The following is a 57,671-nucleotide window of genomic DNA, read 5'->3' as shown; positions in this document are numbered from 1 at the left end:
CGATACCTGCGCGGCCAAAGACCGTTTCGGTCAGCACGGAACCGCCGAGTACGCCGGCCAGCAGCGTGCCGGTCAGCGTTGAGACTGCCAGCGCCGCGTGCCGCAAGCCGTGGCGGAAACGCAGTCGGATTTCGCTAACGCCACGCGTGCGCACGGTGAGTGAGAACGGCTGGGCGAGCGCCTCTTCCAGACCGTCGCGCAGCACCTGACTCAAAATAGCGGCAATCGGCAGACTCAGCGTGACGACGGGCAGCACCAGCGACATCACCCCATCGTTGCCGGTGACCGGAAACCATTGCAGACGAAAGCTGAACACGCTCAGCAGCACGATCCCAATCCAGTAAACCGGTGTGCTAAGCAGCGTCAGTTCCAGCCAGGATACGCAGGTGCGCAGCACGCCGTAGCGACCTGCAGTCAGCAGCGCGCTGGTGATGGCGAGAAGCAGTGCCAGAATCAGCCCGCCGAGCGCCAGCGGCAGGGTTTCATACATCGCATCGCTAATCACGCTACCGACGGGCAGACGATAGAGATAGCTGACGCCAAAATCTCCCTGTAGCGCCTGCCAGCAGTAGCGCAGATATTGCATCCACAGAGGTTGATCGAGCCCGAACTGTTTAATGAGGACGGCGCGATAGGCTTCATCCACCACGTTATCGCCGCCGCTAAGAATGGCGACCGGATCGCCTGGGATCAGTTTGACGGCAATAAACGTCAATGTGGCTGCGCCCCAGAGCACAGCCAGAATGGTGAAGAGACGTTTACTGAACGCGTTCAGATTAACGTTTAATCCAGACATCATAGAAGTTCGGTTTTGCGTTGGTGGCCCAGCTTATGCCCTGCACCTGTCTGGAGAGGCCGAGCTGGTAGGCGGGAATGTACAGCGGCACAACATACGCCTGGTCGATGACTTCACGCTGTATTTCGCTGTAGAGCTGCTTACGTTCGGCTTCACCCGCGCCGATAGCTTTTCTCAGCTTGTCATCCAGCACGCTAATACGCGTAAAGTTGTTGCCGTTCGGCGGCGCATAGGCTGAATCGAAAACGGTACGCAGAATATCCGGCTCAGCGCGCACGAAGAAGTTAGATGCAATATCGTACGCATTGGCATTGGTACGCGTGGTGAATTCACCCGCATCGACCGGCGTCAGCTGAACGTCGAATCCAGCCTGCTTCACCTGATATTGCACTGCCTGGAATAGCGCGACATCCGCAGCCTCAACGTTGGTGGTGGCGTAGACGAAACTGACGCTCAGGCGCTTGCCCTCTTTAGTACGGAAGCCCTCGCCGTCTTTCTGTTTCCAGCCTGCGTTATCCAACAGTTCATTGGCTTTTTTGATATCAAAGCCCCAGCGGGACGCGACGTGCGGATCGTAGTACAGCGTGGCCGGGCCGAGAACGTTATCCGCGGCTTTCTGCGTGCCGAAGAAGGACACTTTCACCACCGCGTTGGTATCCACCGCGCTCTGGAATGCTTTACGTACCGCGACATCCTGGAAAGGGCCTTTGGTGGTGTTGAGATAGAGAACGCGGTTAACACCCGGGTTCTCATAGGTGATCACTTCCAGCTTCGGATTGCGCTTCACCGTCGCGAAATTGGCGGGTGGCACAGCGTCAATCGCCTGAATCTGACCGCTGCTCAGCGCGCCAAGACGCACCGATGCTTCCGGCAGATATTTGAACACCAGACCATCCAGATAAGCCGGGCCAGTGTGTCTGGCATAGCCCGGTCCCCAGTTGTAATCAGGGCGTTTCGTCAGCTTACTGCCGCTGCCTTTCACAAACGAATCAAGGATAAACGGCCCGGAACCCACGACGGTGGTACTGGTGTTGGGTGTTTTCTTCAGATACGTCGGCGATTGAATACCCAGATACGGCAGGCTCAGGCCCTGTAACAAGGCCGCAAACGGTGAGCTGTAGTGGATCACAATCGTGTAGTCATCCGGCGTTGAGATCTTATCGACAGGGCCTAACAGTGATTTCGCGTAGCTGGAGGTCGTTTTTGGATCGAGAATACGCTCGATATTGTATTTCACCGCTTCCGCATCCAGCCGGGTACCGTCGCTGAACGTCACATCTTTACGGAGATGGAAGGTATATTCGGTGTTGTCGTCGTTTATTTTCCAGCTTTCTGCCAGCCAGGGCGTAAAGCGGTTATCTTCCGCCTGCCCTACCAGTGAATCCACCACGTTACGCGCAATCAGCGCGGTAACCCCATAGGCCGTAATATGCGGGTCGATAATCGGCGTATCGCTGCCCAGACCCACATTCAGGATGCCGCCGGAAACCGGTTTTTCGCCGGTTTCTGCAGCGTACGCTCCGGGGTTGAATGCAAAAAGTAACGAGAGTAATCCTGCGGCGAGCGTCTTAACCTGCGGATGATTTTTTTCCATTCCCAGAGTCCCTTATCAATAACGTGAGGTCATATACGGCAATTGTTTCGCTACTCTAAAAGGGAGGGCTTATGCATGTAAAAGAATAAAAATTGATTTTTAATTCCATAAAAAACATATACCCGCCCGGCCGTTACGTGGCGGTTGAAAAGCGATCTCAACTTGCTTTATAAGTAATCACTCACCAGCAAACTCACAGGCAACAAGATGAATATCCACAACATTCCTTTTGGCGTAACGGACTGGAGCAGTATCGAAGCGGTAAAGCATCCCGGTGAACAGGGCTATGCCTTATGGCAAACCGCAAAGTTCAATGATATTCGGGTCCGAATCGTTGAGTATTCGCCGGGCTATATGGCGGATCACTGGTGTTCAAAGGGGCATATCCTTTTTTGCCTTGAAGGAGAGCTCCATACCGAACTGGAAGATGGCCGGACTTTTGTCCTGACACCCGGCACCAGCTATCAAGTTGCCGACAATGCCGAAGCGCACCGCTCATCGACCCCGACGGGGGCGAAACTCTTTATTGTCGATTGACGGGCTTTTGAACCGGAGCATATTTGAGGCATCATCAAAATAGAAGATCATGAGGATTGCCCCTAAAGAAATGACAGGCTGATAACACTCTTGCGGGCCACTACTGATCGAACTAAAATCTAGACCTAAACAGCGAGGCTTTTAGCATGACAAAAAAAACGGCCCATAGTCAGATTACTAAAAACCAAATCTATCGTGCCGTTGCCAGCTCAACTGCCATCGAGACCGGTACTTCTGTGCAAAAAATTGAGCAGCAACTTAAACGTTCTCAGGCTCGGGCGAGAGCGGTTGGCCTCGCTCGTTAATCTGGCAAAATGTCGCTAACCAGTTGCATCATGGGATTGTAGTTTCCCGATACGCCTGCCTGAATTGCCTTAAAGTAAAACATTTTGTGCTCATCCCATAAGCTATAGTCCAGCAACCCCTTGCCCGCCTGGACTGACAGCAGATCGCAAAGCAGTCGCGACAGACGCCCGTTGCCTTCTCTGAATGGGTGGATCAAAATAAACTCTACGTGACACTCAGCCAAATAACGGACCAACTCTGGACGAGGCGAGTGCTTTAGCTCACTCGTTTGCAAAAGAAACACTTTCTCAAAGTCAGTGATTAGCTGTGGGATCCTGTCGGCTGCGGCAAACTGGAAGCCATCCTTAGCCAGGTTAGCGTTACGTAGCCTTCCTGCCCAGTCGTATACGTTACCCAACCATTGCCGATGCCACTCACGGATATGCTCAAAGGCTAGCGTCGCAGGTATCTGTCGTTCGACGAATAGGTGTTCATACAGCATCAGTAGTAAGCCGGACTCAAGCTCCTCCATTTCCTCTGTGTCGGTAATCCCTAACTTATTAGCCAGGACCAGGTCATTAGAACCAGGTTGATACCGCTCTTCCGCTGAATTAATCTCATATTTTGACAAGCGCTTACCCCCGTCCGAACAGGTTTACAATGTTGTTATCCGCTGTTGCTATGAGTCTCCATAGATCCATCTTTTAAAGAAGAAAATGACGAACAATTAAAAATATTCCAACTTATGTTTCATAGTCACCTGACCACTGATTCAAGTCCAGTAGAAACGGCAAATGCTCGCCAGCATCTAACAAGTTACATCATTGCCTAATGATGTACTCACTTTAGTTCTGGAAAAGATAGCCCCCGTCAATACGCTCCCCCCGCCTAAATAACGCCAACAATTAACTTCCCGCTAATGCCATGTTAAAATAGCGTCCCGCACAGCATTATAAAAAAAGGCAAGAGATGAGCATCAAGGGTATTATTGCAAGCGTTTATGTGTTCTTAGGGCTCGTGACTACTATATATGGTAGTATTTGGGGTGATTACAGCTATAAAGGTTTTGCTTACAACTTAGGTGCCGGGCTGGTTTGGCCATGCGTCTGGTTCCCGACGCTGGGCAAGATTGTCGGTGGTATTATTACCGTGATCGTCATTGGCTATATCGTTCTGGCGGCGAACAGAAGATAAGACAGAATAGAATAACCACTTAAGCTTAAGTGGTTATTCTCAGTAAAAAGTTAACCCGCCTTAAATATTAATCCACTTCACGCTGGCAGGAGGCAACCACCACCTGCATCTTACGCATAAAAGCAGAAGAGTTATTCAGGATCATGCGCTGCATATCTTTCGCATCGCCAAACTCAGCGCGCACCTTCGAGTAGGCGCATGAGCATAGCTCATGCTGATAGTCATTTCTCATCCCGCCGGTACAGGCATCCATAAATTCAGCTTTTTCAGGATCGCCGCAGGATGCCAGCAGAGGAATAGCCAGAGCCATGAGTAGTATTTTTTTCATAAACGTAAATCACTATCCTGATTATTTAATTATTCTGGGGTAATGCAACGCCGTCAGCATAAGCGCTGACGGCGAGGGAATTACTGGGAAGCGAGCGTCGACTGCAGATCGCTCAGCTGCTCTTTAAGCTGCTGCAGTTCCATCTGTTTCTGCATGGTCGAGGCGGAAGGGGTGTTCTGTGCCTCTTTCATGCGTTTTTCCAGATCGTTAACCTGCTTCTGCATATCCGCCCGGCCGGCAGATTTTTTCTTAAGCTGGGCCATCAGGTTGTTCATTGAGCGCTCAAGATCCTGCTGCGCCTTACGCTTACTGGCGACGCTGGCATTGCTTTGCGCCTTCTCCTGCTCAATCGCGGCGTACACGGCCTTAAACTCTTTATTCAGCTCTTGTTCGTGCTGTAAGGTTCCTGTTTTTTCTTCAACCCGTTTGTCCCAGGTACCCGAATAGTTACAGTTAAACTTGGTCACGATATTCACGTCACCGGTCGTCGGATCGCAGTCGCGGGGATTGGTCACACAGCCCGCTAACAGCAGCGTCCCGAGTAATAATAAATAGCGCATTCGTCTCTCCCTGATTAGCTAACTTTCAGCGCGGTACGCTGATCGTAAAGACTGTCCAGCTCCTGCTGCAGCGAGTCGATGTTTTTATGCATCTGGGCAATTTCCGTATCCAGCGTCGCCGTGTCGCTACCCGATTTTGACATTTCGCCCGAAACGTCAGTCCACTGAGTTCCGTGTTTTTTCATATCGGTAATCGTATTACGCAAATAGGCAATATTGGCATCGATGCCTTTAACCTGCTTTTTCAAATCGTCTTGCTTAACAGATTTTGCGGCAATCTCTTTATTCAGTCTTGCCAGCGTCGCTTTATCACTGGCAATCACCGACTTCGCCGTGCTGGTTGCCCCCTGGATGCGACGGTTTTCCGACTGCACGTCTCTGATTGCAGCATTAAGCTGTAATTCCTTTGAAGCGTATTTGTTGCGCTGGTTATCCAGATACGCATTGGCACCCACGCCAATACCGCACCCGGCAATGGCTGCCGCAACCATACAGACGGCTTTATTACTGGAGTTACTCAGTGCACAGGCAATCGCCCCCACGGCGGCGCCGCCGGCACAGGCCTGCCATCCCGATTTATTAAAGAACTCGACGTCCTGGTTATTGGCTAATCGGGAATCAACGCCCCCGCTATTACCCAAACCGCCCGAGCTTTGACACCCCACCAGAGCAACAATAAATATGGCCGTCGTTGCTGTGCGCAGTGATTTTAAAAATGCCATCGTAAACACCCTCCTGACCTTTGATTAATTATTTTTTTTACACGCTGCAAGCCACGTATCACGCGCAACTTTGCCATCACCCCAGTACCCCTGAAGGTTTTTCCAGTAGGTATCCAGATATCCATTAAGATTTGTTTTTCCACGCGCGTTGAGCTGCTGCTGTACCACGGTAATTTGCGGCGCAATCATCGCTTTGCTGTACGTTGTTCCCATATCGACCAGCGTGTCAGCGTAATAGCTGGTAATAAACTCCAGCGTTTTCTGATGCTGACCCAGCTGCTCCTGCCGTTTGGCACAGTTGGCATCGAGCTGATTTTCAACCTTGCAGGTTTTGGCGTAGAGCTGATTCAGGCGGTCGAAGAACTCTCCGTCATCTTTCATCTTGGTGCAGAGAAACGCCCCGAGCTGCAGTGAGGTGCGGATGGCCTGATCCCGCTGTTCATCCCGCAGCTGGTTATTGGCCCGCAGTTCGCCACGCAGCTGCTCCAGCTGCTTCTTAAGCGCGTCATCCTGCACTTTGGCTGAGATGGCGTTCAGGTTTTGCAGCGAGTCTGCCGTCTCGGCTTTGCTATCGGATTTTTTCTCCGCGCCCAGCGCCTTCCACTCTTTCTCAATCTCTTTAATGCGATCGCGGGAAGTGAGCGTCGGCGAGACCAGGACCAGCCTCATACCAATGGCTTTCGTGGCATTCTCAGCGGCGTCGGAATAGTAAGGCGCTTCATCCCGCAGGGAGGTACGAATATCCCCCTGGGGCGTCAGGAAGCTCCCGCCTCGCACCACGTAACCCCCGGCTTTGCCGTGCTGGCGATCCAGCTTGTTCAGCCGAAACGGCTCAAACATCATCTCAGAGGCGTTACCCAGCATATCGTGCAGGCCCAGCGGGTTCGGCTTAAGCAGCCCGCCCAGCTGGAGCTTGCCGTTTGCCGACTGCGACCCGGCAAACCAGACATAGCCGTTCAGCCCGTCAGGCATCGGGAAACGCAGGTCCCGGAACTCAGACGGTGAGACGGACAGCCCGCCGCGTGCGGCAAACTCCCACTCGGTTTCCGTCGGCAGGCGTAAAAATCCGGGCTGTCCATCATCCACCGGCAGAGACGCTTTTTTCTCTTTGCGCAGCCAGAGGTTGTACTGGTTCGAGATGCTCATCGCATCCATCCAGCCGATGCTGACTTTCGGCAAACGCCCTTTCATATCGGGCTTAGCGCAGTCACCCGATAGCGCACGGAACTGCAGATCGCTCAGCTCGTATTTCGCCATCAGGTAGTAGCGGCCTTTCTCGTTTTTAGCCGCCGGGAAACTGCCCGCGATATGCTCCTGGCGGGATTGCTCCAGGTATCCCCACTCGTCCCCTTCCTGGCCCAGCGTGATGTTGTAATCCTGCAGAGGCTTATCGAGCGGAATAGCTACCTTGCGAAACGCCATCGCGCCGTCGCAGGGCATCGGCAGAATCACATCGTCCGGGAGCGGTTTCGGGTTCCAGAATTTTTCATCCCAGGTCGCATGGGCGGCAGAGGTGGAGACCAGCCCCGCTATCGTCAGGCTTAGCGCCAGTTTAAATTTCACGTAAACTCTCCGCAGGTTCGATCTTCAGTGCGCGTACCGCGCCAATACCCGCCACGCCCAGCGCCACAACCAGCACGCTGACCAGCGCCGTCGCAAAGTGCGCGGCATCCAGATGACAGACAAACGCCCGGTCGGGCAATGAGCTCCCCAGCAGGCGATTAAACAGCGCGCTGCCAAGAAAATAGAGGATTAACCCGACGCCGAACGCCACGCCGGTCAGGCATAGCGCCTGGATCATGATAAAGACCGTTACCGCCCGCCGCCGGAACCCCAGCAGACGCAGCACGGCCATGTCTTTACGCTTGCGGTCAATATTGGCGATAAAGGCCCCGACCAGCGAGGCGATACAGCCGGAAACGGAGATCCAGGCGATCACTGCGAAAATCATTCCCAGCACGCTGTCGATAGCACGCACGGCATCGATTCGGGCCGACTGCGTCACGGACTCAATATGGTTCTCCTCCAGCCACCGGGCCAGAGGGGCCACATCGTCCAGCGAGCGGGCGTAGAGCCGTGCTCTGGAAAAACGTTCTCTTTCGGGGGCTGGCTGGCCCTCACTGACCGCCAGCAGCGGCACCTGGAAACCATCGCGATAATCTTCCAGCGCCATTAACAACGGCAGCGTGACAAAAATACCGGGCCGCGCAAATTTCGCCTCATCGACGATGCCGGTCACGGTCAGCGCGATCTGCGCTTTCTGGTTCACGCCGTCAATTTTTCGGTTAACCAGCAGGCGGAAGCTGTCATTCACCTTCACATCAAGACGGCGGGCGGCGCTGGCGCTCAGCACCGCCTGGGTAGCCTGCTGTGGAATGGCGAGAGTGCCCAGCAGCGGATCGCCTTTTCCCGTCGGGATCACTTCGGCATTCGCGGCAAAATGCCGGCTGTCGCGAACCAGGTCGGCCTGGGTATTCAGCGAACGCGTCAGGGGAATAGAGAATCCAACTTCGGGACGCTCCGCCAGGGTGGTCAGCCACGCCAGATCGTAGCTGCCATTGCCGGTCATCCGCACTTCACGTATCTGCGGATCGTCCAGTAGCTCATGCCTGAGCTGGCTGACGACGCCGTTTTTCAGGCCAAACAGCAGCAGCAGTGGCGCAATCACCGCAATCAGCGAGAAAATGATGCACAGAGCGACCTTGCGATCGTGAATAAGATCGCGAAACGCCATCTGGATCAGTAAGCCACGCGGCAGGCGTGATTCAGGCAGGGTTGAAGACACTTTGCCCCTCCGATACCGATGCCCGATAGCAGCGCAGACCAAATTCTGCGACGCGCTGCCAGTCGTGGCTGACGACAATCGCGGCCATATCCAGCGAGCGCACCATCTCGATCATCAGGGTAAACAGACGGTTAGCATTATCAGGATCTAACGCCGCCGTCGGCTCATCCGCCAGTAACAGGCGAGGTTGATGCGCAATCGCCCGCACAAACGCCACGCGCTGGCGTTCGCCAATAGAAAGCTGCGACGGCAGCTTAACCAGCAGAGGACGCACCCCAAGCCGATCAATCGCCGTATCCAGCCACGGGGAGTGCGTGGACATACCGACCAGCCGACGCGCGAGCATGATGTTATCGGCGACCGTCAGCCAGGGGAGCAGCCCGCCGTGCTGAAGAACAAACCCCAGCTCCCGGGCACGGATCCCCGCCAGCGTGGCCTCATCTTCGGCCAACAGAGAGGCCGCAATATCCCGCTGGCCCAGCTGATAGCGGGTCAGTCCGTCGGGGCGAAGGATCGCCCCGATCATTTCCAGCAGCGTACTTTTACCGCAGCCGCTGGGCCCGGTGAGCGCCGCAATTTCCCCCGATGAAAGCATCAACTCAGGGAGCGTGACGCGAAAACCCTCCGCGCCACCGCGCCGGATGTCCATATCGCTGATATGTAGCATCAGGGCATGTTTTCCAGCGGAACCGGATAAACGTTGTCCCGGGGATCGCTATCCGGGGCCAGGGCGACCCAGCGGTCGACATCCTGGTTGTAGCGCTGGTAGTAATTCAGTTTGGTGTTGAGACGGCGAATAAAGCGCTCCTGCTCAAGGCCATCCCAGCTCTTCCAGGTCTCTTCGTCGAGGCTCAGCACCTCGCTGAGATACGGCAGCCCTTCGATATACTCGCCCAGCAGCCCCATCTCACCCAGACGGGTCGCATTTTTACCTTTGGCCTGATTCGGGTCATTCCCCATGGTGGCCGCCAGAGAACGCAGGCTGGCGAACATATCGTCGGGGGAGATCATCCCTTCATTGGCGGCGTTGACGATTTTCTTCATCACATCGCTGAGATCGCTAAGCTCGCTCTTCGTCAGCAGCACGCGGACCTCGGTCGCCGGGATATTCTGATTCACCAGATCGCGGTCGCTGATCCAGGATTTAAATACCGGTGGGGCCTGGGTTCCCTGTTTTTCGCCAAGATAGGCAAGACGCATCGCCTTACTCAGCTGCTCCGCGTCGCTCAGTAAAGGATCGGCTTTCTTGCTGGCATAGGCCGGGTCGGCCCCCAGCGCGCTTCCTGCCGTCTCTTCCCCACTCCACGCGGTTTTAATCTGCCCGGTAATGGCATTCGCCAGGCTATCGACCCGCTCGCCAAAGCTGTTCACGTCGCCGGAATCAATGGCGTAGTACAGCGGTTTATGCAGGAAAGGATTGAGGGTCAGATCCTGATACTGCGCTTCCGCCGCGGCGTGGTTTGCCTTGCCGGAAGGCGTTTTCAGGTGCATGGCGTACAGCGCAACGCCGCGGTATGCCGCTTCCTGGCGGACCTGGGCCGCATCCAGACGCGTCGAGGAGAGTTTATCTGCGCCGTCGAGTGCGCCCGCATCGGTAATCAGGATCACATATCGTGCGCCAAAGGACGTCCAGTCCACCTGATCCAGCGCGGCCATCACGCCGCCGTAAGCATCTTCATCCACTTTGCTGCTGGAAACCGTGGCCTGCTTGAGGTCTTTCACCCTGGCGAGGAAATCTTTGCCGTCCTTCACCGTGTTGGGGTCGACAAACATTTTGTAGTCATACTCCAGCCCCGGTACGGCTTTGACGTTCGACCGGTAGGCCACCAGCCCGAATTTAACCTGCTCCTGCAGATTCTCGCTTTCGATACGCTGGTAAATTTTGTCGATAGCTTCTTTCGTCCGCTCGATATACGGGCCCATCGAGATGGTGGAATCAATCACAAACACCACGGAGGCGGAAAAGCCCTTCATCATGTTTTTCTCGTTCGCCGGGGTCGCAGCGGCCGCTTTTTTCGCGTTATCACTCACGGAGGCGACATTCAGCAGCCGGACCTGAAAACCGGTATCGGTAAAGACATCGTCCGAGCCCAGCACCGGCAGCAGGTAAAAGTTTTTCAACTGATCGACCATGTACTCGGGTTCACGCGCCAGTATCTGGGGTACGGGCTTGTTATTTTTCAGGCTGGTCAGATAAGGTTCCAGCGCGGTCGCCGGCTTTTCACTGTTAAGGATACCTTCGACATCCGCTTTATCGCGGAAGAAGAGCATCGGATTACGCCCTGCCGGGTTGGTGAATGCCAGCGTCAGCTGCACTTTCCAGTCCACGGTGCAGGAGGCTTTAAGCCAGCCTGAAACATGGCCGAAGCTGTCCGGACCCACCTGAAGCCACTCATCCTGGCCCTGCTGGCTACGCTGATAAACATAAAAACGGCTAAAGGCAGGCTGTTCTTTACCGGCTTCTCCCGCTTTCGGCGCAAGGGCGCAGCCCGGATAGGTCAGTACGCGTTGATAAAGTGTGTGCTTCCCTTCCTGCAACAGCGGTTTCTGATCCGCAGCGTGCGCAAAAGTCGTCAGGGCAAGCGCGCAGAACAGACCAGAGATCCTGGAGATATTTTTCATTCTGTCGTCCTATTTCTTCAGCTCGGCCAGGCGGGCTTTCGCCTCGCTTCTCTGAGGATCCTGATTCACAATCACCTCATACCAGTAAATCGCGGTCTGCGCGTCCGGGCTGAAACAGCCATTCGCCTGCGCCGTTTTCGGGTCATATTCCTGGGCATAACGCATCGCCAGGTTCAGATCGCCGGACTGGGCTTTATAGGCGTAGAGGCGCTGCGCGATATCACAGCGTTTGCTGGCTTTGGCTTTATCAATGACCTGCAGCAGCTGCTCGCTGCCCGGCTGGCTGTGCAGACAGCCTTTAACAAACTCAAGCTCGTTGCCTTTGCTCATCAGGTCATCGCCGCAGGGTCCGCTGGTTTGCGCCGGTGCAGGCGCTGGAGTCGGTGCCGCAGCGACCGGCGTTTCCGGGCTGCGCAGGAACCACCAGGCGGCCGCGCCCAGCAATACGACGACTGCCGCTGCGATAGCCAGCCAGAGCCAGAGGCGGGATTTCGCCGGTGCAGGCGCAGGGTCCACAACGGGCGGTTCGGGTTGTGGCTCGGGCTGAGGTTCAGGCTCAGGCGTTTCAACGGGCGGCAGCGGCGCCGGGCTTTCACTCACCGGCGCAATCTCTTCCAGGGTGCGGGTATGATCCAACAGCGGATTTTCCCCGCCCGCCTGTGAACTCAACAGGCCAGGAGGCATCATCAGGACGCCGACATCCCGCGTCGCATCGTCTTTGATGGTGATACGGTAAGCCGCCTGTCGGTTCGCCAGCAGCGCATCGATAATCTGCGGGCCGATCTGGACGGAAGGCGTGTCCTCCATCTGCTCCAGCGTCGGCAGCGTCAGGAAGACCTCACCGCTGACCCACTGCCCGGTGCTGTCCAGGTAGAGACTGTCCTGGTTACGCAGCACGGAGATCAGCACGTTGTTAGCCGCGCCTTTCCAGGCTTTTAACACCAGCCGGGCATAGCCCGGCACAATCGGTTCGACGGGTTTTAGTTCTGGTTTGATCACGTCCGGTTACTCCTGTTACGACCGAATTCGGTGGATAATTGCGCCAAGGCTCTCGTTCTGGCCGACGCTAATTTCACGCCCCGCTGAATGACCCGCATTTTCTTTAATCAGCTCTTCCAGCCCCACCAGCCAGTCCATAATGAAAATCGCGCTGTAGTTAATCTGCGCAGGGGTCAGACGCGCCAGGCGCTGGCCTTCGTCTTCCCACAGGACGCTTTCGCACTGGGACGGCAGGGTAAAGATGGCCTGATCCGGTGCGTTACGTCGGACAGGACGGCTGGCGGGAGGCATCTCCTGGTAACCGAACCAGGTCATAAAATCGTTCATCACGTGCAGGACACGCGATACCTGGCGCTCAACCATTTTTTCAAGCAGCACCCCGGCCTGATCGGTGTTGGCCATCACGGCAAGCAGCCGGTCTTCGACGCGTAAGCGCAGCAGGCCGGAGATTAATTCATCGACCAGCATTTCGATGGCGCTACGCGGCAGGCCGATATAATTGGTGATGGCCGGGTTTTCTGGCAGACCCCGTAAGTGGTTGATCCACAGCTGCAGAGCCTGCTGAGCAAAGGCGGTTTCATGGCTGTGAACGGCGGCAACGGCCGTCTCGTTGCTGAACGCGTCTTCCACTCCGATATCAAAACTCAGGGTGTCTTCTGCTTCCGTTTCAGGCTCATCAAAGGAGACTCGCTGCATATAGAGTTCCTGCAGCTGACGTCGCCCGGGGACCAGCTGAACCAACAGTTCGCCGTGCATCCCACTACGTTTTCTGATGGCGGCAAGGATCTCTTCAGCGATACGGGCTTTCTTCGCCACTTCCTCGTCGCCTTCCGGCTGGTACCAGTTACCCAGGCCACCCTCAACCAGCTCATGACGGATATCGTCCAGCTGCTCGGCGATACGTTCCAGTTTGATCTCCGGACGCGCCACCTGAGCGAGGTAAGCCGCCATTCTCTCCATACCGCCGTTATTCAGCTTGAGCATGGCATCCCAGGCGTCGGCAGGCTCGGCGATATAGCGGGCAACGGCGTCATCCTCGAGGAACGTCTTGCGCATCAGCGCCATCTGCGGCGCATTCTCGGCATCGAATTCTGCTTCATCGCCGCCGCGCAGGCGGATAAACGACGTTTGCTGGCGTGGCTTACGCACCAGGAAGGTGTTGTTAAACGCCTGCCCCTGCTGCCACTCCTGCATCCACTCGTACTGGCTAAAGCGCTCCGTCATGGCCATTTTGATCATGCCGCCATAGCCCCAGAACTGGCGCAGGTTGGCTTCGTCACGCGTCAGCCCGTCCGTGATGCGCTTATCGAACATGGTCAGCGCCCAGACCAGCCCCGGCAGACGCGCGCCACGCACGGTGGCGTTCGCACCCTGGGTATGACGGATCCACGCATCCAGCACGCCGCCCACGTCTTTCACATCGGACTGTTTGTCCGACGCGGTACACACGACCAGGACGTTCATCTCCTGGTTTTCGGTGTAGCGCTCAAATAAATAGGCCACCTTGCCGCGCAGAATAAGCTGCGCCAGCGGGTTGCTGTCTTCGCTGTCTACCGCCCGCCGAATATCGTCCATGGATTTCACGCCCAGACGGCCGCGATAGCCGGGGAAGTCCAGAAGATCGACGGTTTCGAATATCGCCTCACGCGTGGAAGACATCAGCGGAATATGCAGTTCCACCGTTAAGGCCGTCAGCTCGGCCAGGGAGAGCGTGACCGGTGCCCCGGCCTGCCCCTCATGCACCGGGCAGACAGCGACCTGAACGTCAGAGTCTTTATTAAGACGTTCGAGCATATCCACATTCATGATGCTGTCGCGCTGCACCAGCTGCCCGTTCTCTTCGCTGACCAGAGTGCTCAACGGCGCCCAGACCTCACGCGCGTTGTCGAAGCGCTGCAGGGTTTGTGCAAACCCCGCGTAGGCATTAGTCAATTCAGGCACTTCGCCCCACAGCACCGAGAACAGCCGGGCGCGGTCGTCGGTTGAGAGCCACGGAGCCAGCAATACGGCCTGCGGCCAGTAACGCTGCGCCATCTGACGCTGGCTTTTCTCGGCGTGCTGATGGAGATAATCCCACAGGGAGACCACATCATCTTCCGTTACACCGGGTACCCGGGACGGACGGCGTTTCGCTGTCAGGCTCGTCAGCAGGTCGTTGATTTTTCTCTCATCAAACTGCCAGTCGAAGCGCTCCTGGTCGAAATCATGGATAAAGGCATTCGCCAGAATTTTCCCCATATCCGTTTCGCTGAACAGCTGCAGCGTAACGGGCCAGTTGTCGTCAGTGCTGCCGGTGCGACGACTGAATCGGGTGACCAGGCCGGTCGCCTCTTTCCCGCCGCCGGGCGGGTTGATATGGGTGATAAAGTCCAGCGCCTTGCCGCCAAGACGGGTTTCAAGCTTGCCATTCTCCCCGGCCGCCAGGGCGGAGATCAGGAAGGATTTCCCGGCCTGAGACAGGCCAAAAAAGCCAATCGTCATCGGTTTTGCCGCCGCCTGCGCGAGGCTACGGGCTTTATTACGGCTGCGGCGCAGATTAAGGGTTAAGCGGTCAGCTTCAGCATGCAAACGCGGTGCGTTCTGGCGCACATCGGCAATCCAGTCGATGGCCTGACCGGCGCCGTCTTCGACGCCCTGCCATCCCTGAATGATTTGTCCGGAATTGAGCTTACTCATTTGCTTTTAACGCTCCCGCTGTCCAGCCAGTAATGGGTTTCACCCAGGCCATTACCGACCAGAGTATTCAATTGGAATGCGACATCCCGGGAGCTGTACCCACGGCGGGCATGCTCCATTTCCAGCGACTCGATGCTGAATCGCTCAGGGCTTACGGGAGCCTGGTCTCTGTTCGAGCGCGCCTGCTCTGCCCGCAGGCGAATATGCATCACCGCATCGCCAGAGAGTTCCTGTCCCAGATCGGGATTAACGATTTTCAGGGTATACAGCGCAGAGGCCGGCCAGCGTTCGTTATCCAGCTGCCTGAAGCCAATGCGCGCCTCGCCGCGTAATTCAAAGCGGCTCTCCTGGCTGAGCTGGTAGTCAACGGAGTCCAGATCCACATTGCTGTAGGAGACGTTGCTGTCCTTAATCACGTTGTTGCTGTCCAGCATCCCCAGGTAGCGGATCGTGGAGTACGGCACAAAGTTCGCGGTGCGGAAGTAGAAGTTGTTGAGCCTCGACTTCTCGGCCAGCAGACAGAGCATCGCCCCGACTACCGCAGTCGATTTCGGATCGTCAATGCAGCCTTTTTTATTGAACGGATACCAGCCGCCGGTTTCATAACCGTGCAGCGAGAGCACCCGGGAAGGCGGAAGCGGCTGCAGCTGGCGGATCAGCGCCTGAATACCCGGCAGACGAGAAGGACGGCCGGTTAACAGTAAAATGTCGCAGTTGTAATGCCAGAGCACCTCACACAGCGCTCTGAGGCTGTGACAGATATTCATCTGGCCTTTGGCAGGATTGATAAATTCGTTATGCAACGCGGCCAGATTCACGTCGAGCGACGCATCGAGGATAGAGAACGACTGGCCGTCGCCCGGCAGCCCGGCGCGGACCGCATCGTTGACATAATCCTGCACTTTCTGCGTTGGGATATTTTCCGCCAGTAGTTCACGGAAGGTGGTGTTCAGGGTTACCGCGCCCGCTTCCGGCAAGTACTCTTCATAGCGATGTAAAATCGCCAGCGCCAGCGGGGCAAAAATTTGCAGGGTCAGCTGCTGACGAAGCACCTGTTTCCCCGCCTCAATCGACTCGCTGCCAAAGAGGTGCGACATCATCGACTCGGCGGCGGCACCGTCATGCCCCGCTTTGATCATCGCGGCTTTGACCGCCGGCTGGATGTACAGACGGATCACATCGAGCAGGATATCGTCACCGGCCACTTTAAACCCTTCGCGGAAGAGCTGTTTCGGCGTAATGCGAACGTTAACCCCCTGACCTTCATCAAGCGTATAGCGCGTGATGACCAGGTCCGTGGTACCGCCGCCGATATCAATCGAGGCGATTTTCAGGCTGCGTTCACCCTTTTCACCCAGCGGATTATCCGGGCGTCGCGTCGCGGCAAAGAATTCGTCGGTGCGTCCGCCAAAATAGTTTTGCGTCTCGTTGTAGAGATAAACCAGCTGGCCGCAGGTCGCCTCATCCCACTTCACATGCACCTGCGGATGCGGGAACTTAGGTGCCGGGGTGTTGACGAATTTCGCGTCAAAGTCCATTGACTCCCAGTCCAGCGCTTTCCAGACCAGATGAATCGCTCTGCGCATGCTCTTCTCAAAAATAACGCGCTCCGGTTTCGGCATCGCCGGGGGAACGGTCATGATGATATTGCGCAGCTGGCGCGGGGTACTGGCATGGTTCATTTTCAGCCGCTGTGCCGGGCTGTTAATCTGCATCAGGGCCTGGCTCAGCACCTCTGACAGCATCATGGTCATCAGGGAGCTGCGGCTGTAGATCGGTGAAAACACGGGCATACGCTCGTCTTCATCCAGGTCGATCAGCAGCTCGCCTTTATCATTGAGCATGTACAGCAGCGGCGCCGCCGTCGCCAGAGGTTCATGTTCTGATTTCACAAACGCCTGGCTAAAACGCCATCCCGGAGAGTAGGGCTGTTCATCCCACAGATAGCGTTTAGGGCTGGAAATACCGGTTGAACCTTCCGTGCCGAGGCGCTGGGAAGCCATGCGGAAAGCCTCCTCGCCCACGCGGCCAATGGTCGGCCACATAAAGGCATCGCTCCGTCCGCTCTTGAGCGAAAAGTCCTGCTTGCCGAACTCCGCCTGGGCGAACTCCAGTCGGCTATCGAAAGGTTCGCTATAGACGAACTGCGGCTGGCTTAAATCGCGCAGCTGCAGCTGATAGAGCTGGGACAGCCCTTTGTTATCGTCACGATGTTCTTCAATCAGAATGCCGCAGCTGCGTGAGTTGCCGATATCCAGCACCAGATCGACCGGGATTGCGGTATCACGAATTTTGACGTCGTTCACCTGCACTTCCGGCAGCGGAAGATACGTGCTTAATACGCTGAGCAGATTCAGGTAGTGGGCCTGATGCTCTTTCATCTCCAGCTTTATTTTATTGTCGTCATAGTGCTGGCGCAGCACTTCCTGCGCCCGGGAGGTGTAGACATCGCGCAGCCACTCATCCACCCAGGGCAGTTCCAGAAACTCACCCATTTCAAAATGATGTCTTGCCAGCGCGAAGCCTGCGCCCGTGCGCACATCATCTTCGCCAGGAGCAAGGTACTGGGTGTTTTCCCGATCCGGCGAAATTTTGGTGTCAAAAATCAGCGTGGCGCGCCAGGTATTCCCTTTATCGTCCGGCTCGGCCAGCTCATGAAACTGTACGCGAGACCAGTTTGTTGGCCCCTGCGAAAAGGCGCGCGGCGGGTTGAAGCGGAAAAACGGCAGCGGCAGCCAGATCCCCTTCAGCAGGCGGAGGGATTCGTCCACAGAGAGGGAATAATCGGCCTCCGCGCTGACGGGCGTCTCATTCTCGGGGGCCGGAATAACGAGGCTATTCTCGCGCTCGTTATCAACCAGGCGCAGCACCATCCCCGAGCCTTTCTGACGCAGGAATTCGCCGTACTCTTTACGGGCCGGTAATTTGAAAGCAAAGTCGAGAAACTGGATCCCGCTATCGCGAATAAGTTTGACCTGCTTTTTAAAATCAGTGAGTTCTGCCAGCATTAGTTACCTGCCTCCTGCTTCATCGAAATCGGGAAAAGGGTATTCTCGTCATAGAGCCCTTTACAGTCGGCCGCGCTTTGCGCTCCGGGTACACAGAGGATTTCCGGCATCTTGTAAACAGAACCGTCGGAACAGGTCGCTTCCCCCTGGTTATTAATTGCGAGCTGACCGGCCTGGATGGCCGCATTGACCGCCCCGCGACAGGCAACGCCGTCGCCACGCGTCATACGCACTTCACCCTGACCATTATTCAGCTGGTAGCTCAGGCTTAACGGTTTGCCCGTCCGCCGATCCTGGATCCCCGCCCCGGCATGCCAGCGGCCATTGAGGAAGTCCGTGTTGCCCTGGGCCAGGGCTTCCGCGGGGATCGTCAACGGCGCAGCCTGCCCGCCAGCAGGCGTCGGAGGGGTCACGTTACCGACGCCCGGCTCAACAGGCGCGATAGGTTCGGGCTGAGCGTTGGCACCTTCAGCCGGTGCGGCTTCCGGCACGGGGGGAACGACTGCCGGACTTTCATTTTCCGGCGTCGGCAGGCCTGACGGCTCGTCAGTGGATGCCTGCGGTGCAGCGGGCGTCTCCTGCTGCGACTCGGGTACCACGGCAAGCCCCGGCTCCTGTACTGTCGGAACTTCCACGGTCGCGCCGTTGCCGGATGTGGTCAGGTTGCCGACATTCGCTTCGTTGACCGGGGAGCCATTCAGGCCGATCTGCGGGACGGTGACCGTGGTATTCGGTAGCGTGGGCTGCAGCGCGCTCAGCCCGGGAATAGAAACGCCCGGTACGCAGCTGCGCAGAAACAGCAGGATCAGCAACAGCAGCAGAAGAAGCGGCAGGAGCCAGCGCAGCCATGCCGGAAGCACCCACCACCAGCCGCGACGCACCGGCGGCTGTCCGACGGGTTCCGGGGCGGGAGACGGGGATGGCGCGGCCGTTACCGGTGCCGCAGGCGTTAACGGTACCGCCGGGCGCAGGCAATCGAGCGGATCGATACGCGCCTGGTGCCGGGCATTCACAAATCCCCAAAAGCTGATAACCGGTTTACCCGCCACCAGCCAGACATGTTTGGGATCGGGGAACTGGAGTGCTTTTTCCAGCAGCTGGCCAAACAGGCGCTGCTCGGGCTGTTTGTGCTCGCGCATCTCTTCGCTAAACTGGCTCAGTACGGCCTGATGGCTCTCCAGCTGGCTGAGGGCAGCGGCACGCTCGCTTTCCATGGCCGCAGACCAGGGAACCACATCGCCAGAAAAAGGGGCATACCAGTCAATGCGGTCCCCGTGCTCATTCACCTGAGGAATCGCCAGACAGTCGGCCACGGCGCTTTGACGGCGCAAACGTAATGTTTCCCGTAGCTGTAACGCGGAAAGGTGTACCGCCTGCCCGTTTTCACCCAGAGATTGATATTTATCGAGCCTGTCACTACACAAAAACATTTCTTTCACGTTTGCATGCCCTTGCTATCAATAAAACAAGTGATAAAAAACATTCACCCAAACAGGATGGCTAGTTCCGGAATGAAATTATTTTAACGGTAACGAATGCAGCCGATTACCTTACTCACATCCCTCGGGAATATATTCTTTCATTGCCTCGGTCACGACTTTATTAAAATCCCGGGTATTGTTGACGGCAAATACGCCGCCGCCGGTATTTTCAGCAATACAATTACCGGCACCCGTGCTCATAATATCGACGACATTGACCTGTAAACGCGGCTTCGCTTTTTTCAGCCTGTTCGACACCGCACAGGGATCGCCCCCGCAGGTCTCATTGCCGTCGGTGATCAATAAAATAATGGCGTCACGATTGACCCCGTCGACCAGGGCTCCCGCTTTCGTTAACGCTTCAGCCAGAGCGGTTTTCCCCTCCGGCTCGATCCGGTTTACGCTTTTTTTGAGCGCCCCGCGCTGCTGGAAAGAGAAGGGTTTTGAAACCGCAATACTTCTGCAGTTTGCCGCCGAGACCAGGCTTATCGACATATCTTTCGGGACTTCATCAATCAGCTTATTTGCCGCGGTGCGGGCAAGGCTGATACGGCGTGGTTCACGCTCAATGTTGTGGGGGGCGTAGCCTTCATTCCAGCGCTGCAGTTCTTCAACGGTGGCGTCCATACTGATCGCCATAGAGCCAGAGGCATCAAAAACAATCACCACTTCAGGCGCCTGCTGTTTCTGACGGTTGACCGGGCAGAGTGCTTTAACCGGTGGCGGGGGTTTCACTGCCGGTTTTTCGATGACGGGCTGTGGGGGTTCAGGCGCAGGTTCAGGCCTGGCTACCACCGGTTCAGGTTGGGTGGCCGCCGGCTCAGGCTGGGTAACAGCAGGTTCAGGTGGCGCAGTCGGTAAACAGCCGCGCAGCAGAAACAGCGCCAGCACGGCAAGCAGAAAGGCTAGCAGGAGCCATGGCCACCACAATCTTCGCGCAGTCACCGCACCAGCGGCTGCTGCGGTAGCCGTAGCGGCGGCAGCAGCCTGAGGCGCGCTGTCGGGCCAGGCGGTAATCACCGGCTGCCCTTCTATCACCCATACGCTGTCTCTCGCGGGCTGCTGACCTGCCAGTTTAAGCAGCTGTAAGACATCTACCGACGCGCTACCATTCTGCTCAAGCCTCTGGTGCAGCTCCGCCACCGAGGCCAGCTTTTGCGTCAATAGTGATTCGGCGCGCGCACGCGCATCCGCAGCAAGCTGGAGCAGAGGAACCGGTTCGCCATTGAGTTCGCTATACCACTCAACGGCACCGTCAGCGGCAACGGACGGACGGGCAAATAAATTCGCGTAAGCCGGGGATAAATATTGAACAAGAAGGTCGTTCAGCGAAGACCAGTGTGTAATAGCCCATTGTGCTTCTGCCAATTTTTCAGTGGTTCTTGTTATTCTTAGCATTTATATGGGCTTTAAGCAGAAAATGGATAAATCGTGAAGATATCCATCTTAAGATTAAACTGAATTGCAGAGAATGGTAAAAGCCACCGCAGTCAAAAAAACCACCAAATATAATAGGTAGGCCTCGCCTTTCTTTGCCAGCCAGACTGAAGATTCAATCTGGCTGGCTTCCAAAATGGGTAGCAAGATGTCCTCATCCGTCTACATCACCCGGTATAGCATCCAAAGACAGCAAAAATATTCGCCAGAATGCCGACAATAATTGCGGCGATAGGACCCGCTGCCAGTTTCATCACCGGACGCCCGCTGATTTCATTGAGGATATAAAGGCTAACCGTCAAAAAAATACCCGTACCTGACCAAATCTGGCTGGCTGCATTGACGCCGCCTACTAGCAGGGCAATTTCAAGGATTTGTGTCATTGAGGTCCGGATATTATCGCCCGACATTTTTAATGCCGGGAAACGATTTATGGCTTTACCTATTTTACTTAAGCCAGCGATCTCTATGCCCATCGCGCTGGCGCCCAGAACGCCAGCCGCCAGGGGATTCGGGGCGAGATAACCCAGGCCAAGAAACCAGTCACACCACCCGTTGGTCCCGTAGACACCGCTCACCATCGCGGTCGTGATAATCAGCGGCATAAAAGCGATAGCCTGTACGGTAGCAACAATCGCGGCGGACGTGATGTCGCCCTTACCCACCAGCGCTGCCGCAATCGGCTCCCCGGCCAGCCATTGATAATGAGCCGCAATAGAGATAAGCGCAGCCATTGGCAGCAAATACAGAATGTTCTTTCTGATACGTCTGATATTGTCGTCAAAGAGGCTGTGATCCAGCGTCGCATCCCTGCGATTTTTATCCCTCGAGGCAAAAAACAGCAGGCAAATCATCCCCACCAGCATTGCGATACCTTCAGGACTGAGAGAGACCGTATTCCCTGCCAGAGAAACAGGATTCAGACGCTCCACGGCAACACGTCCCAGAAATGACAAGGTTATTGTTATAAGCCCTGCTTTTTTCCCGAACTGATAGCCAACGGTGATTGCGGGGAAAGCGACAAAAGCATAGACAATAGGCTCGCCAACCAGCGTCAGAGCATCAAGGAAGTTGACCGGAAGATAAGTAAACCCTTTAACCACCGTGTCCAGAGCCAGAATAACGCCAGCGCCATAAACCGTTCCTGCCAGTACCGCAACGGTGCTATTAGCAATAGCAAGACCAATAAAATCAGATGATAATAAGATGATGTGAATAACGATAATACCGGTAGCCAGCGTAATGGGCAGGGCAAACCCCGTAATAAAACCGATACTGATGGCAAAAGAAACGCCCATTAATTCCTTGCGACGCATATTACCGTTAATAAACTCTGGAAGGATCGGCCGCAGGCCATCATGGTATACAGCGATGATCCTGTTTGCCAGAAATGTGGCATAGCCCCCTAACAATCCAAAAATAACAATCTTAATGACTGTTGAAAATTCCATAACTCCGCTCCCTGGTTGATTTAGAAAAAGCCATTTCCAGGCCATGCCAGATGACTATTTCCCCTGTAGCCGCAGCGCGTGAACAAACGCTTTTACCGCATTCTCAGCCCGGTCATTAGTAAAACCAAAGGCCTTAACCCCGGATGCCAGTAGCTGAGTGACTTTCTCTTCAGAGGGTTGAACCAGAGCGTTAGCTATCGTCGCACACTTATCCCGGCCGATTAGCGCATAGGCCATAGCCAGAGCACCACCGGCACCGCTCTGACAGGCACCGAGATAGTAGTCGCATTGATTATTCTTAACCTTCATCGCCGCATCCATATCCGTCATAATTTCAGCGCTAAAATTCCCCTCGCCATATTTTTCAAGGTATTCCACAATTTCTTTCTTATTAAACTGACCGCCGACTGCAATGTGATACATGTTGTCCCCTCGCTCTCTTGGCTAAGTATTAGTGATGATTATTACAGGCACTATTAATTACCTATCATTCACTTCATAAATAATCATTTTAATGAATATTTATGATACTAAAAACGATCTTAGGATCGTTCTTGTGCACCACCATCATTTCGTCACAAATATTCAAGAAAATGAAAAATAACAAAGAAAATATAACGACTCACACAAATGAAAACGCCGACTGACTTCACAAAACCCACGGTCTTTTTCACCAGGAATAATAAATCTCACCCGTGCTATAGTCCCGACTCCCCCACAGTAAAGGGATTGATTACGCATGGCTCTGATAACTCGCGCACTACTCCTGTTAACCCTGGCGACGGCGACAGCCCATGCCGCGACCCCGCTTCGCCCACCCGCTGGTTTTTCCCTGCCCCCGCAGGCCACAGCAACGCTAAAGACGAAATTGACCTGCCCCGATGCGCCTGCGCCCTTTACCGGCCCGCTCGATTTTCACAGTAAATACGAGGGGTCAGACAGCGCCAGAGCGACGTTGAATCCCGAAGCCGATCGGGCGTTCCGCGAAGGCACCCGGCAGATTACAGCGCTTGAGAAGCAGGTCGTGCAGGAAACGACTCGCTATCAGCGGGATGGCGATGTGCGCCATGTGGCCTGTGTGGCGGAGGTGATGAACACCTGGGCGCAGGCGGATGCGCTGACCGGAGAGGCGGTCAACCATACCGGGAAATCGATGCGTAAGTGGGCGCTCGCCAGCCTCTCTTCCGCGTGGCTACAGCTACAGTACGCCCCGACGCAGCCGCTGAAGGCGATGCCGCAGCAGGCGCGGGCAACGGAGCAGTGGCTGGGACGGCTGGCGGATTTGACGGTGAAGGACTGGGCGGATTTGCCGCTGAAAAAAGTCAACAACCACAGCTACTGGGCGGCCTGGGCGCTGATGTCCAGCGCGGTGGTGACCCAGCGGCAGGATCTGTTTGACCATGCGATGGCGATTTATCGCACGGCGATGTCGCAGGTCGACGGCGAGGGTTTTCTGGAGAACGAACTGCGCCGCAGGCAGCGGGCGTTTTCATACCATAACTACGCCATCCAGCCGCTGGTGGCGATTGCCCTGTTTGCCCGCGCCAACGGCGTGGATGTGACCCGCAGGAAAGATGACGGGCTGTATCGCCTCGGCAGGCAGATCATTCAGTCTCTGGATAATCCGCAAACCTTTACCACCAGGGCCGGGGAGCAGCAGGATATCGACTTTATCGGCAAGCCCGGCAACCTGGCCTGGCTGGAGGGCTGGTGCAGCCTCTATACCTGCGATAGCGCGCTACACCAGCGTATTGAACGCCTGAGACCGTTGCAATATACCCGTCTCGGGGGCGATGTGACCCGGCTGTTCACGGAAACCGCGCTAAAATGAGACCTCCAGATCCACGGCAGCGCTATAAGCAGGCTGACTGCGCGGACTGCTGCTTTTTGATCCTGCGGCAAAGCGCGATGAGGGATTAAACGTCCCCAGCTTGCTCTCCAGCTTGAGGTTATCCAGCGGCTCCCAGCCGTAAATCAGATCGAGGCCGTAGCCCAGGCGACGGCCGTTCTGCCTGTCGTAGCGAGGACGCAGTTCCATATCATCCTCCGACAGCGCTCCCAGCCGGAACTGGCTGTAGTCGTGATAAATCAGATCCAGGGTTGAGGTCTCGCCAAGGCTGGCCCCCAATCCCAGGGTCAACACCTGCAGGTTCGCCAGATTCGGGTTCAGGGTTTCACCGTAGATCTTAAATTTGGTCTCGCCGCCGAATTTCGCCTCGTTGGACTGCAGCCCGGTCTGGCGATACTTTTCCGAGCCGACGGCATAGCCCAGCGTCAGCCGGGGCTTCAGGTTTTCGACCGGGAAGATAACGGTGCCGCCCATATCCAGCGCGTAGCCATGAAAGCTTTCGCCCTGATGATTTCCTTCCGCTATGCCAATCTCCAGCCAGTGCTGCAGACGGTCGTGCCTGGCGTTATGCGAACGAATACCAAAATTCCCCTGGCGGAAACTGTCATCTCTGACGTTATTCTGCACCACGCCATAGGCTCCCACGCGCCAGCGTTTCGCCACCTGGTAACGCGCCAGCAGCCCCATAATATTGACCGACTGAGTATTGCGAGTGGTGCTGTCCATCAGGTCTTTCTGCCAGAAATTCACCCGGCCACCAAAAGCCTCCGCCGACCACGCCGCTTTTCGCCAGTGTATCCACGCCCCATCCAGGTTTTCATCCACCAGCCACTCGCGCTCGTCGCGATACAGCCAGCGCCCCATTTTCACGCGCGTATTTGGGATCAGATCGTTTTTCAGGCCGATATACGCCTGGTTCACCTCCAGCCGGGTCTGCTTCTCCGGCCGCTCGCCCGATTCCCGCTTGGTCTGTCGCTTCCACTCCAGCTCGGCGCGGCCATACACAGGGCTGTCCGGCATGACTCTCACGTCGAACCGCAGCAGCGGCTCCAGCTCCAGTTCGTTTTCTCGCTTATTTCCGGCCCGCAGTTTCTTATTGCGCAGGTTAGAGGCCTCTATTTTGGCCGTGCCCTCAAAGGTCACCGGGAACACCTGATCTGAGGGCGCATCGGCCGCTCCGGCAAAACCGGCCATCGCTAACAGGCTAAGCCCTGCCAGCGTAATCATAACGTGACGCATCATAATCCGATTTCCCTGTCGTTATGCGCGGTGAGCCAGTGCCGCAGCTGCTGTTCACACGCTTCAAGTAGCGCGGTAGTGGTATGAGTGCGCTCAGCAAACTGCGTGCTGAGAAAAATATGCCGCGCCAGCGACAGCGTGGCGAATTGGTGCACCGACGTCGGCGATATTCCCGGCGAGTTCGCCAGCCAGGCCTGCGTAAACGCCTGTTCATGGAGCATCAGCGCATCGATATTCTGGTCACGACGCAGCGCCAGCTCCCGGACATGGGCCAGATAGTTACCCGCATCCAGCGCCGGGTAACTCAGACAGCAGAGATCAAAATCGAGCATCACCAGTTGGTCAGGACGATCCCGGCTGAGCATCACCTGGTCGGGATAGAAATCCCGATGGGCACAGCCCGGCACATCGCCCTCCAGGGCCTGCGCCAGCGTTGTGCAATCGGCCAGCATCGCCGTCAGCCGGGTTTGCCAGTGGGGATAGAGCCCCGCCACCTTCTCCAGCCCGCGTGCCAGCACCGCCAGCTCATCGCTGAGCCGCCAGCGCTTCGCCGCCGCCACCGCGTTCAGTTTGCCGCTCTGCTGCACCGCCGCCAGCGCCTGCCCGACCAGGGTGCCGGACCGGGCGAGATCCGGGTTTCCCGGGCGCAGCAGCGCCGTCAGCGGTTCGGCATCGCGCTTCTCCTGAAGCCAGACCTGCCACTCAGGCAGCAGACCCAGCGGCTCCGGGACCACCACGGGTGCCGGTGCGCAAAAGCCGTCCTGCCACAGAGCCAGCTGACACTGATAGCCGTGCCGATCCATCCCCTTATGGCGGTATTTCCCCAGCACCGCCTCAGACGGCGATAGCTGAAATTCCACCAGCGCCCGTCGCCCCGGCTTATGGCGCAGTAGCCGACAGCGCGGCAGCGGATACCCGGCAGGTAAATTCAGCGCGGCAAGCAGCGGCGGACCGATTTTCAGCGGATCGCAGAGTGCCGCCACGCGCGCATCCATCGCGGTCTCACTGCGACCGAGGGTTTCTGCCTCATCGACCCGCTGGTTCACGCGGGTCAGGAGCCGCTCGATCTGCTGCGGCCAGTCGGCAACCCGCCGCCGAAACGGCTCGGCGGCCAGGCACAGCAGCGCCCGGGCGCTGTACCAGAGCAGCCCCCGGATATCCAGCGTGCGCTGCGACCGGTAGCCGGTCAGAAAGGCCAGCATCGCCTCGCTGACCTGTCGCGGGGTAATCAGCCCGCCGATGGTCTGCATCTCCAGCCGGGCGCGAAAGCTGCCCAGATCCGCCAGCGGATTGCCACAGGCGCAGCGATCCCAGTCGATGATCCGCAGCGGACCGCCGTCGGCAGGCTTAATCAGCTGGTCGGCGGAAAAATCCCCGTGGATCGGGACCGCTTCCCCGGTGCAGTCGGCAAGCGAGCGGGCAATGCGGCGGGCAAGATGCTGAAAATGCCCGGCCGACGCGGGCAGGATCGTCTCAAGGGTGTTAAACACCTGCCACATGGCCTGGATATCATCCTCCACCCGCTGGACCACCGGCAGGGAAAACGGCGCCTGGTGCAGCTTCGCCAGCGCCACACCGGCAGCGGACATCATCTCCGGTGCCAGACATCCGCCATCCTCCGGCCCCAGACTTGCGCCCTCCAGCCAGCGGGTCATCAGCATCCGGCCGTTGCCTTTACAGGCGACCAGGGAAATCTGGCCCAGCGCCGCGCCCACCGCGCTGCCCTGCAAAATCCGTCCATATTCATTTTTGCTGGCGACGCGCAGGACGCCCAGCGGCACGCCTCGTCGGGAAAGCGCAATAACCGCCCGGCGCTCCGGCTTGTAACGCAGAAAGCGCCACTCCAGCGCATGCAGATCCGGCTCGTCGGGCAGCAGTTCACCGAACAGAGCAAGGCGGGCGTCATCCTCCAGCAGGGAGAGATAGCGAATGCCGCGATCGAACGCCGGGTGCTGCAGTATCACCGCCTTATCGTGCAGCGCCAGCGGCGCACGGGGATCGCCCGCGGCAACCAGCGCCTGGCGCTTAGGGTGCTGCCAGGACTGCTGAAAACGCGCAGCGGTCAGCGCTTTGGCAAAGTAACGCCGCGTCCCGCCGTTGCCGAGATGCAGCAGCAGCCCGGCAACGCAGCTGGTCCCCGGCTTATAGCGCAGGTAGGTCAGGCTTACCTCACACAGATCGTCAAACGCAGGCAGCGTGCGCAAAGCGGCCAGCAGTGCCTCAGCATCCAGCAGCAAGTTCAGCCCCGGCAGCGCCCGGTCCCGGGCAACGATATCGGCATCATGCGTATTCATCTTGTTTCTGCTCCACGTCCTGTGAGTGCTGCTGTAAGCGCCACATCCCGGCGTAGTGGCCGTTGAGCGCCAGCAGCGCCTCATGGCTTCCCTGTTCAGCGATGCGCCCCTGCTCCAGCAGCACGATATGGTCGGTTCGGGCGGCAAAGGCCAGATTGTGCGTGATCACAAGCGTTGTTCTGGTGCGCATCAGACGCAGCAGCGCGTCAATGACCAGATGCTCGTTATGGCTATCCAGCCCCACGCTGGGCTCATCAAGCACCAGAATCGGGCTGTCGCGAATGGCTGCTCTGGCGATGGCGATACGCTGGCGCTGGCCGCCGGACAGGGAGCTACCGCGCTCGCTAATCACCGTGTCATAGCCCTCAGGCAGCGCCAGAATAAAGTCGTGGGCGTTGGCCAGCCTGGCGGCGGCAAACATCGCCTCTTCGCTCACCTCTGCATGCGCGGCGAGCAGTATATTTTCCCGAACGGTGACGCCGAACAGCAGGTTTTCCTGCGGGACGTAGGCGGTCTGCTGCCGAATGCTGCAGGTGGTGTAGTGGCTGATATCCTTGCCATCGATCAGGATCTGCCCGGAATCGGGCGAGTAGAGCCGAAGCAGCAGACTGCTCAGGGTAGACTTCCCGGCCCCTGACGGCCCGACAATCGCCACGGACTGCCCGGCGGGAATATCAAAGCTGACCCCGCACAGCACGCCGGTTTCCCGGGCCGCATCCTGATAGGAGAAGCGGACATCCTGCCAGCGGATGGCGGGCGTAGTAGCGCCCAGCATCACGGCGTCCGGGCGGTCAACCATGGCCGGCTGTTGCGCCAGCAGATCGGTGATCCGCTCCCCTGCGGTCAGGGCTTTCGCCAGCCGCCCGGTGTATTTGGCGTACTCGCGAATGGGCCGAAAGGCATTTTTCAGATAGGAGAGGAAGATCAGCAGGTTGCCCGGCGTCATGCTGCCGTCCAGCACATCGCGGGTGCCATCCAGCAGCACAATGGCGGTGGCAAAGGCGATCAGCAGCTCAACCCGACGCTCCAGCCCGGCGGACAGACGCTTAACCTCGACGTTCTGCTGCATACTCCGGGTATCGTCCCCGCTGAAGCTTTTGCGGGTCGCCTCTTCCAGCGACAGCGCCTGTACGGTCGCAATACCGCCCATATACTCCGTCGCCTTCGCCGCCAGTTTGCCTTCCCGCTTGCGCTGGGCCCGGCTGACATCGCGGATTTTTTGCCCTGATTTCCGCGTGCTCCACAGCAAAACGGGGATCGGCAACAGCGCAATCAGGGTCAGATCCCAGTCGATATAGAGCATGACGCCAAACATCCCCAGCAGCATCACAATGCTCGACAGCAGCGGCATCATGGCGGTGACGGTCACCTCGCGCAGCATGCCGATATCGTTACTCAGACGCAACGCGAGATCCCCGACTCTGGCCTGGCGATGAAACGCCAGCGGCAGCCGCAGCAAGTGGGTGAAGAGATCCCGTCGTACCTCGCTCATCACCCGACTTCCGGCGATAGCCAGCCCGATAGTGCTGAGATAGCTGATGGCCGCCTTCAGCGTGGCGATAGCAATCACGCTAATGGCGCAGGCCCACAGCCAGGTCTCAATCCCCCAGCTTTCGGTTCCCGGCAGCCGGGTGACCATTTTCTTACCGGCCATCTCGGCCATAATCAGGTCGATAGCGAAGGAGAGCGGCCAGGGCTCAAGCAGGCGCAGCAACGTCGCCAGCATCAGGGTGGCAAAGGAGCCGCTAATCAGCCGACGCTGCCGACGGATATAGGGCCAGAAGGTGTGAATCAGGCGTTGATCGGGGGTTGTCATCGACGCCTCACTGCAGCCCGGCCAGCTGCAGAATATGGGCCACCACACGATCCCAACCATGCTCGCTCGCCACCTGCTGGCGACCGGCACTGCCCAGTCTCTGACGCAGGGCGTCGTCATCCAGCAGGCGTTCAATGGCTTCGCACAGCGCCTGCGGATTATCCGGCGGCACCAGTAGCCCGGTGCGCTCGTCGCTGACCACCTCCGCCAGATGACCGGTGTGGGAGGCAATCACCGCCGCGCCCGCCGCCATATATTCGTAAATTTTCAGCGGCGAAAAATAGAACCCCGTCATCTGCGGATAGGGCGCCACGCCGATATCCATCTCCGCCAGCAGGGCAGGCACCGCATCCGGCGGCACCGCACCGGCAAAGTGGGTCGCGGCCAGCAGACCGCGCTCCTCCAGCCATCGGTGTATCGTCGCGTACTCCGGCCCGTCTCCGACAATCGACAGTCGAACCCGACGCCCTCGCTGGTGCAGCAGCGCAAAAGCGGCCGTCAGAGTCTGCACGCCGTGCCAGGGCTTTAACGTCCCGAGAAAACCGACGGTGGGTATCGTCCCTTCGTGTCGCGCCAGGCCGCTAAAGCGCTGGAGGTTGACGCCGTTGGCGACTACGTGGGTGCGGCCGCCGGTTTGCGGATAGCCATCGAGCCAGGCCTTTACGCCCGGCGATACGGCAATAATCGTCCCGGCCGCCGCCAGCGCCTGACGGAGCACCTCTTCGGCTTCGGTCTCAAACGGCAGTTCGCGCCAGGTCCGCTGTTCATCGATCAGCGGAGCGTTGACCTCCAGTACGCTGCGACAGCCCGCCTCCCGGGAATAGGTCATCCCCGCGTGGCTCCACAGAGAGTAGCGCTCGTAAACCAGATCGAAGGGGCCCGCATCGTTAAGCTGTGAAATGAGCGTCGGGTTAGCCGCCAGCGCCGCACGGGCACGCGCTTCGGCGTCTTTACCCGACGGCAGTGCCGCCAGCGACTGGACGGTCAACGCCTGAAAGGCTTCCGGCACCGCCTCTCCCAATCGCTGGGCGAAAAGCGTCACCTCCGCCCCGCGCTGCAACAGGGCGCGCAGCACTTCCTGGATATGGACTGACGCGCCTTTGCGGCCAAATACCGGGATCCCCGGATCGGCACAGATATACGCAACCTTCATACGCTTTTCCTTGTGCTACGCCGGGTATGCTGCGGCGGTGGTAAACACCTCACGCAGCCGGGCGCTGTTCCTGTCGATATCGTAATCGCGCTCAATACGCATCCTGGCCTGAACGGAGAGGGCTACCGACAGCGACGGGTCGTTAAACAGCCGCTGGATAGCATCGGCTAACGCATGCGGATCGTTCGGCTCAATGCACAGGCCGGTTTCCAGATTGCTCACCAGTTCAGGAATTCCGGCCACCCGCGTCGAAATCACCGGCGTGCCCAGCGCCATGGCCTCCAGCAGGACCGTCGGCAGGCCGTCACGATCGCCCTCTTCGCTGACCACGCAGGGCGCAACCACCATTGCCGCCTCACGCATGGCAGCAATCACCTCCGGCTGCGGGCGCGAACCGGTCAGGGTAATCTGTTGGCTCAGCCCGAGGCGGGCAATATGGGTGAGCAGCGCATCGCGCAGCGGCCCCTCACCGGTCAGGGTGCAGTGAAACGCCTCCCCGCGCTGATGCAGCAGATGCAGGGCATCGATCAGCACACCAAATCCCTTTTTTGCCACCAGCCGTCCGACGGCAAAGAGATGTCGGGGGCGGTTCTCCGGCACCTGCCAGCAAAACTGCGCCAGATCGATACCGTTATAAATACGCATCGCCCGACGGGCGCTATCACCGTAACGCTGGCGTAACCAGCTCAGGTTGTAATCGGAAACGGTAATGGCCTGAGCCGCATCGCGCAGCTTGCCTTCGATCTCCGTCGAGGTTTCATAGGGGTAGTAAATATCTTTCGCATGGGCGGTAAACGACCAGCTCACGCCGCTGAACAGCGCCGCCAGCCGGGTCACCGTAGCGGCACGGGTCGCGAAGTGGGCATGAAGATGCTGGATCCCCCGCTCGTTAACCGCCAGCGCCAGCATGATGGCCTGCGCCAGCTCATGCACGTTGGGGTGCGACACTCTGGCAAGACGCGTCGCAAAGTGCGGCAGTTCCCGACAGGCCCGCTGCAGCAGCAGCCACAGGGATTCGGTATTACGCTGCTTGTCCGCCAGCCGGGTGACCGGCGCTCTGACGCGGGAGATCCCATCCTGGAAATGGCTCTCCTCCACCGGGCCAAGGGCAAAAATGTCGATCTGTAGCCCAACGCGCTCGTGGGCGAGAATCTCATTGACCACAAAGGTTTCAGAAAAACGCGGATATCGCTTCAGAACATAGCCGGTATAAGGCCTGGCATTCAGTGTATTCTGGCTCATTCCACCCACTCCTTTTGTGACGTTTTCAGCCGGACACCGCGCTTCTCAAACAGGCGCTTAATATTGTCCACAAAGCCTTCCAGGCCGTTAAAATTGAGCTGCTCACGCGGGTCCGGCGGCAGCGTTGACTGCCGCAGCCACGTATTTAATCGCGCAACGCACATATCCTGAGGATCGATACAGGTCACCAGCCCACGCGCCGCCAGCCGCGAGGCGCGTATCCACTGCTCCAGACGGGGCGATACCCGGGGAACGATCAGCGCCCGCTTATGAAAGGAGAGGATCTCGGTCGTGGTGTTGTAGCCGCCCATCGCTACCACCGACCGCGCCTGACGCAGCAGCTCCAGCGGTTCAGCCACAAAGCCGACAATCAGCAGGTCGTTCCGCCCATCGGCGATCTGTTTAAGCGCCTCCTGCTCGGCGACAGGCATCATCGAACCGGTCACCAGCACGCCCATGCTGCCCTGCGGAAAGTCGGCGCGGGCGAAATCGGATGCCAGCTGAAAGCCATCCTGACCACCACCCACGACGCAGAGCGTGTAAGGCCTGTCGATACCGGGCACGATCTCCGCCGCCGGCAGGATTTTACGCGGGCGTCGTCGGGCATCGAGGTAGCCAAGAAAGGTGGTTTTATCGCGGATCGCCTCGCCAAAGTCATAGGCGCGGATCAGGTCATAAAAGTGCGGATCACCATAGACCCAGACGGCGGAGAAGTAGTCACGCAGGGTGGCGACATTGTTGAGCTTTTGCCACTGCCGCTCGACCGCCTCCGGCTCATCGATAATGTCGCGCAGCCCCAGTACCACCTGGATCTGTTTCTGGGCCAGCAGGGGCAGCACGCTTCTTAGCTCCGACATCGCACCGTTTGGCACGTTATCGACAATCACAATGTCCGGCGAAAAGGCCTCCAGCGCGGCGGAGATGGTGCTGGCACGCAGCGCAGCCAGTCGACGTACGCTGCCCCCCAGAGAACGCGGCAGGTAATCCCCTTCGGAATTTTTAAAATAGGAGGGTAGCGTAATAATATCCGCGCCTTTCGGCAGATAAAAATTACCGGACTCGCGCACGCCGTTAATGAGTAAAACTTCGGCCTTCGGTACGGCTTTTAATACCGCATCGGTTAGCAACAAATTTCGTCTGATATGGCCGAGCCCCATAGTGTCATGGGAATAAAAGGCCAGGCGAGGGACGTGCTTTCCATGCATATGCAGCTCCTTGTCGCGCGACTCATATAAAAATGAGTACCTCCTTGCGACGGCTATTGTGCGGTTATCTATCCTGAACAGGCATCATAGAAAGCTTTTCATTCCATGTAAATATCGCAAATTTTATTTATCTTTGTTTTGAGAATAATCTAAGATGCATTCACGAAAACAATAATAATAACGGAACATAATTCATGCGAATATTTGTTAAACTGCTTAATGAAAGAGAGTTAGAATATTTATGACAAAAATAGAAATTCAGATAACACAACGAAAAATAATAGCGAATTAATCACTCCATTAATTAAGGAACGTAATAAAGGGAATATCCGCACCCGAGAACCGGGTGCGGGATCGGAAAAGGTTTACAACCGTTCTTCGCCGTTACGCTTTGCGATCTGTTTTCCCCACAGCATCGCCAGCTTTTGCGCCGATTCAATTTCTTCCGGTTTCATGGTGGCCTCAAGATCGTTGAGCGCCGCCAGCGCTTCCCGCATGCCTTTGGTGGTGGCTAAGGAGTACCAGGCGTAAGCGTGAATGCGATTACGCGTGGCGCCCATCCCTTCCTGACGCATCATGCCCATTCGGTACTGGGCCTGGCGATTCCCCTGCATCGCCGCCAGCCGGTACTGTTTAAAGGCTTCGGCAAACTCCTCTTTGCCGCCCTGCCCAAGCCGGAGCATTTCCGCATAGGCATAGCGATCCTGAGGATCGCCCTTCTGCGCCAGGCTGGCCCACAGTTTACGCGCCCGCGTATCCTCGCCACGGCCGGTGTAGATCCCGGCCAGCGCGTGCTGGGCGTCGCTATAATCGCCTTTCGCCGAGAGCTCAAGGTAGCGTTCCCGATCTTCTTCCCGGGTTTGTCGCTGGCTGTAGAGATATTGCGCCTGGGGATCCCCGCCCTTCACCGCGCGCTGTAGCCAGGCCATGCCCTGTGGCTCATTGCGCGGCGCGCCTTTCCCTTCCAGCAGCGCGACGGCCATCCAGCGCTGGGCGGCGGGATCGTTGCCCCCGGCCGCTTTCAGATACCAGTCGAACGCCACTTTCCCCTCTCGCCGCTCTCCCTGCCTGCGCTGGGCCGCCGGATAGCCTTTTTCCGCCGACTGTAAATAGAGGCGCTCCGCCATATCTTCGCGTTTATCTACGCCCTCGCCCTTTTCATAGCGCTGGGCCAGCAGATACAGGGCTTCCGGCTGCTGCTGGTCCGCCGCTTTTTGCAGCCACGACAGCGCCTTTTGCGAAGCCCCTTCATGCCGGGCAAACCAGGTTGCCAGAGCCAGCTGCGCCCCACCGTGGCCCTGTTCTGCGGCCTTTTCCCAGACATCGATACAGTCGGTCGTCACCTCTCCGCCGTGCTGCTGCTGGCAGCGCAGAGCCAGCTGATAGCTGGCGCGGGCGTTGCCCAGCGAAGAGGATTTTTCCCACCAGGTGACGGCCAGCGGCTCGTTGCGCGGTTCACCCAGCCCGGCCTGATACCAGTCGCCCACCTGCCGCGCCGCTTCGCTGCGCTCGTAGGCGGTGGCGGAAGAGATCGCGCCCTTATTGCCAACCGTCTGCATCAGCTGCATGGCGCGAGGATATTCATGCCGCTCCGCCAGCTGACGCGCCAGGATGTACTGCGCATGGACATCGCCCTGCGCCGCCGCCTGCTCCAGCGCCTTCCCGGTCAGCGGCGCCTGCGGCTGCGCGCAGCCGCCGAGCAGGCCGATCCCCAGCCACAGCAGCCAGCGTGCAGATGTTGCGTTCGCCATCATGGCTCCTTGCGGGTTTGTTGCAGGTTATACATACGCACGTTGAGCGATTTCAGTTCATCCATCAGGGTGTTCATTTCCGCCTCGCTGATGGTCTCGCTGGCCGCCCGCCGTTTTTCCAGCTGCTGGAGGCGCACGCTAAACGGCGTGTCGCTGTTCATATTTTTCTGGATGTCATAGAGCGCGGATTTCAGCCAGGAGATGGTGACCGTTTTGCGCTTACGCTCAAGATCCAGCAGCTGCGCCTGCATATTGTCGACCCCGCGATTCGCCGCATTCCACGCCGCCTCGCTTTTTTGATCGCCCTGACGGCTGCGGATCATCTGCTGCCACTGGGTGTCCATCGCGCTCACCGCCAGCGAGTCGGGATAGAGTATCCGCACCGAATGGCGCAGATCGTCGGCGTACTGATAAAGCCACAGCGGCGAGGTTTGCTGGACGCGAGCCAGCTGCGCCTGGTAATCATTGGTGACCTGCGGCTCCATCTCGTGCAGCGTCTGCTCGCCGAGCGCAATGCGCACTTCCCGCAGCTGATTCGCGTTCAGCGCGCCGGGTAGCGCACGGGCGGGCTGCTCCAGCATATTGATAGCATCGCGGGTGCGGGTGGTTTGCGCGGTATCCCAGTGCGACCAGCCGGAGAACGCGGCCACCGGCAGCGCGCAGGCCAGCAAACCGGCGGCAAACCAGAACCAGGCCGGTTTCGCCTTTTTATGGGCTTCAATTTTCAGCACCGTCGGCTTAAGGGTGCCCTTCTCACGCCCGATAATCATGCTGCCGGCGGGCAGCGCCTGCTGACCCGGCATATCGCCGGTATCGCCGTCGGGACGGAAATAGACCATCGGCGGGATCTGCATATCCTGCTTATGCAGGTTCTGTTCATCGGAAACAATGACGATCTCCGACTCGTCAAACAGATGGGTATAGCCCTCGATAAAGTGGATCAGATTCTCCACGCGCGGCACCCGGCTCAGCCCGGCGTTGTGCAGCTTTTCGCTCATTAGCTGCAGCGCCCGCTCGCAGCGGTAGATAAAACGCTTATCTTCATGGCTGATGTTGTACTGGCGGATCACATCGCTGACGCGGGCGATAAACCAGTCCAGCATATCGATACGCGCCCGCTGCTGATGCTGCGGTGGCCAGAAGTTTTCCCACTGGGTGACAATCAGATTCGCCATAAACTCGCAGCCTTCGGTAAAACCGTGCAGGCCGTAGAGTCGTGAACGGGCAAGGGTAAAGTAGATCGCCGTTTGCAGATCGACCCCCTGCTTTTCAAAAATCAGCTGGGCCATCTGGTGTACCAGCTCCCAGTCCACTTCCGGGCGTGAGGCGTGACTCAGTTTGTTGATTTCGCCGCGCAATCTTTCGTATTCCGGCAACATCCGTGGGTCGCGACCCACTTTCAGGGCTTGCTGTGCATCGTGCATAACCGTCAATCCATTCAGGGAAAGGGGCCAGAAGGCCCCGAAAAATTAATAGAGCGATTCCGGCAGCGTGAACTGGCTGAACAGTCCGCTGACAAACGGGTTATGGCTTTCATCGCTGTAAATACGGTAGGTCATGGAGCCGTTATCCACCGCAAAGCGCGCATCGAAAGCGCCCCGGTTACTCTGGGTTCGTGCCGCGCTGTCTACCAGACGGAACATCGCCCACGGACCGGAGTACGCAATGCTGCGCGGTGAACGGCTGGAATCATCCGGCACCAGCACCAGTTTGCTTTCCGCCCCGTCGCGCAGCGCGTTTGGCCACACCAGCGGGATTTTCTGCCGCCGACCGTGGGTATATTCCAGCAGCTGACCGTCGACGTTCAGGACGCTGCGGCGCTTGTTGGCCGTCAGCTCAATCGGCTCCATCACGAAGTGCACTTCCAGGCCGCCCTGGGCGTTAAACAGGGTGCTGCGAATGCGCTGGGCGCGCTCCAGCTGGCGCTGCAGCTCCTGCTGAACTTCGCTCCCGGATTCCCGCTCAAGCAGACCGGCATCCACCAGCGGCTTGAGGTTGGTCAGATAGAAGCTGTCCAGCGTCCCGGCAGGACCAAAGAAGCGTTCGATTTCCGACAGAGGCGCATCGTCCTCGGCGGCGGGATCGAACGGATAGCGGTGCGCCAGCTGGTCGTTAAACGGCCCGACCACTTTCTCGCTCCAGGCGTCGTTAAGGGAGGACATCGCCAGGTTCACCGTCAGGCCGGAGACTTCATCGGCAATCTGGTTCACCCAACGGTCCAGCGGCGCAGGCAGGCCGCGGGCATACTGCTGCAGAGTAAAGGCCGGATCCGTATACGGATTTGCCTGACGCTGCTGAATCGCCTTCAGCGCCGCCGCGCCCGGATTGACCGCGTTGACGATCTGTTCCAGCCAGTGGTACAGGTCGGTCAGCTTCTGGTTCACTTCCTGGATCAGCGCCACCTTATCGTCGTGGCCGTTGAGGGTCTCATTCAGCGGGATAAACGGACGGGCGATGCGGGCGTTGATATCCCGCGTGGTGGCAGCCGTTTCATCGGCAAAAGTGCGACTACCGGTGTTATCGCTTAGCGCCGTCATCGCCCGGCGGAACGGTTGTTCGTTACCGGTGATGGTGGTCAGCAGCGCCAGCGCCTGCTCCGGCGTATCCATCGGCTGCACGTCCATGTTGGCCAGCGTTTTCTGCCAGTGGTTAACGTAGTCGGTGATGTAACGATCGTTAACCTGGCGCTGGATCTCCTTGCGATCCGCCTCGCTGAGCTGGACGCGCTCGCGCAGCCCCAGCACCCAGGCATCCAGCGCGGTCAGGTCGAACAGGGTTTTGTCCTGGCGGACGAAATAGTCGTTAAAGCCGGGCCAGGTGAAGAAGCGCGGCACCACGCCCGCCGAGTCGTTACGCAGGGTAAAGACGCTGTCGAAGCTCTGACCAATTTCGTCGCTAATCAGCAAGTCCGGCGGCAGGGTGTCTTTGGCGCGAACCAGCATGCTCTGGTAAACCCGCTGGAAGAGCGGCAGCTTGCTCAGCTCGCGCTGGGCTTCCACCACCGGCGTAGAGAACGGCTGCCAGGCCGCTATCGACGCCGCATCTTTCTCTTCCCGCGCTTTATGCCAGTCCGTGTGGTCGAGGGCGTATTTCAGGTGCTGCATCAACTGCTCCTGCACCGCGCCCTGCTCAGGGAAGGCTTTTTGCCAGCGCTGAGCCATAAACTGCTCCACCAGCGGCTTATTACGCCCGGACGAATCCTCAATCATGCGCATTACGCGCAGCACCGAGAGCTTCGCCTCGCTGGAGGCCGGCGCCCGGCGTAAATCGTCGGCCAGGCCGCTCATCAGCGCGGGCAGGAAGCGCTGCTGCAGAAGCTGCAGGTAGGAGCCTTCAACGTAAGGACCGATACGATCCCCCTGGTAAAGTCCCATATCGGCAAACTTCGGTGATTTCTCGCGGTAGTCGCCGAACGACAGGGTCGCCTCGCGGATCAGGTTCAGACGCGGAAGGAGATCGACCCCGAAGGCCTGGCTCTCCGCCACATCACGAGTCGCGATAAACTGCTGGGCGCGGGCCAGCACGTTCTGCCCGGCCGTTTCGTTCACCCGATAGAAGTGGTGCCAGCCGGCGATCAGCGCCAGCCCGGCAATCGCCATAATACTGACGCCAATCGACATCCGCCGACGACGCCAGCTGCGATGCAGGCGGCTCTCACCGGCCAGATGCGCCTCCGGGAACACCACGCCGCGGAACAGGTCGCGTACGAAGAAGGTATTGGATTCTCCCCGCGCCGACGTGTAGATCGCCTCCGGGAGCTTATAGCGCTGGGATGCCGCGTGGGCGAAGGCGTCAAAGGGCACGCCCTGCTGCCAGACGGAGCTGAAGTAAATTCCCCGCACGTTAAAGGTAGACTTGTCCTCTTCGCCCATCACATCGGTCAGCAGCTCGGTGACAAAATCCTTCAGGCCCGCCAGCTGGCGGACAAAGGAGAAAATATCCGCCGCACCCGTTTCGCCGGTCCAGGGCAGCATTTTGTCGGCCAGGTTATCGTTCAGCCCCTCAATCCAGCGATCCCAGAAGGTTTCCAGCTCGTTCAGCCACGCCTGTAGCCCTTCGCTCTGAGAACTAAAGGTGACCCCCAGCAGCGACTGACGGGTCTCTTTATCCAGGTGCTGGTAGAAGTCGTTAAAGCCATTCAGCAGATCGAGACGCGTCATCACAAAGTAGACCGGCAGGCGGGTATTCAGCGTGGCGGAGATATCCAGCAGGCGCGCGCGCAGCAGCTGGGCGCTGGCTTTACGATCGGCCACGTCGGCATGCGAGAGCCAGCCGAGATCGAGGGTCAGCACCACGCCGTTCAGCGGCTGGCGCTTGCGGTTTTCCGTCAGCCAGTCCAGCAGGTGCTGCCACAGGCGTTCGTTTTTCACCTCTTCCGGCTCAAGATCCGAAGTGGCCTGCAGGAGCAGTTCGCCTTTGGGATCGATAATGATCGCCTCTTCGCCCAGCCAGCAGTCCACTTTCTGATCGCTGGCCACGCTGCGCAGCTCGGCCGACAGGCGGGTATTGAGTTTGTTGGCGGTATTGGCGCGGTGCACCAGACTACTTTTCCCGCTGCCCGGCAGCCCGACCATCAGATACCAGGGCAGCGAGTACAGGACGCTGCCGCCCATATGGCAGCGCAGCGTCTCCAGCCAGCCGTCGAGGAACCGCTGCTGGTTATCGACATACAGCTGAAGCGGATCGCTTTCGCTGACCGCCAGCGCCTGTTTCTCGGCCTTTGTTTGCTGCATGCGACGCCAGATACGCCAGAGGCTGAAGCCGCAGGCAACCCACAGCCAGGCCAGGGTGAAAATCACCCGCGACCAGATGCTCTCAAGCGGCCGTGAATCGGCAATCGTCAGACGCGGCCCAAGCCACCAGACGACAACCAGAATGGCTACCCATAACACCAGGCCCACCAGCAGCCAGGAGAATTTGAGTTTCGGCAGCAGCGGCCGAAGCAAGGTGATGATCTTCTTTAACATAGGTTACCGTTTACTCTGAATGTCCTGTTATCCGCGGATCCTGGCGCTGCGCTCAAGGCGCTTAACCAGTCCTGGTTCCCACAGCAATAGTCCCAGGCGCTGCGATTCTTGCCACAATTGCTGGTAGTGCCAGCCCGCCAGCGCCTTCATACCGTCGGCAGCGAGCAGATCAGCCAGCATCAACCCGGCGTAAAAACGATCCCGTGGCTCAGTCTGCTGGGAAGAACGGTCTTCCAGCAGCGCCAGCGCCGCGTTCAATCCTTTATCTTTAAGCAGCTTGCGCACATCACCGGCCAGATCCGCCGCCTGACCTGCACCGCCGCTCTGGCCCTGACTCTCCCGAAGCCACTCTTCGCAGGCCGGGGGTAAAAACGGCGTACCGTCGCTGAATGCCAGGGTTTTCAGGGGGGTTATCCGCTGCAAAAAAGCGTTCAGCTCATCGGCAATGGCCGTCGCCACGTCGGCATAGCCGAGGCCACCTGCCGCCCTCGCCGAGAGCCAGTGCCCTTCAAACCAGTAGGGCGACAGCGTCAGGCTCTGTTCAATCTGCTTCCAAAGGGCGACATCGACCTGCGCCAGCGCCGCGTCGTACTCGCTCACTCTGTCGGCGGAAACCGGCGCAAGCTGGGTTTTATTGCCCCGCGAGGTGCCGGGCGGCGCGGTGATGCTGTGCCAGATGGCATGGCGGCGCAGCCGATAGCCCATCGCCTGTTCCGGCTGTTGTTCCGTCAGGGTATCGGCCACTTTCAGCAGCGTTTGCCGCCAGCCGCGCTCGTTGCTGGTATCAATTTCCAGCGCCCCCGCGCTCTGACGCGTGGTGACCAGCGGCGTCGCGGCAACGGACGCCGGTTGCTCGTTGGCTTTTGCCTGCTCCTGCTGGCGCTGACGGACCCGCCGCAGGGGCAGAATCAGCTCGTCGAGCAGATCGCCTTTGTCCGGCGCGGCCTGCAGCCAGGTTTCACTGAACTGCTCGGCGAGGGTAATCACCTGCGCCAGCTCCGCTCCGGACGCCTGCTCGCTCATGCGCTCGCTGGCCCCGGCAAAGCGTTTGACGATCTGCACCATCAGACGCTGTTTTTGCATGGCGCTGGCGGGCCAGGCCGTGGTCCAGAACGCGCTCACCCAGCAGTCAAGCAGCATCAGGGCGGTGGCGAACGGCGTGGCTTTTGCCGGATGCTGTAAGCAGCGGAGCATCTGCACCAGCACGCGCATATCTTTGGTTTTGCTCTCCAGCAGGAGCAGACAGTTTTCGGCGACGTCATTGAGATTGATCTGGCCGTGGGCCAGCGAACCAATCTTGACCATCTCCGTTTCGACTTTCTCCCACAGCGGATCGTCTCCGGCAATGGGTGAAGCGGCGGCCTCTGCGGAAAGCGGCGTCAGCAGTCGCTGACACCAGGGATGACGGTGTTCCATCGCGGCCCCTACCATCTGCACTGCTGGCGCAGCGGTTTCACCGCCTCGCCAAGACCGGCGAGCGGAATACGCACTTCCCGGCCTTCGGCACCGGTCAGGACCAGCTCACGCACGCCGGCCCAGCGCTTCAGTTCGTCAATCGCCACCAGGCCGCGACCGAACTCCAGCAGATGCCCGCGATCGCGGACAAACCAGTTGCCGGAGGCCGGGATACCGTCGGTCATGGCGGCGACCGTTTCCCCTTCCCAGGGCTGCGCCAGGCGTACCCGAACGTGGGTGATCTGGTTCAGACAGGCGACGCTAAAGCTCACGCCTGCGCCCGCCTCACGCGTCAGCGTCATACTCCCGTCGCTCAGCGCGTCATTTTCCAGGCGGAATCCGCCGCGTTCCTCGTCCGTCTGGCCTGAAGCCGGAGAGCGGACGCGGGCCAGCGCGTCATAGCAGGCCAACCGCACCTGCGCTTCCGGCTCTTTCTGGCAGAGCTGAAAACGGCTGTCCTGCGCCTGCGCGTCTGGCGTCAGCGCCGACGCCAGCAGCGGCAACATGCTGAGTAATCCCATTACTGCACCTCCAGTTTCAGGCACTTGTGATCCAGCGTGCGCCGGGGAATGTTGAGGCTTTCCGCCGCCCGATGACGGTTGCCATCGAAGTGGCGCAGCCTGGCGGCGATGACCGTGGCTTCATAGTCGAGCAGCGCCTGACGCAGATCGTGGATATGGCAGAAGTCATCTCCAACATTGATGCTGCCGCTCTGCATCCGCTCGATAACCTCTTCCGACAGGGACTGGAGGCCAATCTCCTCGCCGTCTCCGGCCTGAGCGCAGGCGACCTCCAGCACATTGCGCAGTTCCCGGACGTTGCCCGGGAAACGGTAATTCAGCAGCTGTGCCAGCAGCGTCCGGTTAAGGGAGCCAAAATGTTTCCCCTCCCGGGCGCCGAACTCCGCAATAAAGTGCCCACACAGCAGAGAGATATCCTCCGCCCGGTCGCGCAGCGGCGGCAGCTGCATCTGGCTCTGACAGAGCCGGTGGTAGAGGTCCTGCCGGAATCGCCCTTCCGCCACCTGCTGTTCCAGAGGCTGGTGGGTCGCGGCGATCACGCGAAAGTCAGAGTGCCGCTCTTTATCGCCGCCCAGAGGCCGATAGCTATGGGTTTCCAGCACCCGCAGCAGCTTGGCCTGCATCACCACGGGCATATCGCCCACTTCGTCAAGGAACAGCGTGCCGCCGTTGGCCTGCGCCACCAGCCCCTCTTTATTGTTTTGCGCCCCGGAAAAGGCGCCTTTTTGATAGCCAAACAGCTCGCTTTCAATCAGGTTTTCCGGGATTGCCGCACAGTTGATGGCAACAAAAGGACGCTCGGATCGCCCGGAGCACTGATGCACCAGTCGCGCCACGACCTCTTTTCCGGTGCCGGTTTCTCCCTGAATCAGCACCGACAGGTAGTGTCCGGCGATCTGGCCGATATGCTCCCGCAGGCGGCGCATGGCGTCGGACTGGCCGATAAGCTGCATGTCCAGCAGGCTGGCCTGCTGCTGCCGCTGGCGGCTTTCACCGGTAATCTGGCGCAGGGAGTCGCGCAGGGCGCTGCGCTCGCGCTGGCTATGACGCATCACCTGGACCCTGGCAAGCTGCCGGGCATAGATGCGGGTCAGGAGCATCAGATCCTCCTCGTCCCGCCACAGCTCCAGCCGGTCGGCATCGGCAAAGAGCCCCAGTATGCCGAGGGTCTTCGCCTGCGCGTCGCGGACCGGTAGCGCATACAGGCCGTTTTGTGGCCCGATATCCTGCAGCAGGGCACGAAACGCGGCGTGCTCAATCCGCGCCCCGCCGTTAAGCGTCTCCCAGATACGCGCCTGGTTGTTGTGCAACACACCGGCCAGCGGGTGACCAAAATCACTCGCCTCCAGGGTCATGCTCACGGCGCGGCCGTTAACCCGGCCGTAGCACTCCAGCTGGCGGCCGCTCACATCCGACAGCGCCAGCAGAACTCCACGCGGTTGCCAGTGCTCATCCAGCGTCTTCAGTAACCAGTCGTTCAGCCCCGGTTCATCCTCCTGGGTGGTGAGCGACAGTGCGAAGGCCAGTGCGCGATGCATGATTACCCCTCCACCACCGAGACGAACGCATCCGCCTCAAGGCTGAAGCGGATGCGGTTGACCGGTTCGCCCGCCGACATCCGCTGCAGGAGCTGCAGGGAAACCGGCGGCAGCAGCGCCCCGTCGATAATCGACTCCAGCATGCGGGCACCGTTTTCGCTGCGGTTGGCCCGGCGGAGGATCTCTTCCGGCACCGCGTCGTCGATAGCCACTTCGGCCCCGAAGCGAGTTTCCAGCAGGCTGACCAGACGGGCCAGTTTGCCGGTAACAATCTCTTTCAGGGTGTCGTGGCCCAGCGGCAAATACGGGATCACTTCCATACGCGCCAGCAGCGCCGGCTTGAAGAAGGCGGCCAGTTCCGGGTAGAGCGCGTCCAGCAGCGCATCCTGGCGGCTGGCATAATCGACGATGGTCTGGAAACCGAGGTTTGAGGTCAGGAAGAAGACCACGTTTTTGCAGTCGATAATCCGCCCTTCACCGTCGGCCAGCTCGCCTTTGTCAAACGCCTGGTAGAAGAGATTCAGCACGTCCGGATGAGCCTTCTCCACTTCGTCGAGCAGGACCACGGAGTACGGCTTCTGGCGGATAGCTTCGGTCAGGATGCCGCCCTCGCCAAAGCCGACATAGCCCGGCGGGGAGCCAATCAGGCGGGAAACGGTGTGCTTCTCCTGATACTCGGACATATTGATGGTGGTCAGGTAGTTGCGACCGCCAAACAGCAGGTCGGCAATCTGCACCACGGTTTCGGTTTTCCCGACGCCGCTCGGCCCCACCAGCAGGAAGGCACCCAGCGGGCGTCCGCTGCGGCGCAGGTCGGCGCGGGCGGTGAGCAGATGTTTATGCAGATGCTGAATCGCCAGGGCCTGGCCCTTAATGGTGTTGCCCAGGTAATCCGGCAGGCGCGTGACCACCTCCATTTCGCTCTGGGAGATGCGGTTTACCGGCACGCCGGTCCACTCGGCAATCACCCCGGCAATTTGCGTGGCATCCACGTGGGCGGATACCCGAACCTCCGGCGTTTTCAGCGCGTCCAGAGCCTGCTCCAGCGCCTTGAGTTCGGCGCTCTCTTCGTCGGTCACCGCCTCATCGGACGCGCTCAGCAGTTTGCCGCGCAGGGCGACAATCTGTTCCACCTGCTGAAGCTGCTGACGCCAGTTCTCTTCCTGCGCCGTCAGCGCCTGGCGATCGCTCTCCTGCTCTTCCTGTAACAGGGTCAGGCGCTCGTCATGATCCCCCAGGCCGATACGGGTCTGGCGTTCCAGCTGGGTGATTTCCATCGACCGCTGCTGAATACGGGTTTGCAGATGGCTGACGCTGCGCGGCGGCGTGGTCATATTGATCGCCACGCGTGCACAGGCAGTATCCAGCACGTCGATGGCTTTATCCGGCAGCTGACGCCCGGAGATATAGCGGGCGGACAGGGAAGCCGCCGCCTGCAATGCCGCCTCGTCAATCAGCACCCCGTGCGCTTTTTCATATACCGCACGCAGGCCGCGCAGGATCACCGTGGCCTGCTCCACGGAGGGTTCCCCCACCTTCACAAGCTGGAAGCGGCGTGACAGAGCGGCATCTTTTTCGACGTATTTCTTGTACTCGCTCCAGGTGGTGGCGGCGATGGTACGCAGCTCGCCACGGGCCAGCGCGGGTTTAATCAGGTTGGAGACGTCGAGACCACCGGCCTGGTTACCGGCCCCGATCAGGGTATGGGCTTCGTCGATAAACAGGATCACCGGACGCGGGGCGTCTTTGACTTCCTGCATCACGCCCTTAAAGCGTTTTTCAAACTCGCCTTTGACCGCTGCACCCGCCTGCATGGCACCAAGATCCAGGGTCAGCAGTTCGACGTCGCGCAGTTTTTCCGGCACCTGACCGGCGACGATCCGCAGCGCCAGCCCTTCGATCAGGGCGCTTTTCCCGACCCCGGCTTCGCCGACGATAATCGGGTTGTTTTTACGCCGACGAGAGAGAATGTCGATCATCAGGTCGATCTCTTCGTCGCGGCACAGGACCGGGTCGAGCGTCTCCTGACGCGCCTGTTCGGTCATATTCTGGGTGAAACGCCCCAGCAGCGTGCTGTCCGTCGCCACCGCCGCGGCTTCGCTCCCGGCGCTGACGATTTCGCCTTCCGCCGATCCTTTTACCCACTCGTCAAACTGCTGGCTCAGCAGGTCGCGGTTAATCCCCGCCAGCAGGCGGCTCAGGGCATTGGAGAGATAGCGGTGCGGCGTCATCAGCAGCGTCAGCAGCAGAACACCGCTGCGCAGCTGCCCGTGGCGCATCTGCGCCGAGGCCAGCAGCCAGCTATCCTGTAGCAGCTCCACCAGCAGCGGGGAGAAGGCCGGATAGCCCGGCGTCAGGCTTTTATCCTGGGCATCGGGCTGGAGCAGCGTGCGCACATCCTCGACCGTCATTTCGGCTTTATTGAGGATCAGGCGCACGTCGCTGAGCGGCGTTTCCAGCGCTTTCAGCAGCAGATGTTCAATGCGGATCTCCGTCCCCTGGAGGCTGACGCACAGCGCCGCCGCCTCTTCGAGCATATGGCGGCAGATGGGATTCAGTCGGTCAACAAGAACGGGCAAGTCGATGCGAATCACAGGTTGTTCCCCTTATTTTAATAATTCTCCCAACTGACGAAGCACGTCCTGGGTTTGGTTACTGAGTTGGTAGTGGTAAAGCCCAAAAACGATCGCCAGCAGCCCGCAAAGGCCGATAAACAGCGTGCGTAGCGTCACCTGTTTGCGCAGCCGGTAGCGTGAAGCCTGCTGCCCGAGGTCGAGGTGAAAGACCGTCGGCGCGTTCACCGCTTCCGGACGCAGCAGGCGATGCAGCTTGCGGATCACGGCGAGAAATTCCCCCTGTCCCTGGGGGATTACGCGATAGCGTCCCTGAAAACCGAGCACCAGGCACAGCCAGATAAATTCCAGAATGTCGCGGTAGCGCTGGGGCTCTTCCTGCAGTTTGTCGAGCAGGGCGAAGACTTTCTCTCCGCCCCAGGTTTCGTTATGGAAACGCGCCAGCAGGGAGTTTTCCGACCAGACGCTCTGGCTGCCCCACTCTTTGCCCATCACGGCTTCATCGATAAAGGTGCACAGGATGTAGCGAAACGAGAGGATTACCCCGTTTTCATAGCCGTGACCGTGCAGCTCCTGTTCAATGGCCTGAATTTCAGACACTACGGTCTGATACAGCGCCGGGACGTTCTCATACAGGTCGAGCTGGCGCACGCGGGCCACCATGCCCAGCAGCGGCGTGACGGCATCCACCATGGGATTGATGCTCTGCCCGCGCATGCGGAACCAGAAGTCGGAATCCATATCCAATTGCCGGGCGTGCTCAAACAGCAGCTCCCCCATCTGGTCGTTTTTCAGTACCTCGATAGCCATTATTTCTGCTCCTGATTACTGGCCACGGATGGCCCACAGCTGCATATCCAGCTCCGGGAATTCGCCGGCGATATGGAAGGCCAGGGTGTTGCCCTGAACCAGCACCTGCCAGGCGGGGCTTTGACGGTCCAGCTGGAAGTAGCTGTAGCCCGCGTGATACGGAAGCTGGCGCGGCGCAACCGGCAACGGCAGCAGAGGGATCCCCGGCAACTGGAGGCTGATAAGCTCGCGGATCTTCTCGCTGGAGGCGACTTTGGTCTGCTGCAGCAGCTGTTTACGCAGCTGCTCCTGCGGCATACGGGCGCGGACGGCGAGGATAAACTCGGCGCTGTGGAGCAGTTCGCTCTCGCCGACGACGGCCATCGTGATGCCGTAAGGGTGTTTGCGCAGCTGGATGGAGACGGCACGCGGCGACAGCACCGTGCTGAGCGCCTGCCGCATGGCGTGCATCAGCGGTTCAAAGCTGATGCGCTGGTCATCATGACGGTACGCCGGGAATTCCGGCGGCAGGCGGGATTCATCCGTAAAGGTCATCAGCTCGCCGCAAAACTGCACCAGGGTTTCATGCAGCCGCTCCGGGTGCAACGTGCCCAGACGCGCCAGGTGGGAGAGCTGGGGCTGCGTGCGGTTCAGTAGCTGCAGCATCATAAATTCGGCCACGTCCGCCACGCCCTGCTGGCCCGGTGCGGCAATGCGCTGGGAGAGGCTGCGGGCGCGCTCGGCGACCAGGCCGGCCGATTCGCCGAGGAAGCGTTTAAGCACCGGGATCGCCGCAACGCTGGCGCTGCAGGGCATAAATGCCGGATCCAGCACCACGCCGCCGTCCGGGCGTTTATCGAGGATGCAGGCGATAGCCATGGAGGCATAGGCGCTGCGGTCTTCGCGCTCCAGCATCAGCCGCAGGCTGGTGCGGCCCACTTCGAGGGAAACCACGTCGCCGCCTTCGCTGTGCAGGTCGCGCACGTCGTAGCGGTGTGCTTCCAGGCGCGTCGCAATCTGCTGGCCCTGCTGGCTGACTTCATTCACGCCGCTGACCGCCAGGGGGATCGCGAGATAGACTTTCTGGTTACTGACCGAGGCGTCGGCGATCTCCAGCGGCGGCGGCAGAGCGTCATCACCGGGGATGTTAAATACCGTCCCGTCCGGCATTACGCCGGTCGCGCTGACCAGCGCGATTCGCCCGAAGTTAAGGTACTCTTCATTGATGGTCAGCGAGAGCAGGCCGTAATAGTTGTCGCTGACCGCGCTGAGACGCGCGTGCAGGGTATAGTCGATGTGTCGCTGCTGCTGCTGGAAATGCTGCGGCTTAATAAACAGCCCTTCCCGCCAGATGACCCGATTTCGCATAGACATAGTTATTCTTCTTCTTGCTGTAAGTCGACTTCATCCAGACGCAGGTGCACCAGAATCTGGTATGCCTGTCCGGTGTTTTTTACTTTGATCACTTTGCGCCACTCGGCGCTGTCGGGATCGGCATAGCGGGCAATCACCCCGATATAGCGCGTTTTCTCGTCCAGCTTGACCGGCGGCAGATATTTGAACTGGCCCGGCAGGAGGGTGTAGTCCTGGTGATCGATATAGTTTTTGGCCAGTGCCGCTTCGATATCGCTGCTGACCTGATCGAAATCGGTCGCCAGCAGCCTTGAGTCTTCCGACAGCATCACGACCTGAAACTCGACCGGCGAGGCATCGCCGCTCTCGTTGGGGTTCATATCCGGCTCCGCCACCATGCTGAAGGCCACGGTGGAGGGCTGATCGTTATTGCTGCCGACCTGGATATCGGGGTTCTTTGCCACATCCCACATTTTGCCGACTGCGGTGCAGCCCGACAGGGTAAACGCCATCAAAACCAGCAGCGCCAGTCGCAGCATTAGCGTGACTCCTGGTTTTCGCGCACCGCACGGTCATAGGCCTGGGCATAAACCTGCTGGAACAGTTTGTGGAATCCCTGCTGGCGCGAGGAGGTCAGCTCGTTGAAGTAGTGCTGATACATGTTCCACGCCCAGCCGTTGTCCAGCGCATCGTCTTCTGCCCCGCGACGATAGTGGCTGAAGCGCTGGAGCAGCACCTCCGGCGAGAAGGCCTGCAGCATGCTGTGGAGCGCGGTCTGGATCGCCTGCTGATTGGCGATATGGTGGATGCGGATATTACGCAGCACTTCCGCCACCGCCGCCGGAGCCGAGAGGTGGACCGGGCTTTTGCTGTCGGCAAAGAGCAGCGACAGGGTTTCGTCATAGCCGAGGCCCAGGCGCAGCGGGTTGTCTTCAATCGGGCGCAGCAGCTTATCGGCCAGCGCCGCCTGTTCGGCCTGCAGCGTCAGCAGTCCTTCCACCATCGCACGCAGGGTTTTGCCCATTTCGCGCAGCATTTCCTGGGTCTGCGGCCCGCCGTCACAGGGCAGAGTTTGTCCCAGGCCGTGCATCAGCGACGACAGGGAGACGCCGCCGTTCAGCGCGCCATCAAAACTCTGTACGTCCGGCAGTTCGATAAATTCCTGGCTCATCGTGTCTTTCATTCCCGTAAAAGAATTGAGTTGCGGCAGCATGCTGTCGATATTGCTGGCCCCGCTGAGGATGGCGGCAGCGCTGTTGCGTTCCTGATTCAGCGCCCAGAGCGGATCGCTGTGTTTGTCCGTATGAGGACGGTCTTCTACCGGCGCGGAAAAGCCGTTCATATCGCCCTCAAACCACTCGTCCATCTCGTCACCCCGACGATTGCCGAGGATCTGATCCAGCTGCGGCTCCGCCTGCACGCCGTCGGTGAAAATGCGGATACGGAACGGGCCAATCAGCAGCTCATCGCCCTGAACCAGGGCGACTTTACGCTGGCGACCAATGGGTGAGGTCGCGCCGTTGATAAAGGTCTGGCCGCTGACGTCGCACAGGCAGAAGCGCCCGTCGACCCACTCAATGCGCGCATGCTCGGGCAATACCGCCCCGAGACGCTCTCTGAGGCGCCAGCTATCCCGATCCGCCGATCCCAGCGAACCTCCTTCAACGCCAAACTGGTGCTGAACCTGCGAATTTCCTTCCAGCTGCTCACTGTTGAGCACTAACAGGGAAAGTTGCTGTTTTCCGTCGCTCACGCCTTACTCCTGCACACATATGGTTACCCAGGGATCCGCGGGCGGATCTCCCAGAAAGCTACTCCACCCCAGACTGGCGTTCTTATCATCCCCGAGCCGGATACCGCTGGCCTGCGCCTCGCCGAAGCCCAGTCGCAAATCCCACGCCAGCTGATCGCGCAGAATGAAGGAGACAAAACGCACCAGCGGTTCGAACTGGTCGCCGTTTGGCAAAAACCTGAGGAATTCAGAAAAACTCAGGTTGTTGATCTTCAATAAAAACTTACCGGCGCAGTCGCTTACCTTGTCGCCGATAACAAAATCGTCGCCGAGCCGCATATTGGCCAGCGACAGGCGATTCTGCTGCTCTTCGCAGATGGTCACCTTGCGCGTCTGCCAGACCTCGACCTCGACGCTCTCGAGGTCAAAACAGTGCATCACCAGACCGGCCACCACTTCCGGTGAGCGGCTGGGACTCGCCAGCATCCCGGCGTAGGAGAGCATCTTGGCGCGATTCACCGGCAGGCTTTCCCGCACCGCATCGTTGCCCAGTCCGACCAGCGCGAACATCTGGCGGGAAAAACCGTCTTCGCCGTTGTCCTGGAAGCGAACGTGATAGCGGTATTTGCGCCACACCCGGTGCAGCAGCGTCAGCAGCCGGTGGTGGAAGAAATCAAAAAACAGCCCCAGCTTCGGTTCCTGCTGGGCGTACTCCCAGGCCAGATCGTCCAGGTAGTAGCCCGGCATCGGCGACTGGCTACCGTGCAGCCCGAGAAACGCCACCTCCAGGTGGTGCATCCCCTGCTCGTCCTGCTCAATGCCCACCACATCGCTTTTGTGAAAGCCCAGCGAGGCGGTGGATTTAAAACGCAGCCGCTCCTGCTGCGGGTGAAAATCCTGCCCGCGTTCGGCATCCACCGATTCCAGACGGTTAAGCAGCTCCACCAGCTGGAAGAAGGTGTAGCGCGAGATCTCCCCACGGGCGATCACATCATCGAGTGCTGACCCGCTTTCACCGGCCATCGGTAGCGCTCCTTGTTATCGAGGTTGTGTACCTCCAGCAGGTGGAAGGCGTTCACGCTGGCATACAGCGAGAGGAAGTGCGCCAGCACGGTGCTGAAGAGGTACATCTCCCCTTCGCTGGCAAACGCCGACTGCCGCAGAGAGAGGATCGATTTCAGGCCGCGCACCGGCATCCCGCGCACCAGTCGGTCTACCGGCGTGGTTTCAATCGTTTCGATCCCCGCCAGCCTTTTGCGTGACGCCTGCTCTGCCTGTTTGTCGTAGAGGGTCGGGAAGTCGTAGGTGCGCAGGACCTGCACCAGCGCATCACGACGCAGCAGCGAGACATAGTTCAGGGAGAGGTTGGAGATCAGCGTCCACTGCAGGCTGCCGTCGAGGGCCGGACGCAGAGGCCGGGTCGGACGGATAATATTGCGGAAGGTGGCAAAGGTTGGCGAATCGCCGGTCGGCACGCAGATATCGCCCACCAGCAGCTGCGCCGCCCGTCCGCGATTGGTGCAGGTCAGAGTGACCGAGACCGATTCATCCAGCCCGATAACGTCGGTTTCATCGCCGCGCACAAAGGCCAGGGAGTGTTCAAAGCCGTTGCCGTTTACCGCTTCACGCACGCGAATACGGTAGTAGAGCGCCAGCCGTCCCCGCGCCCGCTCAATCTGGTGCTGGAAGCTTTCGAAAGGCTGATAGACGCGTGCTGCGCCACGAGCGCGGCCCGGCTGACCTTCGATCCAGCCCTCGACGTTATCCACCGAGAAAATTTCAAAACTGTCCGCCTGCCGATAGCTGGCCTTCAGCGGATACTCCACCTGACGGCCGTTAAGATCGATCGGCTCGCTTTCATGCTGGAACAGGTTGATCGCCGGAACGCAGTTGAGCTGGAAAGAGTCCGGGCGGATTTTCAACTCCGGCGGCAGCGGCCGTTCGAAGCAGAAATGCAGCTTAAAGCGGGAGACCGGCATGGGCTGTGCTGGCCAGTCGCCGCCTTCAAGCCGGAAGAACAGGAAGCTTTCCGGGAAGCAGAAATACTCCTGCAAAATGCGGTAGCCGGAATAGACGTTGCCCGGATAGGGAAGCAGCGCGTCTTCCCGATCGAAGCCAATGGCTTTCAGCAGGCTTGCCGGCTGGCGGAAGCGTTTTCCGTCGATCTCCAGCTCGATATGCGACAGCTTGCTGGAGAGCCAGAAGTAGAGTTCGTAGGCGGTCCAGCTGTCGCCGCCGAGATAAAAACGCAGCTTATCCAGCTCCAGCGTTTCCAGCGTCAGGTCGCTATGCAGGTCGATATCAAGGGTAATCGCAGAGATGTCGTTGCCGCTCAGGGCGCTGACGTGCGTAATTTCTGCCGGGTACACCCACAGGTCGTGGCAGGTCTGGAAGTGGCAAACCACCTCATCTTCCGGCTTGCTGTCCAGCGGGCAACCACGACCGACGAACGCCGGCTGGGCCAGCGCGCCGGGCACCGCAGAAAACTGCATAATGGTCATGCTGGGCACCGGGCGCAGATAGTTCGGCCACAGCATATTCAGCAGCCCGTGGGTCAGTTCGGGAAACTCATCTTCGATCTTGGCCCGCAGACTGCCGGTTAAAAAGGCAAAGCCTTCCAGCAAGCGCTCGACATCCGGATCGGTCGTTTGCTCGGACAGGAAACGCGTCAGCTCCGGATGCACCTCGGCAAACTGACGGCCCTGCAGACGTAGCCAGGAAAGTTCATCCCTGAAGTAATGTTCCAGCGACATAGTTAGATCATTCTGTAGTGGCGTTGGCTGTCCATATGAATATCGAACGAGGTTAGCTGCTCCAGCTCTTCCAGACGCACGTGTGCGGTCACCCGAAATGACATTTCGAGCGGCGAGGTTGCGTTAGCGGACGACGACACCTCGACCTTCACAATGCGCGGTTCGTATTCGCAGATGCACTGCCTGATAGCCTCGCGGATACGTCCGAGGACGTCCGCGCTGCTTTGCGTGGCGTCATTCAAATCAATGACGCCAAGCTCAGGGGCGCTGCGGCAGCTGCCGGGACGCGTATTCAGCATCCTGTCCAGCTGCCGTTTGATCGAGGCGAGGAGCGACTCCAGCTCCTCGTCCCGTGAGCGATCCCGCTCAGCGCCACGAATACGATCGAACAGGCTGGCAGCGCTCCCTCTGTCCCATGACGAGAGAGACGACATAGCCCTTACTCCTTGTCCAGACGGCCAACGAGAGACAGTTCAAAATTGGCACCCATGTATTTGAAGTGCGGACGTACCGCAATCGCTACCTGGTACCAGCCCGGTTCGCCTTCGACGTCCAGCACTTTGATCTGTGCGGCACGCAGAGGACGACGGCTGCGAACGTCTGCCGGCGGGTTTTCCTGATCGGCCACGTACTGTTTGATCCAGCCGTTCAGCTCGCGTTCCAGATCCTGGCGTTCTTTCCAGGAGCCGATCTGCTCGCGCTGCAGCACTTTGATGTAGTGTGCAAGACGGTTGATGATGAACATGTACGGCAGCTGGGTACCCAGCTTGTAGTTGGTCTCCGCCTCTTTGCCTTCGCGGGTATTGGCAAAGACTTTTGGCTTCTGCACCGAGTTCGCCGAGAAGAAGGCCGCGTTATCGCTGTCTTTACGCATGGTGAGAGTGATAAAGCCCTCTTCCGCCATTTCGTATTCACGACGATCGGTGATCAGCACTTCGGTCGGGATCTTGGCCTGTAGCTGGCCCATCGCTTCATACACGTGAACCGGCAGATCGCCGATGGTACCGCCGCTCTGCGGGCCGATAATGTTCGGACACCAGCGGTATTTGGCGAAGGAGTCAGTCAGCGCCGTCCCCATCAGATACGCGGTGTTACCCCACAGATAGTGCTCGTGGCTGGCGCTGATGTTCTCTTTGTAGTTAAAGCCCTTAATCGGGTTTTCAACCGGATCGTACGGCAGACGCGCCAGGAAGCGCGGCGCGGTCAGGCCCAGGTAGCGGGAGTCTTCAGACTCGCGCAGAGAACGCCATTTGGTGTAGGCCGGGCCTTCAAAGACCGATTTCAGATCTTTAATTGTCGGCAGATCGGTGAAGCGATCGACGCCGAAGAAGGTCGGCGCAACGGAGGAGATAAACGGCGCATGAGCCATCGCTCCGACGGCACTGACGTACTGCATCAGTTTGATGTCCGGCGAGCTCTGGGTCATCGCGTAGTCACCGATTACCGCGCCAATCGGCTGGCCGCCGAATTGACCGTAGCCGGTCGAGTAAACGTGCTTATAGAAACCAGACTGGGTAATTTCCGGCGCAAATTCAAAGTCTTCCAGCAGCTCATCTTTGGTTGCATGGAGAACGAGGAGTTTGATGTTTTCGCGGAAGTCGGTGCGGTCAACCAGCAGCTTCAGAGAACGCCAGGAGGATTCCAGCTCCTGTAGCTCTTTGGCATGGAGAATGGCATCGACCTGGGTGCTGAGTTTTTTATCCAGCTCCACGATCATGCTGTCAACCAGCGCCTTATTAACCGGCTCTGCGGCGTTACCACCGTCGAGAATATTGGCAACCAGCGCCGCAATACCTTGCTTAGCGATGCCGTAGGCTTCGTCGACAGGAGTAATGCGCGCCTGCGCCATAATGTCGTCAAGCAGTGAGGCCGACGCCCCCGCTGCGGAAACCTGGGATTGTTCTTCAACCGTAGACATAACTTCTTTCCCTATTCGTTAACCGCCGAATTACTCGGCGGGTTTCACTAAGTCCAGTTCTTTCAGAAGCTGTTCACGGGCTTCAGAACTTGCCAGCAGATCCTGCAGACGATTGCGGAAGGCCGGAATATTTCCCAGCGGGCCTTTCAGCGCCACCAGCGCTTCGCGCAGCTCGAGCAATTTACGTAATTCCGGCACCTGTTCAGCGATACGATCCGGAGAAAAATCAGCCAGTGTTTCAATGCTTAATTTAACCGGAAGATCGTCCTCGCTTTCTTCGGCAAGGCGGTTAGGCACGGCGAAGCTCAACTCAAGGTTGGACTCCTTCATCACCTTATTAAAATTGTTCTTGTCGATTGAAACGGTCTGACGCTCTTCAATCGGTGTTTCTTCCGTGCGACCCTTCATATTGCCGACGATCATCATGGTCAACGGCAGTTCTATTTCGGCCTGCTGGCCGCCGGTTGCAGGGACGTATTTGATATTAATACGTTCCTTCGGCGCGACAGAGGCTCCGTCAATTCCTTTTCCCATTTTCACACACCAGATTCATGTTATGAGTGACTGTTCATCAGGTCCCCTAATGCATACAGCAATAAATTTCCGACAGGCGTAAGAACGCGCTCGCTCTTATTATGGCGGGTATTCATTGGGTAACCGATCTCGCTTTGCTTTATAAGGAACTCATCCTATTTAAGATAAATACCTTAAAAAACAGAATCATAAGCGCTTTACGAAGTGTGATTTTTTTGCGGCAATATAATGATCTCCTTTTCCAGACCCTACCAATATTGATAGTGCCATTTATATTCCAGAGGCTATATTTGCGTTACATCAAAAAAGCCAACAGGAACCCCTTGCACTGCATTTAAGAAAAAAACTGATAACTTAACGGAAATATAGATGGTATTTTTAGACTTTAAGAACTTCCCTATATTTGACTCCAAACGACGTTGGTAATCCAGAGAAAAAAGCGCACTTTTTGCCCCTATTAATCCTATTGATATCTATTTTAAGAGATCGGATGAGTGAATTTACCTTATGGGATCGCCTTAATGCAAATAGAATAAAATATATTATGCATTTTTCACTCAAAAGAAATAAAGGAAAATGATCCAGATCAGTAAAAATGACAACTTGAGTTTTGTTCATGTAAGTTTTAATAAATTTCAATTGCCCGTCACGTTATTATCGGAAAGTGAAAAAGTCACCTTAATGAATTGATCAATAAATGATCAGAAAAGATGAGATGAAATAAGAAAAATAATATAAATAATAATGCCACGAACAGAAGCCATAAAAAAGCCCGCAGGTCAGGCTGCGGGCGGGATGTCGGGCAAGAATGGCGTCAGTAAGAGGTCTTCGGGAAGGGCGCGTGCCCCAGCAGCGCCGTAACGAGATTAAACGAGGTCGCGCTAATGGTTTTTCCATCCTGAAGGGCAAGCTCGATCACCTGGTATAACGCCGGTCCGTAAGCTTTATGCTTTACGAGCAGCCGCAATACGCGACGCTCTTCAGGGCTGAAGGCCCCTTTCAGAGAACGATTTAAACCAGCAAATAGTGCGTCGATGTTCTGATATTTCATATCCATTGAGAGAAGTCCTGAAGGTTAAAATAGTGCTGGCCGCGGGAAGAACAGCGGCCATCACACCGCGTTATAGCGATCGTGCAGATCTTCATCCTGATTGAGGACAACCGTTTCATCACCCTTACGCCAGACCAGAGAAAGCGCGCCTTTATCCTCGCCATCCTCAATTGCTCTGACGCCGTCCAGCACGCATAAAAAACCAAACACGGCATTATCGACGGCCAGGTTAACAATCTGGTTGATCATCTCTTTTTGCTCACCGCTCGCCGTGTGCCAGAACGCCGACATCGCCATCAGTTCAGCCCGTGGTCTGCGCCCCGGAGGCGAATTTAAAACGGAGATCACGCCCTCAGCCGCAGATTCACTGACGACTTTCTTAATCACATCGACAAATTGTTCAGAATGCATTGGGTTACCTTTAAGCACCGTCGGAGAGGCGCTGCCGAAGAAATGGATAATCAGGCTACCGACCCGGACAGCAAAACGAGGCGTCGGCACAGAATCTGACCCGCGATTTCATTCGGCGGGTGAATGATCACTATTTTAACTATTTTGCCAGCGTATGAGGAATAAAATCCCTCACCATAATTGAGGGGACAGGTTTGAAAGAGTGGTGACTGATGGAAATCTCCGCTGTGCATGATTAAGCCAGGCTTATAGATAACCCAGGTGAGCCTCCCGGATGTTGATAATTTAAATCATCAATATTTGCTATCTTTTTTGGGGTCATGGCCAGGCCAAAATAACTTAACTCATTGTAGTTTAATGGGAAAGTAGACACCCACCTCGACTAATTCATAAGCACAGCAAATAGACCGAAAATAGCATTTTTTGTCTTTCGCTATATTTGCGCATTCTGCGCAACTTCTTGCTCAACTTTTGGAATAAATCACTTTTTTGGCAATAAACGCCGTGAATCTGAATTGTTTGCGCAACTTCTTGCTCAAATTCGTTATTAAAAAAACAATTGATTTTTATTTCCAGCCTTAAATCAGCAAATTATAAACTGGCATGCAAATTGCTATTTATTTACAAGGAGTTAAACGTAAACCAGGCAAGCAAGGAGCATGATAACGATGGCTAATATTACGGGACTTCAGTTTACGGTGACGCTCGGCGAACTGCCGGCAAGCACCTTTGCAGTGGTGGATTTTGAGCTACGGGAAGCGCTGAACACGCCCTTCTCCCTGTCGATTAATCTCGCCAGCCCCCAGCCGGGGATCGATTTTGGCGCAGTGCTTGACCAGACCTGCGAGCTACAGATCTGGTACGAAGGTGTCCTCCAGCGTCGTATCAGCGGCATCGTCAGCCGCTTTACCCAGGGCGACACCGGCTTTCGCCGCACCCGCTATCAGGCGGAAGTGCGTCCGGCCCTGTGGCGCAGCAGCCTGCGCACCAACGCCCGCATCTTCCAGACCAAAAAGCCCGATGAAATTATCAGCAGCCTGCTGCAGGAAGCC

45 protein-coding genes (2 of these 45 only partly in view) are annotated in these 57,671 nt (G+C 58.1%); 4 read left to right on the top strand and 41 right to left on the bottom strand.

Annotation, left to right across the window (positions count from 1 at the left end; translation table 11 throughout):
• A protein-coding gene (locus EDF81_RS16655; RefSeq protein WP_123349273.1) for an ABC transporter permease crosses the window boundary here: on the bottom strand, nt 1-799 show its 5' portion. The gene continues 164 nt to the left of window position 1, outside the view; the window shows 799 of its 963 coding nt (coding positions 1-799); its start codon is at nt 797-799; its stop codon lies off the left edge, out of view.
• Nucleotides 777-2,390, bottom strand: a complete 1,614-nt coding sequence (locus EDF81_RS16650) for an ABC transporter substrate-binding protein (protein WP_123349272.1) — start codon at nt 2,388-2,390, stop codon at nt 777-779. The genes EDF81_RS16655 and EDF81_RS16650 overlap by 23 nt, the downstream gene beginning before the upstream one ends.
• 207 nt (nt 2,391-2,597) lie before the next feature.
• On the opposite strand from EDF81_RS16650, the gene EDF81_RS16645 reads away from it, so the two are divergent.
• Nucleotides 2,598-2,927 carry a DHCW motif cupin fold protein gene (locus tag EDF81_RS16645; protein WP_123349271.1) on the top strand — a complete coding sequence of 110 codons (330 nt, stop codon included), beginning with the start codon at nt 2,598-2,600 and terminating at the stop codon, nt 2,925-2,927.
• Between the two features lie 301 nt (nt 2,928-3,228).
• Here the strand turns inward: EDF81_RS16645 and EDF81_RS16635 are convergent, their stop codons facing one another.
• Nucleotides 3,229-3,843 (bottom strand): Fic family protein, encoded by a 615-nt coding sequence (locus EDF81_RS16635; protein ID WP_123349269.1) that lies wholly within the window; start codon nt 3,841-3,843, stop codon nt 3,229-3,231.
• Nucleotides 3,844-4,181: 338 nt separating this feature from the next.
• On the opposite strand from EDF81_RS16635, the gene EDF81_RS16630 reads away from it, so the two are divergent.
• Complete coding sequence (locus tag EDF81_RS16630) at nt 4,182-4,406, top strand: hypothetical protein (RefSeq protein WP_123349268.1); 225 nt, start codon at nt 4,182-4,184, stop codon at nt 4,404-4,406.
• A 67-nt stretch (nt 4,407-4,473) separates the two neighbouring features.
• Here the strand turns inward: EDF81_RS16630 and EDF81_RS16625 are convergent, their stop codons facing one another.
• The 14 genes from EDF81_RS16625 to EDF81_RS16560 all read right to left on the bottom strand — a co-directional run bounded on the left by EDF81_RS16625 (nt 4,474) and on the right by EDF81_RS16560 (nt 22,898).
• Nucleotides 4,474-4,734, bottom strand: a complete 261-nt coding sequence (locus EDF81_RS16625; protein WP_148049940.1) for a hypothetical protein — start codon at nt 4,732-4,734, stop codon at nt 4,474-4,476.
• A gap of 80 nt (nt 4,735-4,814) precedes the next feature.
• Entirely contained in the window at nt 4,815-5,294 is a 480-nt protein-coding gene (locus EDF81_RS16620) for a hypothetical protein (RefSeq protein WP_123349266.1), read from the bottom strand.
• A 14-nt stretch (nt 5,295-5,308) separates the two neighbouring features.
• Nucleotides 5,309-6,016 carry a hypothetical protein gene (locus EDF81_RS16615; protein ID WP_123349265.1) on the bottom strand — a complete coding sequence of 236 codons (708 nt, stop codon included), beginning with the start codon at nt 6,014-6,016 and terminating at the stop codon, nt 5,309-5,311.
• Nucleotides 6,017-6,040: 24 nt separating this feature from the next.
• Nucleotides 6,041-7,579 carry an SUMF1/EgtB/PvdO family nonheme iron enzyme gene (locus tag EDF81_RS16610; RefSeq protein ID WP_123349264.1) on the bottom strand — a complete coding sequence of 513 codons (1,539 nt, stop codon included), beginning with the start codon at nt 7,577-7,579 and terminating at the stop codon, nt 6,041-6,043.
• The gene (locus tag EDF81_RS16605; protein ID WP_123349263.1) at nt 7,569-8,801 is read right to left on the bottom strand and encodes an ABC transporter permease; all 1,233 of its coding nucleotides are present in this window, start codon (nt 8,799-8,801) and stop codon (nt 7,569-7,571) included. The genes EDF81_RS16610 and EDF81_RS16605 overlap by 11 nt, the downstream gene beginning before the upstream one ends.
• Nucleotides 8,782-9,468 (bottom strand): ABC transporter ATP-binding protein, encoded by a 687-nt coding sequence (locus EDF81_RS16600; protein ID WP_184999545.1) that lies wholly within the window; start codon nt 9,466-9,468, stop codon nt 8,782-8,784. The genes EDF81_RS16605 and EDF81_RS16600 overlap by 20 nt, the downstream gene beginning before the upstream one ends.
• Entirely contained in the window at nt 9,468-11,423 is a 1,956-nt protein-coding gene (locus EDF81_RS16595) for a vWA domain-containing protein (RefSeq protein WP_123349262.1), read from the bottom strand. Before EDF81_RS16595 ends, EDF81_RS16600 begins: the two co-directional genes overlap by 1 nt.
• A 9-nt stretch (nt 11,424-11,432) precedes the next feature.
• Nucleotides 11,433-12,422, bottom strand: a complete 990-nt coding sequence (locus tag EDF81_RS16590) for a hypothetical protein (protein ID WP_123349261.1) — start codon at nt 12,420-12,422, stop codon at nt 11,433-11,435.
• A 15-nt stretch (nt 12,423-12,437) separates the two neighbouring features.
• Nucleotides 12,438-15,098 carry a putative virulence factor gene (locus EDF81_RS16585; protein ID WP_123349260.1) on the bottom strand — a complete coding sequence of 887 codons (2,661 nt, stop codon included), beginning with the start codon at nt 15,096-15,098 and terminating at the stop codon, nt 12,438-12,440.
• Entirely contained in the window at nt 15,095-18,106 is a 3,012-nt protein-coding gene (locus EDF81_RS16580) for a virulence factor SrfB (protein WP_123349259.1), read from the bottom strand. Before EDF81_RS16580 ends, EDF81_RS16585 begins: the two co-directional genes overlap by 4 nt.
• A complete protein-coding gene (locus EDF81_RS16575) occupies nt 18,106-19,536 on the bottom strand; it encodes an SrfA family protein (protein ID WP_123349539.1) in 1,431 nt (476 codons plus the stop codon). Before EDF81_RS16575 ends, EDF81_RS16580 begins: the two co-directional genes overlap by 1 nt.
• 120 nt (nt 19,537-19,656) lie before the next feature.
• Nucleotides 19,657-20,955, bottom strand: a complete 1,299-nt coding sequence (locus EDF81_RS16570) for a VWA domain-containing protein (RefSeq protein WP_260232718.1) — start codon at nt 20,953-20,955, stop codon at nt 19,657-19,659.
• Nucleotides 20,956-21,191: 236 nt separating this feature from the next.
• Nucleotides 21,192-22,475 (bottom strand): YhfT family protein, encoded by a 1,284-nt coding sequence (locus tag EDF81_RS16565; RefSeq protein WP_123349257.1) that lies wholly within the window; start codon nt 22,473-22,475, stop codon nt 21,192-21,194.
• A gap of 54 nt (nt 22,476-22,529) precedes the next feature.
• On the bottom strand, nt 22,530-22,898 hold the full coding sequence (locus EDF81_RS16560; RefSeq protein ID WP_123349256.1) for a DUF2620 domain-containing protein: 369 nt from the start codon (nt 22,896-22,898) through the stop codon (nt 22,530-22,532).
• 316 nt (nt 22,899-23,214) lie between these two features.
• Between EDF81_RS16560 and EDF81_RS16555 the strand changes: the two genes are divergently transcribed.
• Nucleotides 23,215-24,306 (top strand): mannuronate-specific alginate lyase, encoded by a 1,092-nt coding sequence (locus EDF81_RS16555; RefSeq protein ID WP_123349255.1) that lies wholly within the window; start codon nt 23,215-23,217, stop codon nt 24,304-24,306.
• Here EDF81_RS16555 and EDF81_RS16550 read toward each other — a convergent pair.
• From EDF81_RS16550 to EDF81_RS16430, 24 genes are all read right to left on the bottom strand, one after another.
• Nucleotides 24,298-25,566, bottom strand: a complete 1,269-nt coding sequence (locus EDF81_RS16550; protein WP_123349254.1) for an alginate export family protein — start codon at nt 25,564-25,566, stop codon at nt 24,298-24,300. The genes EDF81_RS16555 and EDF81_RS16550 overlap by 9 nt on opposite strands.
• Nucleotides 25,563-27,857, bottom strand: a complete 2,295-nt coding sequence (locus tag EDF81_RS16545) for a phosphotransferase family protein (protein WP_184999546.1) — start codon at nt 27,855-27,857, stop codon at nt 25,563-25,565. The genes EDF81_RS16550 and EDF81_RS16545 overlap by 4 nt, the downstream gene beginning before the upstream one ends.
• The gene (locus EDF81_RS16540; RefSeq protein WP_123349252.1) at nt 27,844-29,673 is read right to left on the bottom strand and encodes an ABC transporter ATP-binding protein; all 1,830 of its coding nucleotides are present in this window, start codon (nt 29,671-29,673) and stop codon (nt 27,844-27,846) included. Before EDF81_RS16540 ends, EDF81_RS16545 begins: the two co-directional genes overlap by 14 nt.
• A 7-nt stretch (nt 29,674-29,680) precedes the next feature.
• Nucleotides 29,681-30,826 carry a glycosyltransferase family 4 protein gene (locus EDF81_RS16535; protein WP_123349251.1) on the bottom strand — a complete coding sequence of 382 codons (1,146 nt, stop codon included), beginning with the start codon at nt 30,824-30,826 and terminating at the stop codon, nt 29,681-29,683.
• Between the two features lie 15 nt (nt 30,827-30,841).
• Nucleotides 30,842-32,068 (bottom strand): glycosyltransferase family 4 protein, encoded by a 1,227-nt coding sequence (locus EDF81_RS16530; RefSeq protein ID WP_123349250.1) that lies wholly within the window; start codon nt 32,066-32,068, stop codon nt 30,842-30,844.
• On the bottom strand, nt 32,065-33,273 hold the full coding sequence (locus EDF81_RS16525) for a glycosyltransferase family protein (RefSeq protein ID WP_221180826.1): 1,209 nt from the start codon (nt 33,271-33,273) through the stop codon (nt 32,065-32,067). Before EDF81_RS16525 ends, EDF81_RS16530 begins: the two co-directional genes overlap by 4 nt.
• Nucleotides 33,274-33,638: 365 nt before the next feature.
• Nucleotides 33,639-35,027 (bottom strand): tetratricopeptide repeat protein, encoded by a 1,389-nt coding sequence (locus EDF81_RS16520; protein WP_123349249.1) that lies wholly within the window; start codon nt 35,025-35,027, stop codon nt 33,639-33,641.
• Nucleotides 35,024-36,448 carry a VasL domain-containing protein gene (locus EDF81_RS16515; protein WP_123349248.1) on the bottom strand — a complete coding sequence of 475 codons (1,425 nt, stop codon included), beginning with the start codon at nt 36,446-36,448 and terminating at the stop codon, nt 35,024-35,026. Before EDF81_RS16515 ends, EDF81_RS16520 begins: the two co-directional genes overlap by 4 nt.
• Before the next feature lie 45 nt (nt 36,449-36,493).
• Nucleotides 36,494-39,991 carry a type VI secretion system membrane subunit TssM gene (tssM, locus tag EDF81_RS16510; RefSeq protein ID WP_123349247.1) on the bottom strand — a complete coding sequence of 1,166 codons (3,498 nt, stop codon included), beginning with the start codon at nt 39,989-39,991 and terminating at the stop codon, nt 36,494-36,496.
• 27 nt (nt 39,992-40,018) lie between these two features.
• Nucleotides 40,019-41,407, bottom strand: coding sequence for a type VI secretion system protein TssA (gene tssA / locus EDF81_RS16505; protein ID WP_123349537.1), 1,389 nt, complete (start codon nt 41,405-41,407; stop codon nt 40,019-40,021).
• Nucleotides 41,408-41,415: 8 nt separating this feature from the next.
• Nucleotides 41,416-41,967, bottom strand: a complete 552-nt coding sequence (locus tag EDF81_RS16500; RefSeq protein ID WP_123349246.1) for a type VI secretion system-associated protein TagO — start codon at nt 41,965-41,967, stop codon at nt 41,416-41,418.
• Nucleotides 41,967-43,505 carry a sigma-54-dependent Fis family transcriptional regulator gene (locus EDF81_RS16495; RefSeq protein ID WP_123349245.1) on the bottom strand — a complete coding sequence of 513 codons (1,539 nt, stop codon included), beginning with the start codon at nt 43,503-43,505 and terminating at the stop codon, nt 41,967-41,969. The genes EDF81_RS16500 and EDF81_RS16495 overlap by 1 nt, the downstream gene beginning before the upstream one ends.
• A 2-nt stretch (nt 43,506-43,507) precedes the next feature.
• Nucleotides 43,508-46,099 (bottom strand): type VI secretion system ATPase TssH, encoded by a 2,592-nt coding sequence (gene tssH / locus EDF81_RS16490; protein WP_123349244.1) that lies wholly within the window; start codon nt 46,097-46,099, stop codon nt 43,508-43,510.
• A 12-nt stretch (nt 46,100-46,111) separates the two neighbouring features.
• Nucleotides 46,112-46,888: a type IVB secretion system protein IcmH/DotU gene (icmH, locus tag EDF81_RS16485; RefSeq protein ID WP_184999547.1), complete on the bottom strand. Its 777-nt coding sequence runs from the start codon at nt 46,886-46,888 to the stop codon at nt 46,112-46,114.
• A gap of 15 nt (nt 46,889-46,903) precedes the next feature.
• On the bottom strand, nt 46,904-48,241 hold the full coding sequence (gene tssK / locus EDF81_RS16480) for a type VI secretion system baseplate subunit TssK (protein WP_123349243.1): 1,338 nt from the start codon (nt 48,239-48,241) through the stop codon (nt 46,904-46,906).
• Between the two features lie 2 nt (nt 48,242-48,243).
• Complete coding sequence (tssJ, locus tag EDF81_RS16475) at nt 48,244-48,759, bottom strand: type VI secretion system lipoprotein TssJ (RefSeq protein WP_123349242.1); 516 nt, start codon at nt 48,757-48,759, stop codon at nt 48,244-48,246.
• Nucleotides 48,759-49,973 (bottom strand): type VI secretion system-associated FHA domain protein TagH, encoded by a 1,215-nt coding sequence (gene tagH / locus EDF81_RS16470; protein WP_123349241.1) that lies wholly within the window; start codon nt 49,971-49,973, stop codon nt 48,759-48,761. The genes tssJ and tagH overlap by 1 nt, the downstream gene beginning before the upstream one ends.
• Before the next feature lie 3 nt (nt 49,974-49,976).
• Nucleotides 49,977-50,975 carry a type VI secretion system baseplate subunit TssG gene (gene tssG / locus EDF81_RS16465; RefSeq protein ID WP_123349240.1) on the bottom strand — a complete coding sequence of 333 codons (999 nt, stop codon included), beginning with the start codon at nt 50,973-50,975 and terminating at the stop codon, nt 49,977-49,979.
• The gene (gene tssF, locus EDF81_RS16460) at nt 50,939-52,705 is read right to left on the bottom strand and encodes a type VI secretion system baseplate subunit TssF (RefSeq protein ID WP_123349239.1); all 1,767 of its coding nucleotides are present in this window, start codon (nt 52,703-52,705) and stop codon (nt 50,939-50,941) included. The genes tssG and tssF overlap by 37 nt, the downstream gene beginning before the upstream one ends.
• Nucleotides 52,706-52,707: 2 nt before the next feature.
• On the bottom strand, nt 52,708-53,139 hold the full coding sequence (gene tssE, locus EDF81_RS16455; protein ID WP_123349238.1) for a type VI secretion system baseplate subunit TssE: 432 nt from the start codon (nt 53,137-53,139) through the stop codon (nt 52,708-52,710).
• A gap of 5 nt (nt 53,140-53,144) precedes the next feature.
• Nucleotides 53,145-54,623 (bottom strand): type VI secretion system contractile sheath large subunit, encoded by a 1,479-nt coding sequence (gene tssC, locus EDF81_RS16450; protein ID WP_123349237.1) that lies wholly within the window; start codon nt 54,621-54,623, stop codon nt 53,145-53,147.
• Between the two features lie 30 nt (nt 54,624-54,653).
• Nucleotides 54,654-55,157, bottom strand: coding sequence for a type VI secretion system contractile sheath small subunit (tssB, locus tag EDF81_RS16445; protein ID WP_123349236.1), 504 nt, complete (start codon nt 55,155-55,157; stop codon nt 54,654-54,656).
• 814 nt (nt 55,158-55,971) lie between these two features.
• The gene (locus EDF81_RS16435) at nt 55,972-56,214 is read right to left on the bottom strand and encodes a hypothetical protein (protein WP_123349234.1); all 243 of its coding nucleotides are present in this window, start codon (nt 56,212-56,214) and stop codon (nt 55,972-55,974) included.
• A gap of 54 nt (nt 56,215-56,268) precedes the next feature.
• On the bottom strand, nt 56,269-56,709 hold the full coding sequence (locus tag EDF81_RS16430) for a hypothetical protein (protein WP_260232717.1): 441 nt from the start codon (nt 56,707-56,709) through the stop codon (nt 56,269-56,271).
• Nucleotides 56,710-57,287: 578 nt separating this feature from the next.
• Here EDF81_RS16430 and EDF81_RS16425 point away from each other — a divergent pair.
• Nucleotides 57,288-57,671, top strand: the 5' portion of a protein-coding gene (locus EDF81_RS16425; protein ID WP_123349232.1) for a type VI secretion system tip protein VgrG. The gene runs 1,647 nt beyond the window's last position; only the first 384 of its 2,031 coding nucleotides appear in the window; the start codon lies at nt 57,288-57,290; its stop codon lies off the right edge, out of view.

The sequence above is a fragment of the Enterobacter sp. BIGb0383 genome, assembly GCF_003751845.1.
GTDB lineage: Bacteria > Pseudomonadota > Gammaproteobacteria > Enterobacterales > Enterobacteriaceae > BIGb0383.
This window is presented reverse-complemented; position numbering and strand designations above follow the sequence as displayed.

What these genes read in the sequence shown, in the direction of transcription:
- EDF81_RS16435 (WP_123349234.1), bottom strand. Translation starts at nt 56,214, where the DNA reads ATGGATATGAAATATCAGAACATCGACGCACTATTTGCTGGTTTAAAT.
- tssA (WP_123349537.1), bottom strand. Translation starts at nt 41,407, where the DNA reads ATGGAACACCGTCATCCCTGGTGTCAGCGACTGCTGACGCCGCTTTCC.
- EDF81_RS16525 (WP_221180826.1), bottom strand. Translation starts at nt 33,273, where the DNA reads ATGCATGGAAAGCACGTCCCTCGCCTGGCCTTTTATTCCCATGACACT.
- EDF81_RS16550 (WP_123349254.1), bottom strand. Translation starts at nt 25,566, where the DNA reads ATGATGCGTCACGTTATGATTACGCTGGCAGGGCTTAGCCTGTTAGCG.
- EDF81_RS16625 (WP_148049940.1), bottom strand. Translation starts at nt 4,734, where the DNA reads ATGAAAAAAATACTACTCATGGCTCTGGCTATTCCTCTGCTGGCATCC.
- EDF81_RS16495 (WP_123349245.1), bottom strand. Translation starts at nt 43,505, where the DNA reads ATGCATCGCGCACTGGCCTTCGCACTGTCGCTCACCACCCAGGAGGAT.
- EDF81_RS16630 (WP_123349268.1), top strand. Translation starts at nt 4,182, where the DNA reads ATGAGCATCAAGGGTATTATTGCAAGCGTTTATGTGTTCTTAGGGCTC.
- EDF81_RS16555 (WP_123349255.1), top strand. Translation starts at nt 23,215, where the DNA reads ATGGCTCTGATAACTCGCGCACTACTCCTGTTAACCCTGGCGACGGCG.
- tssE (WP_123349238.1), bottom strand. Translation starts at nt 53,139, where the DNA reads ATGTCGTCTCTCTCGTCATGGGACAGAGGGAGCGCTGCCAGCCTGTTC.
- EDF81_RS16540 (WP_123349252.1), bottom strand. Translation starts at nt 29,673, where the DNA reads ATGACAACCCCCGATCAACGCCTGATTCACACCTTCTGGCCCTATATC.
- EDF81_RS16615 (WP_123349265.1), bottom strand. Translation starts at nt 6,016, where the DNA reads ATGGCATTTTTAAAATCACTGCGCACAGCAACGACGGCCATATTTATT.
- tssC (WP_123349237.1), bottom strand. Translation starts at nt 54,623, where the DNA reads ATGTCTACGGTTGAAGAACAATCCCAGGTTTCCGCAGCGGGGGCGTCG.
- EDF81_RS16575 (WP_123349539.1), bottom strand. Translation starts at nt 19,536, where the DNA reads ATGTTTTTGTGTAGTGACAGGCTCGATAAATATCAATCTCTGGGTGAA.
- EDF81_RS16520 (WP_123349249.1), bottom strand. Translation starts at nt 35,027, where the DNA reads ATGATGGCGAACGCAACATCTGCACGCTGGCTGCTGTGGCTGGGGATC.
- EDF81_RS16650 (WP_123349272.1), bottom strand. Translation starts at nt 2,390, where the DNA reads ATGGAAAAAAATCATCCGCAGGTTAAGACGCTCGCCGCAGGATTACTC.
- EDF81_RS16500 (WP_123349246.1), bottom strand. Translation starts at nt 41,967, where the DNA reads ATGGGATTACTCAGCATGTTGCCGCTGCTGGCGTCGGCGCTGACGCCA.
- EDF81_RS16580 (WP_123349259.1), bottom strand. Translation starts at nt 18,106, where the DNA reads ATGCTGGCAGAACTCACTGATTTTAAAAAGCAGGTCAAACTTATTCGC.
- EDF81_RS16585 (WP_123349260.1), bottom strand. Translation starts at nt 15,098, where the DNA reads ATGAGTAAGCTCAATTCCGGACAAATCATTCAGGGATGGCAGGGCGTC.
- EDF81_RS16560 (WP_123349256.1), bottom strand. Translation starts at nt 22,898, where the DNA reads ATGTATCACATTGCAGTCGGCGGTCAGTTTAATAAGAAAGAAATTGTG.
- icmH (WP_184999547.1), bottom strand. Translation starts at nt 46,888, where the DNA reads ATGGCTATCGAGGTACTGAAAAACGACCAGATGGGGGAGCTGCTGTTT.
- EDF81_RS16535 (WP_123349251.1), bottom strand. Translation starts at nt 30,826, where the DNA reads ATGAAGGTTGCGTATATCTGTGCCGATCCGGGGATCCCGGTATTTGGC.
- EDF81_RS16545 (WP_184999546.1), bottom strand. Translation starts at nt 27,857, where the DNA reads ATGAATACGCATGATGCCGATATCGTTGCCCGGGACCGGGCGCTGCCG.
- EDF81_RS16600 (WP_184999545.1), bottom strand. Translation starts at nt 9,468, where the DNA reads ATGCTACATATCAGCGATATGGACATCCGGCGCGGTGGCGCGGAGGGT.
- EDF81_RS16595 (WP_123349262.1), bottom strand. Translation starts at nt 11,423, where the DNA reads ATGAAAAATATCTCCAGGATCTCTGGTCTGTTCTGCGCGCTTGCCCTG.
- EDF81_RS16530 (WP_123349250.1), bottom strand. Translation starts at nt 32,068, where the DNA reads ATGAGCCAGAATACACTGAATGCCAGGCCTTATACCGGCTATGTTCTG.
- tssK (WP_123349243.1), bottom strand. Translation starts at nt 48,241, where the DNA reads ATGTCTATGCGAAATCGGGTCATCTGGCGGGAAGGGCTGTTTATTAAG.
- tssF (WP_123349239.1), bottom strand. Translation starts at nt 52,705, where the DNA reads ATGTCGCTGGAACATTACTTCAGGGATGAACTTTCCTGGCTACGTCTG.
- tssJ (WP_123349242.1), bottom strand. Translation starts at nt 48,759, where the DNA reads ATGCTGCGACTGGCGCTGCTGGTTTTGATGGCGTTTACCCTGTCGGGC.
- tssB (WP_123349236.1), bottom strand. Translation starts at nt 55,157, where the DNA reads ATGGGAAAAGGAATTGACGGAGCCTCTGTCGCGCCGAAGGAACGTATT.
- EDF81_RS16620 (WP_123349266.1), bottom strand. Translation starts at nt 5,294, where the DNA reads ATGCGCTATTTATTATTACTCGGGACGCTGCTGTTAGCGGGCTGTGTG.
- EDF81_RS16645 (WP_123349271.1), top strand. Translation starts at nt 2,598, where the DNA reads ATGAATATCCACAACATTCCTTTTGGCGTAACGGACTGGAGCAGTATC.
- EDF81_RS16515 (WP_123349248.1), bottom strand. Translation starts at nt 36,448, where the DNA reads ATGCACGATGCACAGCAAGCCCTGAAAGTGGGTCGCGACCCACGGATG.
- EDF81_RS16565 (WP_123349257.1), bottom strand. Translation starts at nt 22,475, where the DNA reads ATGGAATTTTCAACAGTCATTAAGATTGTTATTTTTGGATTGTTAGGG.
- tssG (WP_123349240.1), bottom strand. Translation starts at nt 50,975, where the DNA reads ATGGCCGGTGAAAGCGGGTCAGCACTCGATGATGTGATCGCCCGTGGG.
- tssM (WP_123349247.1), bottom strand. Translation starts at nt 39,991, where the DNA reads ATGTTAAAGAAGATCATCACCTTGCTTCGGCCGCTGCTGCCGAAACTC.